Origin of the sequence: Streptomyces sp. NPDC001904, assembly GCF_040297005.1 — a bacterium.
Taxonomy (GTDB): Bacteria; Actinomycetota; Actinomycetes; order Streptomycetales; family Streptomycetaceae; genus Streptomyces.
Genome location: NZ_JBEOYI010000023.1, coordinates 1 through 53,792, shown reverse-complemented (window position 1 = coordinate 53,792; position 53,792 = coordinate 1). Strand labels below are relative to the sequence as shown.

Annotated in this window: 62 protein-coding genes and 3 pseudogenes (1 of these 65 running past the window's edge); 32 read left to right on the top strand and 33 right to left on the bottom strand. The window is 68.7% G+C overall.

The annotated features are described in order from the left end of the window. Positions 1–462, bottom strand: partial view of a DUF4232 domain-containing protein gene (locus tag ABT127_RS29720; RefSeq protein WP_351456507.1) — the 5' portion only. 72 nt of this gene lie to the left of the window's left edge; 462 of the gene's 534 nt are visible here — the first part of the coding sequence; its start codon is at positions 460–462; its stop codon lies off the left edge, out of view. A gap of 202 nt (positions 463–664) precedes the next feature. Continuing rightward, positions 665–2,188 (bottom strand): chitinase, encoded by a 1,524-nt coding sequence (locus ABT127_RS29715; RefSeq protein WP_351456505.1) that lies wholly within the window; start codon positions 2,186–2,188, stop codon positions 665–667. 668 nt (positions 2,189–2,856) lie between these two features. Between ABT127_RS29715 and ABT127_RS29710 the strand changes: the two are divergent. Then, positions 2,857–3,117 (top strand): annotated as a pseudogene (locus ABT127_RS29710) (transposase family protein); the annotation flags it as partial. A 267-nt stretch (positions 3,118–3,384) separates the two neighbouring features. Here ABT127_RS29710 and ABT127_RS29705 read toward each other — a convergent pair. From ABT127_RS29705 to ABT127_RS29650, 12 genes are all read right to left on the bottom strand, one after another. Further along, positions 3,385–4,119, bottom strand: coding sequence for a phosphotransferase (locus ABT127_RS29705; protein ID WP_351456502.1), 735 nt, complete (start codon positions 4,117–4,119; stop codon positions 3,385–3,387). Then, positions 4,112–5,470 carry a UDP-glucose dehydrogenase family protein gene (locus ABT127_RS29700; protein WP_351456500.1) on the bottom strand — a complete coding sequence of 453 codons (1,359 nt, stop codon included), beginning with the start codon at positions 5,468–5,470 and terminating at the stop codon, positions 4,112–4,114. The genes ABT127_RS29705 and ABT127_RS29700 overlap by 8 nt, the downstream gene beginning before the upstream one ends. Next, entirely contained in the window at positions 5,467–7,272 is a 1,806-nt protein-coding gene (locus ABT127_RS29695) for an ABC transporter ATP-binding protein (protein WP_351456498.1), read from the bottom strand. Before ABT127_RS29695 ends, ABT127_RS29700 begins: the two co-directional genes overlap by 4 nt. Then, the gene (locus ABT127_RS29690; RefSeq protein WP_351456496.1) at positions 7,269–8,957 is read right to left on the bottom strand and encodes an ABC transporter transmembrane domain-containing protein; all 1,689 of its coding nucleotides are present in this window, start codon (positions 8,955–8,957) and stop codon (positions 7,269–7,271) included. The genes ABT127_RS29695 and ABT127_RS29690 overlap by 4 nt, the downstream gene beginning before the upstream one ends. A 43-nt stretch (positions 8,958–9,000) precedes the next feature. Continuing rightward, on the bottom strand, positions 9,001–10,257 hold the full coding sequence (locus ABT127_RS29685) for a radical SAM protein (protein ID WP_351456493.1): 1,257 nt from the start codon (positions 10,255–10,257) through the stop codon (positions 9,001–9,003). Between the two features lie 65 nt (positions 10,258–10,322). Then, a complete protein-coding gene (locus ABT127_RS29680; protein WP_351456491.1) occupies positions 10,323–11,291 on the bottom strand; it encodes a Gfo/Idh/MocA family oxidoreductase in 969 nt (322 codons plus the stop codon). 31 nt (positions 11,292–11,322) lie between these two features. Beyond that, entirely contained in the window at positions 11,323–12,318 is a 996-nt protein-coding gene (locus ABT127_RS29675; RefSeq protein WP_351456488.1) for a glycosyltransferase family A protein, read from the bottom strand. Positions 12,319–12,452: 134 nt separating this feature from the next. Continuing rightward, positions 12,453–13,487 carry a Gfo/Idh/MocA family protein gene (locus ABT127_RS29670; protein WP_351456485.1) on the bottom strand — a complete coding sequence of 345 codons (1,035 nt, stop codon included), beginning with the start codon at positions 13,485–13,487 and terminating at the stop codon, positions 12,453–12,455. Beyond that, on the bottom strand, positions 13,484–14,269 hold the full coding sequence (locus tag ABT127_RS29665; protein ID WP_351456482.1) for a sugar phosphate isomerase/epimerase family protein: 786 nt from the start codon (positions 14,267–14,269) through the stop codon (positions 13,484–13,486). The genes ABT127_RS29670 and ABT127_RS29665 overlap by 4 nt, the downstream gene beginning before the upstream one ends. Next, the gene (locus ABT127_RS29660) at positions 14,266–15,444 is read right to left on the bottom strand and encodes a glycosyltransferase family 2 protein (RefSeq protein WP_351456479.1); all 1,179 of its coding nucleotides are present in this window, start codon (positions 15,442–15,444) and stop codon (positions 14,266–14,268) included. Before ABT127_RS29660 ends, ABT127_RS29665 begins: the two co-directional genes overlap by 4 nt. Next, positions 15,444–16,409: a UDP-glucuronic acid decarboxylase family protein gene (locus ABT127_RS29655; RefSeq protein ID WP_351456477.1), complete on the bottom strand. Its 966-nt coding sequence runs from the start codon at positions 16,407–16,409 to the stop codon at positions 15,444–15,446. Before ABT127_RS29655 ends, ABT127_RS29660 begins: the two co-directional genes overlap by 1 nt. Positions 16,410–16,550: 141 nt before the next feature. After that, a complete protein-coding gene (locus ABT127_RS29650; RefSeq protein WP_351456474.1) occupies positions 16,551–16,751 on the bottom strand; it encodes a hypothetical protein in 201 nt (66 codons plus the stop codon). Positions 16,752–17,920: 1,169 nt separating this feature from the next. On the opposite strand from ABT127_RS29650, the gene ABT127_RS29645 reads away from it, so the two are divergent. Together ABT127_RS29645 and ABT127_RS29640 are read left to right on the top strand one after the other, a co-directional pair. Continuing rightward, on the top strand, positions 17,921–18,220 hold the full coding sequence (locus ABT127_RS29645; RefSeq protein ID WP_351456472.1) for a hypothetical protein: 300 nt from the start codon (positions 17,921–17,923) through the stop codon (positions 18,218–18,220). Positions 18,221–18,567: 347 nt separating this feature from the next. Next, positions 18,568–19,404, top strand: coding sequence for a S1 RNA-binding domain-containing protein (locus ABT127_RS29640; RefSeq protein WP_351456470.1), 837 nt, complete (start codon positions 18,568–18,570; stop codon positions 19,402–19,404). 594 nt (positions 19,405–19,998) lie between these two features. On the opposite strand, the gene ABT127_RS29635 is transcribed toward ABT127_RS29640, so the two are convergent. The 3 genes from ABT127_RS29635 to ABT127_RS29625 form a co-directional block, all read right to left on the bottom strand. Continuing rightward, positions 19,999–20,142, bottom strand: coding sequence for a hypothetical protein (locus ABT127_RS29635; RefSeq protein WP_351456468.1), 144 nt, complete (start codon positions 20,140–20,142; stop codon positions 19,999–20,001). Between the two features lie 242 nt (positions 20,143–20,384). Further along, entirely contained in the window at positions 20,385–20,528 is a 144-nt protein-coding gene (locus ABT127_RS29630) for a hypothetical protein (RefSeq protein ID WP_351456465.1), read from the bottom strand. Continuing rightward, the gene (locus ABT127_RS29625; protein WP_351456463.1) at positions 20,525–20,911 is read right to left on the bottom strand and encodes a hypothetical protein; all 387 of its coding nucleotides are present in this window, start codon (positions 20,909–20,911) and stop codon (positions 20,525–20,527) included. Before ABT127_RS29625 ends, ABT127_RS29630 begins: the two co-directional genes overlap by 4 nt. 369 nt (positions 20,912–21,280) lie before the next feature. On the opposite strand from ABT127_RS29625, the gene ABT127_RS29620 reads away from it, so the two are divergent. After that, entirely contained in the window at positions 21,281–21,511 is a 231-nt protein-coding gene (locus ABT127_RS29620) for a DUF6221 family protein (RefSeq protein ID WP_351456460.1), read from the top strand. A gap of 70 nt (positions 21,512–21,581) precedes the next feature. On the opposite strand, the gene ABT127_RS29615 is transcribed toward ABT127_RS29620, so the two are convergent. Beyond that, complete coding sequence (locus ABT127_RS29615) at positions 21,582–22,016, bottom strand: DUF6228 family protein (RefSeq protein WP_351456457.1); 435 nt, start codon at positions 22,014–22,016, stop codon at positions 21,582–21,584. 99 nt (positions 22,017–22,115) lie between these two features. Here ABT127_RS29615 and ABT127_RS39380 point away from each other — a divergent pair, with 99 nt between their 5' ends. Continuing rightward, positions 22,116–22,475 carry a transposase gene (locus ABT127_RS39380; RefSeq protein WP_502971802.1) on the top strand — a complete coding sequence of 120 codons (360 nt, stop codon included), beginning with the start codon at positions 22,116–22,118 and terminating at the stop codon, positions 22,473–22,475. Further along, a complete protein-coding gene (locus ABT127_RS39375) occupies positions 22,361–22,726 on the top strand; it encodes a transposase (protein ID WP_502971801.1) in 366 nt (121 codons plus the stop codon). Before ABT127_RS39380 ends, ABT127_RS39375 begins: the two co-directional genes overlap by 115 nt. On the opposite strand, the gene ABT127_RS29605 is transcribed toward ABT127_RS39375, so the two are convergent. After that, positions 22,703–23,944, bottom strand: coding sequence for an IS110 family RNA-guided transposase (locus tag ABT127_RS29605; protein WP_351456454.1), 1,242 nt, complete (start codon positions 23,942–23,944; stop codon positions 22,703–22,705). The two genes, ABT127_RS39375 and ABT127_RS29605, sit on opposite strands and share 24 nt — an antisense overlap. A gap of 395 nt (positions 23,945–24,339) precedes the next feature. Between ABT127_RS29605 and ABT127_RS29600 the strand changes: the two are divergent. After that, positions 24,340–24,540, top strand: a pseudogene (locus tag ABT127_RS29600) (IS5/IS1182 family transposase); the annotation flags it as partial. A 31-nt stretch (positions 24,541–24,571) separates the two neighbouring features. Beyond that, a protein-coding gene (locus ABT127_RS29595; RefSeq protein ID WP_351456729.1) for an IS5 family transposase occupies positions 24,572–25,422 on the top strand; the annotation gives its coding sequence in 2 pieces (ribosomal slippage) (positions 24,572–24,914 and positions 24,914–25,422; 852 coding nt in all). Here the strand turns inward: ABT127_RS29595 and ABT127_RS29590 are convergent. Beyond that, positions 25,377–26,072: a VWA domain-containing protein gene (locus tag ABT127_RS29590; RefSeq protein ID WP_351456726.1), complete on the bottom strand. Its 696-nt coding sequence runs from the start codon at positions 26,070–26,072 to the stop codon at positions 25,377–25,379. The genes ABT127_RS29595 and ABT127_RS29590 overlap by 46 nt on opposite strands. Positions 26,073–26,286: 214 nt before the next feature. After that, complete coding sequence (locus ABT127_RS29585; protein WP_351456451.1) at positions 26,287–26,934, bottom strand: SMI1/KNR4 family protein; 648 nt, start codon at positions 26,932–26,934, stop codon at positions 26,287–26,289. A gap of 462 nt (positions 26,935–27,396) precedes the next feature. Between ABT127_RS29585 and ABT127_RS29580 the strand changes: the two genes are divergently transcribed. Next, positions 27,397–27,588 (top strand): zinc ribbon domain-containing protein, encoded by a 192-nt coding sequence (locus ABT127_RS29580; RefSeq protein WP_351456448.1) that lies wholly within the window; start codon positions 27,397–27,399, stop codon positions 27,586–27,588. A 91-nt stretch (positions 27,589–27,679) separates the two neighbouring features. Here ABT127_RS29580 and ABT127_RS29575 read toward each other — a convergent pair whose 3' ends face one another. From ABT127_RS29575 to ABT127_RS29565, 3 genes are all read right to left on the bottom strand, one after another. Then, positions 27,680–27,940, bottom strand: a complete 261-nt coding sequence (locus ABT127_RS29575; protein ID WP_351456446.1) for a hypothetical protein — start codon at positions 27,938–27,940, stop codon at positions 27,680–27,682. Beyond that, on the bottom strand, positions 27,937–28,242 hold the full coding sequence (locus ABT127_RS29570; RefSeq protein ID WP_351456723.1) for a DUF6247 family protein: 306 nt from the start codon (positions 28,240–28,242) through the stop codon (positions 27,937–27,939). The genes ABT127_RS29575 and ABT127_RS29570 overlap by 4 nt, the downstream gene beginning before the upstream one ends. A 281-nt stretch (positions 28,243–28,523) precedes the next feature. Next, complete coding sequence (locus ABT127_RS29565) at positions 28,524–28,892, bottom strand: hypothetical protein (protein ID WP_351456444.1); 369 nt, start codon at positions 28,890–28,892, stop codon at positions 28,524–28,526. Between the two features lie 21 nt (positions 28,893–28,913). On the opposite strand from ABT127_RS29565, the gene ABT127_RS29560 reads away from it, so the two are divergent. Next, positions 28,914–29,612: an IS5 family transposase gene (locus ABT127_RS29560; protein WP_351456441.1), complete on the top strand. Its 699-nt coding sequence runs from the start codon at positions 28,914–28,916 to the stop codon at positions 29,610–29,612. Positions 29,613–29,688: 76 nt separating this feature from the next. Here the strand turns inward: ABT127_RS29560 and ABT127_RS29555 are convergent, their stop codons facing one another. The 4 genes from ABT127_RS29555 to ABT127_RS29540 form a co-directional block, all read right to left on the bottom strand. Continuing rightward, entirely contained in the window at positions 29,689–30,240 is a 552-nt protein-coding gene (locus tag ABT127_RS29555; protein WP_351456438.1) for a hypothetical protein, read from the bottom strand. 104 nt (positions 30,241–30,344) lie between these two features. After that, positions 30,345–31,838, bottom strand: coding sequence for a transcriptional regulator (locus ABT127_RS29550; RefSeq protein WP_351456436.1), 1,494 nt, complete (start codon positions 31,836–31,838; stop codon positions 30,345–30,347). Positions 31,839–32,578: 740 nt separating this feature from the next. Next, on the bottom strand, positions 32,579–33,832 hold the full coding sequence (locus ABT127_RS29545; RefSeq protein WP_351456434.1) for a helix-turn-helix domain-containing protein: 1,254 nt from the start codon (positions 33,830–33,832) through the stop codon (positions 32,579–32,581). Beyond that, positions 33,829–34,155: a putative quinol monooxygenase gene (locus ABT127_RS29540; RefSeq protein WP_351456431.1), complete on the bottom strand. Its 327-nt coding sequence runs from the start codon at positions 34,153–34,155 to the stop codon at positions 33,829–33,831. The genes ABT127_RS29545 and ABT127_RS29540 overlap by 4 nt, the downstream gene beginning before the upstream one ends. 320 nt (positions 34,156–34,475) lie before the next feature. On the opposite strand from ABT127_RS29540, the gene ABT127_RS29535 reads away from it, so the two are divergent. The 15 genes from ABT127_RS29535 to ABT127_RS29465 all read left to right on the top strand — a co-directional run bounded on the left by ABT127_RS29535 (position 34,476) and on the right by ABT127_RS29465 (position 46,891). Next, entirely contained in the window at positions 34,476–35,324 is an 849-nt protein-coding gene (locus ABT127_RS29535; protein WP_351456428.1) for a hypothetical protein, read from the top strand. A 167-nt stretch (positions 35,325–35,491) separates the two neighbouring features. After that, positions 35,492–35,812: a hypothetical protein gene (locus ABT127_RS29530; protein ID WP_351456425.1), complete on the top strand. Its 321-nt coding sequence runs from the start codon at positions 35,492–35,494 to the stop codon at positions 35,810–35,812. Between the two features lie 91 nt (positions 35,813–35,903). After that, entirely contained in the window at positions 35,904–36,089 is a 186-nt protein-coding gene (locus ABT127_RS29525) for a hypothetical protein (RefSeq protein WP_351456422.1), read from the top strand. Positions 36,090–36,254: 165 nt separating this feature from the next. Further along, positions 36,255–36,566, top strand: coding sequence for a WhiB family transcriptional regulator (locus tag ABT127_RS29520; RefSeq protein WP_351456420.1), 312 nt, complete (start codon positions 36,255–36,257; stop codon positions 36,564–36,566). Between the two features lie 56 nt (positions 36,567–36,622). Continuing rightward, a complete protein-coding gene (locus ABT127_RS29515; protein ID WP_351456417.1) occupies positions 36,623–36,850 on the top strand; it encodes a DUF5999 family protein in 228 nt (75 codons plus the stop codon). Positions 36,851–36,984: 134 nt separating this feature from the next. Then, complete coding sequence (locus ABT127_RS29510) at positions 36,985–37,356, top strand: RNA-binding protein (RefSeq protein WP_351456414.1); 372 nt, start codon at positions 36,985–36,987, stop codon at positions 37,354–37,356. Between the two features lie 57 nt (positions 37,357–37,413). After that, complete coding sequence (locus ABT127_RS29505; RefSeq protein WP_351456411.1) at positions 37,414–39,567, top strand: hypothetical protein; 2,154 nt, start codon at positions 37,414–37,416, stop codon at positions 39,565–39,567. Positions 39,568–39,679: 112 nt separating this feature from the next. Continuing rightward, positions 39,680–40,198 (top strand): hypothetical protein, encoded by a 519-nt coding sequence (locus ABT127_RS29500; protein ID WP_351456409.1) that lies wholly within the window; start codon positions 39,680–39,682, stop codon positions 40,196–40,198. Further along, the gene (locus tag ABT127_RS29495; RefSeq protein WP_351456406.1) at positions 40,195–40,500 is read left to right on the top strand and encodes a hypothetical protein; all 306 of its coding nucleotides are present in this window, start codon (positions 40,195–40,197) and stop codon (positions 40,498–40,500) included. The genes ABT127_RS29500 and ABT127_RS29495 overlap by 4 nt, the downstream gene beginning before the upstream one ends. A 131-nt stretch (positions 40,501–40,631) precedes the next feature. Further along, entirely contained in the window at positions 40,632–42,854 is a 2,223-nt protein-coding gene (locus ABT127_RS29490) for an ATP/GTP-binding protein (protein WP_351456403.1), read from the top strand. Positions 42,855–42,887: 33 nt separating this feature from the next. Next, complete coding sequence (locus ABT127_RS29485; RefSeq protein ID WP_351456401.1) at positions 42,888–43,325, top strand: conjugal transfer protein TraB; 438 nt, start codon at positions 42,888–42,890, stop codon at positions 43,323–43,325. A gap of 352 nt (positions 43,326–43,677) precedes the next feature. Continuing rightward, positions 43,678–45,801 (top strand): chromosome segregation protein ParM, encoded by a 2,124-nt coding sequence (locus tag ABT127_RS29480; protein ID WP_351456399.1) that lies wholly within the window; start codon positions 43,678–43,680, stop codon positions 45,799–45,801. A gap of 68 nt (positions 45,802–45,869) precedes the next feature. After that, on the top strand, positions 45,870–46,061 hold the full coding sequence (locus tag ABT127_RS29475; RefSeq protein ID WP_351456396.1) for a hypothetical protein: 192 nt from the start codon (positions 45,870–45,872) through the stop codon (positions 46,059–46,061). A 50-nt stretch (positions 46,062–46,111) separates the two neighbouring features. Further along, the gene (locus ABT127_RS29470) at positions 46,112–46,273 is read left to right on the top strand and encodes a hypothetical protein (protein WP_351456394.1); all 162 of its coding nucleotides are present in this window, start codon (positions 46,112–46,114) and stop codon (positions 46,271–46,273) included. Between the two features lie 87 nt (positions 46,274–46,360). Then, on the top strand, positions 46,361–46,891 hold the full coding sequence (locus ABT127_RS29465) for a DUF6197 family protein (protein WP_351456392.1): 531 nt from the start codon (positions 46,361–46,363) through the stop codon (positions 46,889–46,891). A gap of 88 nt (positions 46,892–46,979) precedes the next feature. Here the strand turns inward: ABT127_RS29465 and ABT127_RS29460 are convergent, their stop codons facing one another. From ABT127_RS29460 to ABT127_RS29450, 3 genes and pseudogenes are all read right to left on the bottom strand, one after another. After that, positions 46,980–47,405 carry a hypothetical protein gene (locus ABT127_RS29460; protein WP_351456390.1) on the bottom strand — a complete coding sequence of 142 codons (426 nt, stop codon included), beginning with the start codon at positions 47,403–47,405 and terminating at the stop codon, positions 46,980–46,982. A 32-nt stretch (positions 47,406–47,437) separates the two neighbouring features. Then, a pseudogene (locus ABT127_RS29455) lies at positions 47,438–47,617 on the bottom strand (IS110 family transposase); the annotation flags it as partial. A gap of 602 nt (positions 47,618–48,219) precedes the next feature. Then, positions 48,220–48,690, bottom strand: a complete 471-nt coding sequence (locus ABT127_RS29450) for a hypothetical protein (protein WP_351456387.1) — start codon at positions 48,688–48,690, stop codon at positions 48,220–48,222. Between the two features lie 197 nt (positions 48,691–48,887). On the opposite strand from ABT127_RS29450, the gene ABT127_RS39370 reads away from it, so the two are divergent. Further along, complete coding sequence (locus ABT127_RS39370; protein ID WP_502971806.1) at positions 48,888–49,010, top strand: DUF3885 domain-containing protein; 123 nt, start codon at positions 48,888–48,890, stop codon at positions 49,008–49,010. Here the strand turns inward: ABT127_RS39370 and ABT127_RS29440 are convergent. After that, positions 48,992–49,576, bottom strand: a complete 585-nt coding sequence (locus tag ABT127_RS29440; protein ID WP_351456382.1) for a YrhB domain-containing protein — start codon at positions 49,574–49,576, stop codon at positions 48,992–48,994. The genes ABT127_RS39370 and ABT127_RS29440 overlap by 19 nt on opposite strands. 370 nt (positions 49,577–49,946) lie before the next feature. Between ABT127_RS29440 and ABT127_RS29435 the strand changes: the two genes are divergently transcribed. The 6 genes from ABT127_RS29435 to ABT127_RS29410 all read left to right on the top strand — a co-directional run bounded on the left by ABT127_RS29435 (position 49,947) and on the right by ABT127_RS29410 (position 53,036). Then, positions 49,947–50,453, top strand: coding sequence for a hypothetical protein (locus ABT127_RS29435; RefSeq protein ID WP_351456379.1), 507 nt, complete (start codon positions 49,947–49,949; stop codon positions 50,451–50,453). Further along, positions 50,450–50,665, top strand: a complete 216-nt coding sequence (locus ABT127_RS29430; protein WP_351456741.1) for a hypothetical protein — start codon at positions 50,450–50,452, stop codon at positions 50,663–50,665. The genes ABT127_RS29435 and ABT127_RS29430 overlap by 4 nt, the downstream gene beginning before the upstream one ends. Continuing rightward, a complete protein-coding gene (locus ABT127_RS29425; protein ID WP_351456376.1) occupies positions 50,659–51,207 on the top strand; it encodes a GGDEF domain-containing protein in 549 nt (182 codons plus the stop codon). The genes ABT127_RS29430 and ABT127_RS29425 overlap by 7 nt, the downstream gene beginning before the upstream one ends. Positions 51,208–51,501: 294 nt before the next feature. Next, the gene (locus ABT127_RS29420; protein ID WP_351456373.1) at positions 51,502–51,912 is read left to right on the top strand and encodes an Imm10 family immunity protein; all 411 of its coding nucleotides are present in this window, start codon (positions 51,502–51,504) and stop codon (positions 51,910–51,912) included. Between the two features lie 73 nt (positions 51,913–51,985). Next, entirely contained in the window at positions 51,986–52,258 is a 273-nt protein-coding gene (locus ABT127_RS29415) for an ASCH domain-containing protein (protein WP_351456370.1), read from the top strand. Positions 52,259–52,595: 337 nt separating this feature from the next. Beyond that, positions 52,596–53,036: a hypothetical protein gene (locus ABT127_RS29410; RefSeq protein WP_351456367.1), complete on the top strand. Its 441-nt coding sequence runs from the start codon at positions 52,596–52,598 to the stop codon at positions 53,034–53,036. 96 nt (positions 53,037–53,132) lie between these two features. On the opposite strand, the gene ABT127_RS29405 is transcribed toward ABT127_RS29410, so the two are convergent. Next, positions 53,133–53,447: a hypothetical protein gene (locus ABT127_RS29405; RefSeq protein ID WP_351456364.1), complete on the bottom strand. Its 315-nt coding sequence runs from the start codon at positions 53,445–53,447 to the stop codon at positions 53,133–53,135. Positions 53,448–53,792 lie beyond the last annotated feature (345 nt).

The window sequence follows — 53,792 nt, the reverse complement described above, 5'->3', positions numbered from 1 at the left end:
GACGACGCTGTGCGCGTTTCCGCCCGTAGGCGATATCTGCAGGTAGCGCGCTGCGGCAGTGTCGGCTCCGGTGTGCGTCCACACCAGGTCGGCGTAGGCCGAGTCGTCGGCCTGCAGGGCCACGGCGAGGCTTCCCGGGTCCTGGGCGAAATAGGTGTTGCCGTGGTCCGGGTGCGTCGACAGGGCGGTGTGACCGCTGCCTTCGAGGACGATTCCCGCGTAGCCGGACAGCGTGCAGGTGGTGTCGCCGGTATTGGTCACCTTCAGGAACGTCCCGGCGTGGTTCATGCCCGCCTGCTCGGAACCGAGGTGCGTTGTCGTCGCCTTCAAAGTGCCCGGCTGGCACGCCTGCGCGGCCCCGGCCGTGTCCGATGGGGCACCGGACGCGAGGGCTGTTCCCGTTCCCGCGGCGGCGAAAGCGAGTGGGGCGGTGACCGCGACGGTGGCGCGGGAGAGAGCCATGTTCGTTCCTCCTTGCGGTTGGTGCTCACGTGCGGAGGTGGCCGCGGCTGCCTCCGCTTGAACGCCTCTCCCTTGAGCGCGGTACCAATGTCACCAAACAGTCCCAAGCGATCGGATGAGGTTCGTTAAGGCCCGTGTGACGCTGTTGTCGGCCACACCGCCCCCCGGGGTCTTGGCGGGCGTCCCCAGTGCGGCGCGGGGCTCAGCAGGCGCCGAGGTCCTGCCAGACACCCCACTCCCCGGTGGTGCCGGGCTCCTCGCCCGTCGTCCACCACTTGGCCTTCCAGGTGTGCCCCTTGTACGAGACCTGCTGGCCACCCGTGTAGACCGTGCCGGAGGCCCACGGCGCCGCCGTGCACTGGTTGCCGCTGCCCCCGGTGACGGTCAGCGTGTACGTCGTCGAGTGCGCCGCCGCCGTACCCGCGCCGCCGACCACGAGTTGGTACGTGCCGTTGACGGCCGCCGCGGTCGTCGTGACGGTGAGCGTCGAGGTGCCGCCGGCCGTCACCGACGCGGGGCTCAGGGTGGCGGTGACACCGGCGGGTGCGCCGCTGACTGTGAGCTTCACCGTCTGGGCGCTGCCCGCGGTGACCGAGGTCCGCACCGTCGAGGTCGTGGAGGCGCCGGCCTTGACCGTGCCCGACGCCGGGGCCGCGGTCAGTGAGAAGTCGTCGCTCGGCGCGGTCGTGCCACTGGTGAAGGGCGCGAACACGTGGGAGAAGTCCCAGGTGTTCTGCTCGATGCCGGAGCAAGTGTCGCCGGCGGCGCCACCGGGGCAGCTGCCGTTGTCGCGCTGGAGCGCCCAGAAGGAGATCAGGTTGATCCCCTTGCTGTTCGCCCAGTCGTACACGTCCTTGGCGTTGGCGAGCGTGAACGTCTCGGCCGGGCCGAAGTCGTCGACGCCGGGCATCTCGGTGACGCCGATCATGCCCCAGAGCTGAGCCGCGGTCTTGGTGGGATAGAGCTTTGCGAGCTGGTTGTACAGACCCTGGGCGGCGGTCTTGGTGTCCTGCGCCATGTTGTGGGTGGCGTTGTCGTAGTAGTCGAACGTCATGAGGTTGACGACATCGATCCGCGCGCCGTTGGCCACCGCGTTCTTGAGCACGGCGAGTCCGCTCGACGCCGGGCCGCCGGTCGTCGTCGGCAGCGTGTATGAGATCTCCAGCTTGCGGCCGCTCGCGGCGGCCCAGTCCTGGACCTTCTTGATCGCCTTGTTCCGTCGGTCGATGCCGGCGGTGTTGTCCAGGGAGTCCACCTCGATGTCCATGTCGAGGCGGGGGATGTCGTAGGTCGAGACGACCTTCTCGTAGACGGCGGCGATCTGGTCGACGTCCGTGCAGCTGTCGGCGATCTCGGTTCCGGTGGTGTCCGCCGTGAACCCGCCGAAGGACGGGATGACGTCCCCGCCCCGCCCCTGGATCGTCTTGATGTCGGCGCCGAAGGACGACGCGGCGACGGGCAGCGAGGTGTCGCCGTTCCAGTAGGCGGTGCAGGATCCCTTGGTGGCGGTCTGGAGGAACGCCATCGTGAGGTGCTTGGCCCCGGACTGGGCGCTGAGGTCGGCGGGGCTCTGGCCTGTCCACGACTCGAAGTACGGGGCGAAGACGTGGGCGGGGAGCGGGGTCGCGGCCTGGGCCGGGGCGCCGGCCACGGCGGTGAGGCCCAGAGCGGCCACTGCGGTTGCCGCCGCTGCGACACTGGCACGGAGGGAGCGCATACGTCTCATGGCCATCCAAGAGGTGAGGCGGCGTCAGCTCAACTGTGACGCGCGGGAGATGCCTACGGAATAGCCCTGCGAGCAGAGGCATGTCAATGGTCTGCACCAAGTAAGGACTAGACCAATCCGAGAGGCTCTTTCGGCGCCCGCCCCTGACGCTTCGCTCTGTACGCCGTGAGGATGCTGGTCGGACGCGCGAACAGGTCCGCGCGCATGCTCCGCCCGGATGGGACCGGCCTTCGAACCATGAACTAGGTATCCGCGTTGTCGATCCTGCCGAGGTCGCCAGTGTGCACCCAACCGTTGCACAGGACCTCGGCGGTCAGCCCGGAGCCCTACAGGGAGGTTTTGGTGGGCCGCCTGAGGCGCAGAGGCTAGATCGATCAGGGCTGCGTAGATTAATTCAGGTCACTCCACGCCCACGGCGGAGCGAAATGCCATCAGGATCAAGTCCGAGTCGGAACTGCTTCTCGTTCCGACACCGCTTTCAGCAAGTCGACGAGGGCGTACGGGGTGTCGAGCGAACGGTGAACTGCCGATCTTCGGCCGGAGACCGCGTGGACGCCACCATGGTTGGGCCCGGCGTCCACGCGGCGTCCCATGATCACCTTCGGTGACTGCCCGCAGGATGCCTGCTCATGCGGCTCGCTGCGCGCGTACAAGCTGGTGCAGAGCGCCGAATCGGCACTCCGGTCCTGGCCGACTGCGCCTACATCGGAGCGAGTTCGTGGGTGACCACCCCGCGACGTCGGCCACCCGGAGGCGAGCTGACACCGACCCAGAAAACCGTCAATCGAGCGCTGTCGCGGGCTCGGGCAGCCGTCGAGCGCGGCCTGGCCCGCCTGAAGACCCGGAAGATCTTCCGCAAGGCACGATGCAGCCCGAATCGAATGACATCAATCGCCACAGCCGTCCTCCACCTGGAACGGCAACGCTGAAAGAGCTCACTGCTCCACCCAGCAACTACCGAAGGCGCTCTGATCTCGAACCTACCCATGCTGCTTGGCCCTGGATGTTGTCGGTGCTCACGGTTTCGCACCTCTCAGTTCTTCATCACCATTCCCTCGCAAGCCTGACCGCGCTGACCCGCGCGGCCGTCGCCACTACCTTCCGGTACTGGATGGAGTTGAGCTCGGCTTCTTCTAGGGGTGCAAAATGGAGGCGCCTGACCTGGGCTTCTACCCGTCAGGCTCCTCTACGGGTCCTCACAGGTCGGCTTCAAGTGCCTGGCGCCGCTCGGCCACCCACGTCTGAGCGGCGTGGATCTGGTCCGGAACGCCCGCGCGGACGAGGTCTCGCAGGGCGGGGTCGCCGCCACGGGCGCCCGCCCGAATGCCGTTGGTAGTGCGTTCCTGCCACCACAGGACCGTAGGGACAAGACGTCCCCGGTCGTCGACAGTGAGCCCGTAGGCGTCGGACACCAGGCGCAGTCGGCCAGCGGCCCACGCGGCGTCCGTTGCGGGGCCGAGATCGAGAAACTGCCAGCACAGGTGGGCCACGTCGTGAATACGCAGGCCGGGAGAGGCCAGGTCCCAGTCGATGAGAGCCACCGGCTCCAGCAGCGTCCCGTCCCGCCGGTACACAGTGTTGCGGGGCGAGAGATCGTTGTGGCAGACCACCTCGCCGCCCTCGGCCAGCGGATGCCCCTCGGTGAAGTCGTGTGCGCGGCGCACCAGCGCGCACACCTCGCGCAGGGCATCGTCGGTGCGGACCGCCGGATCGCCTCCTTCCAAGGGGACGTACCCGGCCACGTATTCCAGCACTTCGCGCCCCTGCGTGTCGCTACCCAGGTGCCGGGGCGCGCCCGGCCAGTTGTGCTCCTCGAAGAGGCCCAGGAGCCGACGCACGTACGGAGACCGGGCGGTGGAGCTTTTCCGGACGGTCCCCTCGACGAGCACTGCGCCGTTGACGTAGCCGCCGGGGAGGGGTTCCTCAAGCATGGGCGAACGGTTCTCCTTCTGAGGCATCGTGGCGCGTGGCGGCCTGTCCCGGGACAGGCGGTCGCTGCGTGAGCAGGCCGCGTCCCACTCCCATATACCGGTAGCCGGCGTCCTCCATGCCGGACGGGTCGAGCAGGTTCCGTCCGTCCAGGATGACGGGAGTGCGCATGGTCGGGCGCACGGCAGGCCAGTCGACCTCCAGCAATTCGGGCCATTCGGTGACGACGAGGGCGGCGTCGGCCTGCGCCAACGCCTGGGCGGGGCTCGGAAACCGGCTCACGTGGCGCCAAGGGGTGGTGTCGGGCAGATTCGCCAGCGGGTCCCAGCAGCGCACCTCGGCCCCTTCCGCAAGCAGGCGGGCGGCCAGCACCGTGCTGGGAGCCTGGCGCATGTCGTCGGTACCGGGTTTGAAGGTCGTGCCCAGCAAGGCAATTCGGGCCCCGTCGAGTCCGCCCAGGGCGGCACGGAGGCGGATGATCGGCCGGCGGTGTTGGAGCTCGTTGACCTCGATCACGGCATCCAGGAGGTGCGGGGAGTGTCCGGCGTTCCGTGCCATCTGCTTCAGTGCCAGGGTGTCCTTAGGGAAGCACGAGCCGCCCCAACCGATGCCGGCTCGCAAAAAATGGCGACCGATGCGTGGGTCGAGGCCGACGGCGCGGGTGACGTCGACGACGTCTGCACCGACCAGGTCGCAGATGGCGGCGATCTCGTTCGCGAAGGAGATCTTCGTGGCGAGGAAGGCGTTCGCGGTGAGTTTGACCATCTCAGCGGACTCCACGTCGAGGGTGACCACCGTGCTGGGGATGTCCTTGTGCAGGTCGGTGACGCAGGAGGCGGACTGTTCGTCCCAGGCGCCGATGACGATGCGGTCGGGACGGAGGAAGTCGGAGACGGCGGTGCCCTCTGCGGTGAACTCGGGGTTGGAGGCGTATCCGACGTGTCGTAGCCCGGCTCGATCGAGGGCGGCGCGCACCCGGGCCCCGGTGCCGACCGGAACGGTGCTTTTGACGACGACCGCGGTCAGGTGGGTGGCGTCCCGCAGGGAATGGACCACGGCGAAGACCCGGCTGAGGTCCGCGTCCCCAGCCGCCGTGGGCGGGGTGTCTACGCAGATGTAGGCCACCTCGGCCCCTCGGACCGCCTCTCCCGCGTCGACGGTGAAGGTCAGCCGGTCGGCGTTGTGGGTGAGGAGCGTGTCAAGACCGGGTTCGTACAGCGGCGTGCGACCGGCGCGCAGGGCCGCGACGGCCTCGGCACGGATGTCGCACACGGCAACGCTGTGTCCCAGTTCCGCGAAGCAGGCTGCGGTTACCAGGCCGATGTAACCAGCCCCGAATACGGCGATCCTCATGGCTTTCGGTCACCCTTCTTGTCGATGCTGGGCGCGGTGGTGCGCGGGGTCGGGCGGTGCGCGGCGGACCCGTGGTGGGAGTGCCAGAGGCGGGCGTACTCGCCACCCTGCGCGAGGAGGGTGTGGTGGTCGCCCAACTCCGTGATGCGGCCTTCCTGGAGAACGGCGATCCGATCGGCGGCCCGAGCGGTGTGCAGGCGGTGCGCGACGGTGATGAGCGTGGAGTCGCCCAGCCTGTCCGCGAGGAGGCGCTCCAGTGTGGCGGCCATGGTCCGATCCAGGTCGGAGGTTGCCTCGTCGAGGACGACGATGGGCGGCGCGGCGATCAGGACGCGGGCCAGTGCGATCTGCTGGGCCTGCCGGGCGTCGAGAGTGGCTCCGCCCGCGCCGACCCGAGTTGCGAGACCATGGGGCAGAGCGGCGAGCCAGGAGCTGGCGCCGACCGCGTGCAGGGCGTCTCGAAGTTCGTCGTCCCGGGTCTCCGGCCGGGCCAGTGCCACGTTGTCGCGCAGAGTTCCGGCGAAGACGTGCTGGTGCTGTTCGACGACGGTGACGAGGTTACGCACCGTCGCGCTCGGCAGGGAGTCCAGGCGTACGTCGTCGAGTCGGACGGAGCCGCTCTGCGGTTCGCGCAATCCGGCGAGCAGTGTGGCGAGGGTCGTCTTGCCCGCGCCGCTCGGCCCCACGAGGGCCAGGTTCTCCGCGGGCGGCACGTGCAGGTGTACGTCGTGCACGACGGTGTGCCGACCGTCGTGGGAGAAGGTCAGCCCGCGGGCGGTGAGCGCGGGGCGCCGGGGAACATGCGGGGGCTGCGGGGGCTGCTCCGGGGGAACCGGGATGCCGAGCAGTCGGACGAGTGCCGTGTGAGCGAGGTGCAGGTCGTCGACGTAGTAGGAAACACGGTTGACGGGTTCCGCGAACTGCTGGGCGTAGACGGCCGCCGCGGTGACGGCGCCGACCGTGGCAGCCCCGTGCTGGTGCAGGACGAAGCCGGTGACCAGCACGGCGGGCAGGGGGAGCAGGCACACCATCCCCAGCGTGGGCAGCCATACTGTGCGCAGATTGAGAGTGCGCACACCGGCCCGGAACCAGCGGTCGATGTCCTCGGCCGTGCGTCGCTCGCGCACCGCGGCCAGATCGAGGGACTCCACGGTGCGGGGGTGCGAACTCGTTTCGATCAGGCCCTCGCTGAGCCGGGCGTAGGCACGTGCCTCGGCCAGGTACCACTCCGGGGCGCGTCGAAGGTACCAGCGGCAGAGTGTCCCTGCGAGCGCCAAAGAAAGCAGGCACGGCACCAGGTACAAGGGCTGGAGCACGGCCAGGGCGACGACGGTGATCACCACGGTGAGCAGGGAACTGACGAGCTCGAAAAGGGTGAACCGAAGATTCTTGGACAGGGTGGTGATGTCTCGGGTGGTGCGCGTCAGCAGATCTCCGACGCCCGCGCCCTCGATGGCCGCGGTGGGTAGAGCGACGGCCCGGGACATGGCTTCCTCGCGCAGTTCGGCTAGGAGGTCCTCGCCCAGTGCGCGGGCTCGTAACCGCGCCTGCCGGGTGAGCAGGGTCTGGAGGAGAAGGAGGAGCGTGCCGAGGGCGACGACGGGCGCGACGGCGGTGTCGGTGTCGTGCGCGACGGCCGCGGCCACCAGATGTCCCATGATGGGTCCGACCCCGAGCCCGGCGACGACCGACAGTGCGTGGATCATGAGGACGGCGCTCAGCGGGCGCCGTCTGTCGCGGCCTACCGCGCGCAGGTATTGAGCGATGCCGCGCTGGTCGGCGACGGGAAGAGTGACGTTCACGCCGGTGTCTCGCCCGCCCTTCCGCTCCCGCCCGCCGCGCCGCTCGCGCCAGTGGTGGCGGGGATGCCGGTGACCGTTCGGGTGATGTCGGCGAACGTGGCGAAAGCCGGGCTGTCGGTGACGACGACGGTGGTGCGCCCGCGCCGGTGGGCGGCCAGCCCCTGGGCCATCCGCATCTCCGTGTGCGCGTCGACGGCCTGGGTGGGGTCCAGGAGGATCAGCACCTCGGGATCGGCGATGAGGGATCTCGCGACCAGGAGCCGCTGGCGCTGTCCGCCGGACAGGGTGTGCCCGCGCCCGCCGACCCACGAGGCGAGACCGTCGGGGAGCGTGCGCAGCAGGTCGGTGGCGCTGACGGCCGCGAGGGCCTCGGTGATGTCCTGATCGTCGTGGTGCGCGTGCGGGTCCAGCATGTCGCGCAGCGTGCCGGCGAAGAGGCCGGAGAGCGGGGTGGTGAGCACGACGGTGCGGTGCAGGTACGCGGGGTCGAGCCGGTCCAGGGGGATGCCGCGCAGTTGCGTACCGCTGGGGTGGTATCCAGCCAGCTCATCGGCCAGCCGGGGGGCGAGGGCCGCGTCGTGGACGGAGAGGACCACGAGCGAGCCGCGTGGGACCGTGATCCCGTGGGCGGGGTGGTGGAGTTCGGGTTCCGACACCGTCGCCAGGGGGAGGTCTCGGGTGCCCCCTCCGCCCGTGGCCAGGGCCAGGATCGCGATCAGTCGGTCGGCGGCGACGAGAGCCTTGGCCGCCTTGTCGTAGAACTCCGCCGCGGTCTGTAGGGGTACGACGAGGAACGCCGTCAGGCCCGCGAGCGTCAGCAGGGTGCCGGGGCTCATCGCACCGTCCAGGGCAAGGCGTGCGGCGATTCCCAGGGTGAGCAGCCCGAACAGGCCGGGGAGCAGCACATTGGCGGAGTCGACGATGGTCTCTGTGCGGCTCAGCCGTACGGCGATGGTGCGGGCTCGCTGCGAATGGCGCCGGTAGCGGCTCAGGAAGTGGTCCTCGCCGCCGGTGCCCCGGAGCACGCGGAGCCCGTGGACGGCGTCGACGGCGGAGATGCTCAGGTCGTCGACGGTTGTGCGCAGTGCCTGCTGCCCTCGCGACAGCGGGCGCATGACGGGGCGGATGCCCAGGACGAGCGCGGGCGTCACGAGGAGGATAAGAGCGCCGAGCAGCGGTGTCGTGGCCAGGAGCAGGAACGAGACCGCGGCGAAGGCGACGAGGGCTCCGGCGGCGCGCGCCGCGATGCGCAGGAAATCACCGATGGGCGCGATGTCTCCTACGGCGACGCCGGCCATGCCGGTGCCGTTGTCCTGTGCCGCGTGCCTGCGGCCTTGGGCGCTGTGTCTTGCTACCAGGAGCATGACCCGGCTGTTCGCCGTGCGGGCACTGCTCTCCGAGAAGCGGTTGCGCAGCGCGCCGCAGGCGTGGAGGGCCAGGGCGAGCCCGGTCAGGGGCCCGCAGCCGATGAGGGCGGTGCGCGTGGTGGCGCCGGATGTGGCGAAGAGATCGTCGACCTGCCGGCCGACCAGGACGGGTAGGCCGGCCTGCGCGAGCATCCATGCGATGCCGAACAGGCAGGCTGCGGTGATGGTGCGTGCCTGCTGCCCTGCCAGCCACAGCAGGAGCCGGGCCGGGGAGCGCAGATCAGGCCCGCCGGCCGTGCTCAGGCGGGGTCGGCGCATGCGAGGTCCGTCCCGTCGGCTGGCCGGGTGGTGCGGCTGACCGTCATGACTTGTCGAGGGCGCGCAGGCTGTCCGAGAGCATCCTGGTGGGGACCAGTACCTGGCCTGCGGGGTCGGTGTCGCCGCCGGCGAACGGGACGGCCGGGACCAGCTGGGGGTCGCGGCTGCGGACGATGTCATCGTGCGTGGCACTGGACACGATCCCCGCAGCCCGATCCGGGTGGACGAGGTATTCGAAGTCGGTGTAGCGCTGGGCGTAGGTGTAGCGGCACGGGGCGAACGCATCGGGGATGTGTCCGCTGAGATGCGCGCGACGCAGAGCCTGCCACTTCTCCCCGTTCCAGATCTCCTCGAACGTGTTGTCCTTCAGGGAGCCGAGGGTGTACTCGTCGCTGCCGATGAGGTGGTCGCAGAATCCGACAGCTCCGTCGTAGCGGACATAGGCGTAGCTCCAGGGATGCATGCACGCCGGTGTCCGGACCATCTCCGGGAGCGCGAGGGACGGGTCGGGAGCCGCACCGAGCTGCACGACAACTCCGTGGGCGCGTCCGGCCTCGGCGGCCCGCACATATGCCTCCTGGGTGCGGCCCAGGTCTTGGCGCAGGTGGGAGGGGTCGTCGAGGTGGGCGACGAGAGGGTGAATGACGACCGGGGAGATGTCGAGGCGGGCCGCCAAGCGCACGATGTCGGGGAGCTCGTCGAGGTTGTCCATGCTGGACACGACGTTGAAGTTGACGTGGTCACGAGGGACGCCGTACCGGTCACGGGCCGCCACCAGCGACGTACAGGTGCGTTCGAGGCGGTCCAGGGTGCCGCCGGCCCGGAGCTTGTCGAAGAGCTCGGGGGACGCGGCGTCGCAGGAGACGGTGACGATGCCGTGCCCGCGCATGAGGGTGTCCCACACGGCGGGTCGGTTGATCTGACCGTTGGTCACGACCCTTACGCGTACGCGGTGTTCGAGTGCGCGCAGCACCAGGTCGCCGAACCCCGCCAGCATGGTGCTCTCGCCCCAGCCGCGCACGTCCACGAGGTGAGCGTCGGGGAAGAGTTCCTCGGCGAGCCGGTCGAAGACTTCCTCGTCCATGTTGAGGGCGGGGTCGTACTTCTCACCGAAGCGGCACATGGGGCAGCGCAGATTGCAGTTCTGGGTCAGTTCGACGAATAGCGCGAGGGGCCTGCTGCGCAGGACCGTGGCACCCTCGCGGTACTCACGGATGTTCAGTTCCTGGTTGTCGCGGCGGCGCTGGGTCATGTCGAAGGGGTGCACGGGAATGTCGAGCAGCCGGTCGTCGGCTCGCATGGTCCTTCTCCTGGCGTCGTGGGGCATGGGTGGGGAGGGGTGGGGGCCGGTGGCGGTCCGCAGGTTCAGGCGGGTCCGCCGAGCAGCGTCAGGGCTTCCTGTACCTGGGCCGAGTTCTCCAGCGAGGGCAGGACGTGCGGGCGGCCGGCGACGGCACGGGCGAAGTGGTCGAGCATCGCCGCGTACATGTCGAGGCCCGGGTGGACGGATTCGTACCGCTCTCCCGTCGCGCTCGTCCGCACCAGCCGGCCGTCGCCGGTGCCGGGGTTGAAGCAGTGGTCCAGGACGAGACTTCCCTTGTCGCCGCGCACGGTCAGCCGGGACTCGTACCAGGGCAGCAGGAAGCTGGTGCTGAAGGACGCCGTCGCGCCGCGGCCGTAGTCCAGGGCCCCTGCCGTGTGCACGATCACGCCGTTGTCGTCCCGGTGGACCGTTCCCCCGCCGTCGTGCGGTCCGTGTCCGTAGACCTGGTTGGCGGCGTCGACCAAGTAGCAGCCGAGGTCCAGGAGGGAACCGCCTCCCAGGCCGGCGGTCCTGCGGATATCGTCCGGATCGTCCAGGGTGAAGGACAGCGCGGCCTCGACACTGTGGACCTCGCCGACAGCGCCGTCACGCAGGCCCTGGAGCAATGCTGCGAACTGGGGGTGCGTGCGATACATGAAGGCTTCCGCGACGGTCCGGTCCGCCTCGCGCGCCGCGGCCGCGATCCGTTGGACCTCCTCGACAGTCGTGGCCATGGGTTTCTCGCACAGCACGTGCTTGCCCGCGTCCAGCGCGGCGAGGGTCCAGGGCTCGTGCAGGGCGTTGGGCAGCGCGATGTAGACCGCGTCGACCGCGGGGTCGTCGAGCAGCGCCTGGTAGGAGGTGTAGGCGCGTGCCGGGCTGGCGAGGCGCTGCGCGGCCTCCGGGCGGCGGGAGGCGATGGCCCGGACGGTGGCTCGCGGGGAGGCGGCCATGGCGGGCAGCGTGAAGTGTTCGGCGATGCGGGCCGCGCCGAGGACGCCCCAGCGCAGTGCCGGGATGTGGTCGGTCATCGCGTATGTCCTCCATTCCTCGGGACGGCTGTCAGCTCAGATCGGACTTGCGCAGGGGTGCGCGGGGGGAACCACCGGTGAAGGATCCGTACGCCCACTCCAGGACCTCACCGAACTCGGTCAGCCCGAAGCCGTTGTCGGCGCGGAAGTGACCGAGGTAGGCGGCCAGCAGCCCCGCGGCGTGCTGGTCGCCGCGGACGGCGTGATGGCCGAGAGCCTCGACGTTGCCCCGGATGTAGCCGCGGTGCGCCGGTTCGGTCGAGGCCGGGCTCATCCACGAGTCGTGCTGCACCTGGGCCCACGGGGCGTAGGCGACGCCCCGGCCCTCACGCATCAGCAGGTAGCCCAGTTCGGTGTCCTCGCCAGATCCGGCGCCGGTGCCCGGGCCGAGGTGCGGGAGGAAGGCGGGGCGGCCTTCGGGCAACCGGCTACGACGCAGTGCCAGGTTGTTGGACGAGCCGACGACGCACCAGGGGACGGTCGGCTCGCCCCGCACGGGGCCCGGGGTCCAGCTCGGGGCAGAGACGGCAGGGCACCATCGCTCACCGTCCTCGCCCTGCACGACGCCCCAGGCGTTCTCACCCAGGCGGGGAAGGTAGGCGGTGCGCAGCTCCCATCCGGGGACGGGCACCGGGACGACCTTTCCGAAGGCGGCGGCGAGGCCGGGGTTGCTCGCCATGTAGTGGGCCATCTCTTTGGCCCACGCGGGATCCGGCAGACAGTCGTCGTCGAGGAACAGGACGACGTCGGTCTGTGCGTGGGACAACGCGAGGTTGCGTCCAACGGAGGCGGGTCCGCTGCCGTTCAGGATCCGAGCGTGCACGGGGGCACAGGCGTCGTGGACGTGGGCCCGGTCCAGCGTCCCCGCCGTGTTGTCGACGACGATGATCTCGTGGATGGTGCTGGTGTCCCCGGCGACGATCATGGAAAGGGCGCGGGTGAGTGCCGGGCGTCCGACCGTGCAGACGGCCACGGTCAGTGCGTCGTCCGCGGGCGGAGTCTGCGGAGGGGGCGGAGTGTCTGGCATGGCGGCGGAGGTCTCCTTGTCGGTCGGCGAGTGGGGCGGGTCGGCCGCACGTCATACGGGGGCAGGGGCTGCGGAGCCCTCGGGGCGGCCGGGCGGGAATCGGCCGCCTGCGGGCGAGTTGCCGGGCGCGCGGCTCAGGGGGCCTGTCGAGAGGCAACCGGATCGTCCACCGGCACGCTGGCGCCGGTGGCGGCGGCCGTGTCGGCGGCGGCCAGCACCCGCAGGACGGTCGCGCAGTCGTCGGCGGACGCAGCGAAGGCACGGCCCGCACGCAGCGCGGCGAGCACCTCTCGATAGAAAGCCGTGTACGACGGCTCCGCGACCGTCTGGCCGGCCGTGGTGGAGACGAATGCCGTGGGCGGAAGCGCCGTGCAGGGCCCACAGTCACCGTCCAGACGCAGCGTTCCACGCGTGGTGTGCACCTCCAGCACGGGCGCCGCCGATGGCGCGCACCACGACGTCTGCACACTGCTGACCACACCATTGGTGTGTTCCAGCAGGACCAGTGCCAGGTCCACCGCTGCGCCTGGTTCGAGACGTGCGGTGCGGGCCGTCACCCGGGCGACAGGAGCGGCCGCCAGTTCGGTCGCGACGTACACCCAGTGGTAGGCGTTGTCGATGAGGCAGCCCGCCGCGACGTCGCTGCGTCGCCAGTCGGGGCTGTCCCCGGCGCCGGGGAAGTGGCCGCTGTCGGGCTGTTCCAGGCGCAGAAAGCGAACCCGCCCGGCGTGTCCCTCCCGCAGCCGGGCCAGGGCGTCGCGGACATCGCTGCGGTGGAGGTAGTTATGGACCACACCGAGCTGGTCGCGAGGTGTGCGGCCGGCGATCAGAGCGGCCTCGACGGCGTCGGTCGTCATCGGTTTCTCAGCCAGGACCCGGGTGCCCGAGTCGAGCAGCGTGGACAGGGCGTACGGGGTGGCACGGGGCGGGAGGACGAGGACCGCCAGGTCGACGGGGTCGTCCGCGGCCACCAGGGCGTCGACGTCGCGGTGGCGCCGGGCGGCCGGTACGCCGAAGCGATCTCCCAGAAGGTTCCGGCGGTGGGCGGCCGTGTCGACGACGCTCGTGACCCGGGCTTCGCTCGTGAGTGCCGACAGCGCGGGGGCGTGGCCGAGTTCCGCGATGGCTCCGCAGCCGACGAGGGCGATATTGACCGGCTCGTGTCTCATTCGGCGGCCTCGTCTCGCGATGCGAAGAGAGAGCGGACGAAGTCGGCGTCGTGGTGCAGGGCTGCCCGCATGTCTGGTGCGGGCATGGCCCGTTCGACGACGGCGATGTCCACATGGCCCGCGCCGAGGGCCTGCTGCCATCCCCCCAGCAGGTCGACCTCACCGGTTCCCAGGTCGAAGGAGCGCGGGTTCTGCGGATCGGCGGTCAGGCCGTCCTTGATGTGGAGATAGTCGCAACGTCCTGCCGTGGCCTTCAGCATGCGCGCGGTGTCCCCGGCGACGGCGGCCCAGTGAAGGTCGACGACGAAACCCACTTCTTTCTCGTCTGTCTCGGCGGCCAGGATTTCGAAGGGGGTGCTCCCCCCGGGCAGCGGGATGCCTTCCTCGGCATGGTTGTGGAGCAGGATCTGGGCTCCCTCGCGGCGGGCACGGGCGCTGTGTCGGCGCAGCGCCGTCAGGCAGCCGAGGGTCTGTTCCTCGCTCGCCACCGGCAGTCCGGAGAGGATCAGCCGGCTCACGCCGAGTTCGGTCAGCACGCTCCAGTCGAAGTCGTCCAGTTCCTGCCAGAACAGGTGGAGAGCGGTCAGCTCCAGGCCGCGCTCCGCGCAGGCGTCCCGGAGGCGGGGCCGGTCCCCCAGCAGGGACGACATGATCTCCAGGCCGCCGTAACCCGCCTCTAGGACGGCGTCGAGGGTGCCTTCCAGATCGTTCTCCGCATGGCGACCCAGGATCCCGTAGCCCTGGGTGCCGGTTTGCAGGACGAGTCGGGCGTGCGGCGTCATGAAGCGTTCCTCTCTTGGCGACTGGGGTCACTGGGCGCGCCTGCCGCGGCGGCCGGCCGGAACAGGTGCGGCGGGAAGTAGTCGAAGCGCTTCATTGACAGCAGTGGCCGCCCGCGGACTACGGCCTCCCGGGCGATGCCGAGGTGGTAGCTCCAGTCGACGCTGGTGGCCGCCACGGCGGACCTCAGCGCCCGGCCTCCGGCCATGCCGTTCGCGGGCCGGGAACGCCGGAGCAGCTTCACGGTGTCCCGTACGAAGCATCCCGCCAGAACGGCCGCCGCGGCGCCTGCGGCTGTGCGGCGTGCCCCGGGCAGCAGCACGGCAGTGACTGCCAGCGCTCCGGAGGCGCTCGCCGGGTTGAACGACCACCCGGCATGCTCCGGTTGGCGCACGCAGTTGTAGACGCAGGCACGGCCGTAGAGGAAGAGCTTGCGGTGGAACTGGGACAGCTTCGTGATGCCGTCCGTGGCGTGCATCACTACGGCACGCGGGTCGCCGAGGGTTCGGTGCCCCGCGGCGTGCAGCCGCACCCCGAAGTCCACGTCCTCGCCGCCCACGACCGTGTAAGGGTGTTCGTCGAAACCCCCGATGCGCTCGAACACATCCTTGCGGACCGACAGGTTGGAGGTGGCTCCCCACCACAGGCGGTCGTAGTGAAGGGGCCAGTTCCAGGGGGCGTTGACCACGACAGAGTGCTGGACCGTGCGCCAGGCGGGCGCCTGCGCGGCACCGTCGACCACCGTCGGTCCCGCGACCGCCGCGATGCTCTCGCCGTCCGTCGCCCGGTGCTCGTTGTGCGCGTCGATGTGGTCGTTGAGCAGGGAAGGTGTGGCCACGCAGTCGGAGTCGACGAACAACACCAGGGGGAACCGGGAGCGGGCCACGCCGGTGTTGCGTTTCGCGCCGACGTTGCGCGGTCCCCTGAGGTAGACGGCTCCCGTGGCGTGGCACGCCTTCTGGATGTCCGCGAGATCGGCGCCCTGGGAGTCGTCCACAATCAGCAGCTCGGCCTCCCTGCCGCGAGGCAGTGCGGCGACGGCGGCGCGCAGCGAGTCGAGGAGCCGACGTACCGCGTCGGGATGCCCCAGAGTCGGGACCACGACCGAGACGGAGGACAACCAGCTCCTCATCTCGACCTCACCGACTGCTGCCGCCGCGGGACCGTGGACGGTCATCAGCCGCTCACCGCCTCGGCGAGTGGCGCCGCGACGAACCAGTCGAGGGTCCGGCGCAGTCCCTCCTCAAGCCCGATCCGGGGCTGCCAGCCCAACTGCGTGGCGGCGCGGGTGGTGTCGGGGCGGCGTAGGGCCGGGTCGTCCTGCGGCAGCGGGACATGGGTGAGGACGGAGTCGGAGCCGGTCGTGCGGATGATCAACCGGGCTGTCTCGGCCACGCTGAGCTCCTCAGACCCGCCGAGATTGACGGGCCCCGGCTCGCCCGCCGCCGTCAGGAGAGCCCACAGTCCGTCGATCATGTCGTCGACGTAGCACAACGAGCGGGTGTGGGAGCCGTCGCCGGCCACGGTCAAGGAAAGACCGGCCAGTGCCTGGGAGATGAAGGTGGGGATCATCCGGCCGTCGTCGACCCTCATGCGGGGCCCGTACGTGTTGAAGATCCGGGCGATGCGTGTGTCCGTCTCGTAGCGCTGGCGGAACGTGACGGTGAGCGCTTCGCTGAAGCGCTTCGCCTCGTCGTAGACGGCACGCGGGCCGATCGGATTGACGTTGCCCCAATAACTCTCCGGCTGCGGGTGGACCTTCGGGTCGCCGTAGACCTCGCTGGTCGACGTCAGCAGGAAGCGGGCCCCGTGGCGCTTCGCCAGTCGCAGGGCGTTGTGGGTGCCGGCCGAGCAGACCAGCATCGTTTCCAGCGGCAGCCTCAGGTAGTCGGCGGGCGAGGCCGGGCACGCCATGTGCAGCACGTCGGTGACCGGCCCGTCGACGACCAGTTCTCGGGAGACGTCGGCTTGGTGGAAGGTGAAGTCGGAATGGCCTTCGAGGTGACCAATGTTGGAGAACCTGCCCGTGCTCAGATCATCCACGCAGACGACCGCGTAGCCCTCGGCAAGGAGCCGGTCGCACATGTGGGAGCCGAGAAAGCCGGCTCCCCCCGTCACCACAGCGCGTCGCTCGCCACTCATGCGGTTGTTCCTGTCGCTGCGACACGGCCCGGGTCCCTGGGTACGAGCGCCGGCCGTGCCGAACTGCCCCTGCGTATTTGCATGTCCCGTATGCACATGACACAGGAGCATCATCCTCAGCCATCATCGGCGCAACATAGTTCAGAAATTATGCAAGAACTCATGCATGTGCAGCAAAGTTTCAACCACTTGCACAAGGGTACGGATAGGAATGCCAAGTGCACCCCGCGCCATGAGGCGATGGAACGCAGCATTATGCTCGCCGAACTCGACGGAGCGGATCACACTCGACTCGGTGCTAATCAAGCCAAGCCTCGGACTGACCACCTCGACGGTCGACATGCACGTTCGTAAGATCCCAACAGTTTCGCGCAAATTGAGAACAGGTAATCAGGGTGCCGTGCTGGACCGTACGGCTGGAACCCGTCGGCCGGAACAGCGCGCAGGAGCGGATCTCGTGCTGCCGACCTGCCTGCCGCGAGCAGCGTCACCCCACCGCGGCCACCCGGCCGCGCCGCCGCCGTCGCCCACATCAAGGCCCACCTGCGCGCTGGTTCCTCGCCGTGGGTGCAGGCGTCGTGTGCGTGCCGGGCGCAGGACTGTCGCACCCATCTACCCGACACACCGGCCCAGCGCGGGCGAGGTGAGGCCTGGCGGTGCGGCGGGCCGGTCTTCCTGGCCGTCCTCACCGACCGGCAAGGGCGCTGGTGGCAGGTGCTCGAGTGCTGCACCTGCTGCGCGGCCGCCACCCCCGGAGCTCGGACCATCGCCACCGCAACATCACTCCCGACGCCTCGAGACCCAGACATCAGCCCGCACTCTGATGAGAGCGCCATCGCCCCGCACTTCTCCCACCAACCCTCCGATGTCACCAGTGCCGACCCGGTCCCCGCATCACGACCGGCAACTGTGCACTCGACGGGTCCGGCGGTAGACAGAGCGCCGCCGCACGAAGCAGAAGACGTCGCCAAGCGCGTCATCCCCAACGACCTGCAGCCCGCAGCTCTCAGAGACGAGCTCGTCGAACTCGGTGACCTCTTCCACGCCTACCAGAAGCTCCCAGCCCCCGGCCTCGCCCACCTAGCCAGCCTCCAGCAGCGCAAAGCACGCGCCTTCACCACCTGGGCCGACGTCACCGGCATCGAAACCTGCGCCTCGACGCCCGCCGCGCCGAACAAGCCGCCGAAGCCGCCCTGTTCAAGCACCAACAGCGCACCGGCGGCATCACCGTCACTCCCACAGACGACGGACCAAGCCCCGACCGGCTGCTCCCCCTGCCCGCGCACTGGGAACACGTACGCGCCGTTCTCGCCCGCGTCGCCGACCACACCCCCATCCCGGGTGCGCAGGCACGACTGCTGGTACTCCCGCTGACCCTGCGCTGCGCCCACACCGGCACCGGCAACGTCGCCGGCCAGGACATCACCACCCTGGGCCTAGACGAGCCCGAGGAACTGATCGACCAACTGACCGACCTCGGCTGGCTCGCCCTGCCCGGTACCGTCGCGGACTTGCTCGCCTCCCGGCCCGAGACCGCCACCCTGGTCACGGTCCCCTCGCTGAGCCCCCAAGAAGGCCAGGAGCTGACCCTCACATTCAGCAAAAAGCTGCGGCCCAAGCCCTCCGGCTGGGTGCAGAAGGTTCTCGCCAACAAGAAACTCCGCAAGAAGAAGGCCACCGCCGCCACCCGGCTCCCCGCCCTGACCCTCGCCACCCACAGCGACATGAGCGGCCCCCTGGGCCCGGGAGCTCAGGGCATCGACCTGAGCCGCCTCGCCGTTCACGTCCCCGTCGACGCCGGCGAACTGTAGGGCCCGGTCGACCAACTGACCGCCGCCGCCTGGCTCACCGAAGCCGCCCTCACCGGCACCCACCTCACCGGGCAAATTTCTGAGCGGATCCTTCCCCTCACCTGTCCCCTACCGTCAGCTCCGCTCCCACAGAATGCCGTAGACGGCGCTCCCCCCACAGGACGTCGACGTGGCTCGACAGAGGACCGTCAGGCGTGCGCGGACGATACAACCCCGGACATCTTGGGAAAGAGGACCCGCTTGGCGATCGAGTTCTGCTCGCCCGCTGCTGGCGCTGCGCTGGACTCGCTCCGCGATCTCTCTGCGGTCTCGGAGTCTGATCGGCCGGGGCAGCACGTCTTCCGGCCGTGACCGAACCCCTGCCGAGCGAGCCCCTGAAGGACTTCCTGAACACCATACGAGCCGGCGAAGTCCGTACCGGCCGCGCCATCAGCATCGAGGACCGGGAGGTGCTCGTCGAACTGGATGGGTTCTCCGGCGCCAGGAAAGCAGTGGGGCGTATCCCTTGTGGTGATCTGACCCGCAAAGCCATCGGGCATCTATCCGAAGCTGTGAGCATCGGGCAGCAGCTCACCTTCGAAGTGATAGCAGTGGACTGGCAGCAGGAGCGCGTCTGGGCCTCCGCTTCAGCGTGCGAGGACCCGGCTCTGCGAGCGTTCCTTCTCGGGCTTCGACGCGGCGCAACACACCAGGGCCAGGTGCAGAGCGTCCACACCTTCGGTGTGTTCGTGAACCTCGACGGCGAACCGGTCGATCAGTGCACCGGTTTCATCAGGGTCCCCGAACTGAGCTGGCGGTGGATCGACCATCCCGCAGACGCCGTCACGGCCGGCCAGCGGGTCGTAGGCGAGATCATCGACGTAGACACCCGGCGTGGACAGGTTCAACTATCGCTGAAGGCTCTCCAAGAGGACCCGCTCGTTCCCTTCGCGGACCAGGCGGGCAGTGTCACGACCGGGCAGGTCACCAAGCTGATTCCGTTTGGGGCCTTCGTCCGCATCGCCGACGGCGTCGAGGGCCTGGTGCACAACACCGAGTTCCGTGACGAGCCCGTCGAGGACCCCGGCCAGATCGTGAGCGAGGGCGAAGAGATCACCGTGCGGATCGTCAAGGTCGACCTCGTGCGCCGCCGCCTCACCTTGTCCACCAGAAGTCTGCCGCAGAACGGGAAACGACCTACCTGAAAACGGGAAGCGATCTCCTGGTGCCCTGCACCTCACCAGGTCACCGCCACTCGTGAACACCCCCTCCGGTATACAGGCGATCAGACCTTCCTCCCGCGGCCTGACTGCCACTCAGGCCGCTCCGGCCACCAACTCGTGAGAGCGGTGGCGCAGGCAGATGCCGCGGCCTGGGAGCGGCGGGCGCGTGCACGGGTCCTGGACATCACCCCCGGTACACGCCCTCGGATCGCTTGCGGCCGCGGAGGCGGGCGCTGGGACCACGACGTGGCGCCCTGCTCGTTCCGGCGTGCACCAGCCGTCGACGAGCGCCGGCCCCGTCAGCAGGATCCGGACTCGGCACTCACCGCAGGATTCGCGCTGCACCGACTCGAGGACGGGCTCGCCGTTCCCCCGCGGTGCCGGGATCGGTGGATGGGCGATGAGCTGGTCAAGCTCACAGCGGCTGCAACGGCCCGCAGAATGAGGTGCGATGCCGTGATCAGGGCAAAGTCCGGCCTCCACGCGCTGCTGGCGCAGACAGGCCGTCAGCTTGTCCTGCAGGCTCTCCTCGCAGATGACCCAGTCCTCGCCGGTGCGCCAGATGATTCCCGCCTCTCAGTCCTGCAGCCCGCAACCCCACCAGGGCAGGGCCAAGCCGAGCAGCCAACGGCCCGGATCCTTGATGTCGCACACCATGACCTTGGCGGCCCGGGCGGCCAGCCGGTGATGCAGGCGCTTCGGCTCGGCGTCCCGCGCCAACTGGCGTCCCACCTCACGGGCAATCGGAGCATCCCCGCGTCGGCGGGGAGGACACCAAGGCGTCGAGCTGTGCGGGGGTGCTCCGCGAGGAGGCCGGGCCCGCCCGGGGGACGTAACGGCGCCCGGCCGGTCAGTGGGCGATCAGGTCCAGTCGCGACGGCCGCGGAACGGCTGCCCGGCACGGTCCCCGTCGCGGGCGACACGGGCGCGGTGGCCTTCTCGGCGGCGGCAGAACCTGGGCATTAGCGCCTCGCCTTTGCGTCGCGCTTCTCGCTGGCGTGCCGGTCGGCGGCGCCCGCCTGGTAGTCGCGGGCGCAGGCGGCCGGGGTCGCGGGCTCGCTGACGATCGGGTTGGGCCGAGGCTTGGGCGACTGCTGCTCGCTCATGCGATCAGCTCGGCGGCGGGGATGTGCCGCATGATCGGCAGGTCGGTGCCGCCGCTGTCGGCGTCCCAGTCGGTGACGATCTGGACGTCGCCGACGTTGGGCACGTGGACGGTGAGGGTGATCTCGGTGGCGGGCCACGTGGTGGCGCCGTCGTCGGAGGTGCGGGTGACGAGCTGATGGGTGACGGTGCCGCCGACGCGGATGTAGAGCCTGTTCAGCTCGTGCTGCGTCCAGACGGTGAGGAAGTGCAATGTCTCGCCGAGGTGCTCGTCGGGCTTCCAGTTGGTGGGGAGGCCGAGGGCGCGGGCGACGAGCGCGGCGCGGTTGTGGGCCTTGCTGGCCGGAGGGGCTTCGGTGATGGGCTTCTGCTGGGTACGCTCCATGGCGGACCTGCCTGAGTCATCAGCGGGTGTCGCAGCTTGCGCGCGAGGACCCGGACTTCCCGCCCGTTGTCCCGGTGGGCCGCTCTAAGGCGGTGGACTGGCGGCTCGCCGGACCGTACTTCCGTGGGCGACAGAAGCGGCAGGGGCAGCGGACCGACCTGGCGAACCCGGAGGCGTAGCGGTGGATGGTCTCGTGCAGTGGCTCGGCGAGCAGCTCGACATGGACGAGCGCACCGCAAGGTGGGCAGTACCGGGGCCCTGGCGGCACGAGCCAGACCGGCCCCACCCGCCCCTCGGTGAGCCGTACTCCGAGGAGGCTGTCTACGCGGGGCCCCCGGTCCGGGCGAAGCATGCGTTGTGACAACGGGCATGCCTGGTGACCGCCAGAGCTACCTCAACGCCTCGTTCGTCGCCGCGCATGATCCGGCGCGGGTGCTGCGCGAGATCGACGCCAAGCGGGAGGCGCTGCGCTTCCTGGCCGCCGAACTGGACTCCACCGACACCCCGTGGTGGTACGCCGACAAAGTGGAGAAGCTGCTGAAGCTGGCAGCCCTGCCCTTTGCGGACCGGCCCGGCTACCGCGAAGAGTGGCGACCGTAGACGCACGCGAATAAGAGGACATCTCAACTGGCCCAAAACTAAGAGGTTGTCTCACGTGGTGTTGCACCAGCTACTCGACCGTGCTCGTGAGGAACGTGTGGAGCTCGGCGGCGAGGTTTTGCATCTCCTCGCCGGCCGCGTGCACGGTGGTGGTCTCGAAGTGCCACTCCTCGGACGGAGGCCGATCGTGGATGCCCCACGTCAAGTGTACGTAGCCGCCCGAGTGGTGTTCCGCTGAGATCGTCAGGTCGCGTTCCAGAGAGCGCCAGGCGCGCGCGCCTTCCCAGCCGCGGAAATCCTCGGCCAGTGAGGAGAGGAAGGTGTCGAGGCCGTCGCCGTCCCAGGTCCGAACCAGGGTCTCGACACTGACCCATTGCCCGCGAGCTTTCACGACGAAGTCGAGTGTGGGGTCGTCCCCGAACGGTCTTGCCAGCTCGGAGAAGAGCAGGTGGACCGGTCGCAGTCCAGTGTCCCCCACGCGTACCGCGGCGCCATCTTCGGTCATTTGTGCAGGTTAGAAGTCGTGGGGCTCGATGGCCAACTGCTATTCCCACACTGCCCCGAGGACGGGCCACAGGCCCCACGTGGGGCATGATCGTTCGCTATGGCTGTGGATCTTGCGCGGGACCTGGTCCCCGATGGGCTGTGGGAGATTGCCGCGCCACTGATACCACCGTTCCGGCCCAGACCGCAGGGTGGCGGGACGGTACCGGTGGCGGATCGGAAGGTGTTCACGGCGGTGGTGTACGTGCTGACCAGTGGTTGCGCCTGGCGGTATCTGCCGCCGACGTTCGGCACTTCGCCTGCCACCGCGCATCGCCGGTTCGCGGCGTGGACCAGGGCCGGTCTGTGGCGTCGGCTGCACCGGGCGGTCCTGGACGAACTCGGTGCCAGAGGTGCGCTGGACTGGACTTCAGCGATCATCGACGCCGCGTCCGTCCGTGCGAAAAGGGGGGCTCGCTGACCGGGCCGAACCCGGTCGATCGCGGCAAGAAGGGCAGCAAGCTGCATGTGCTGTCCGAAGCGCAGGGCATCCCGCTGGCTGTCGCAGTGTCTGGTGCGAACGTGCATGACAGCCAGGCGTTCAAGCCGCTGCTCCTGGGCCTCCCCGCCATACGCTCCCGGCGCGGGCCACGACGACGGCGACCGGCCAAGGTCCGCGCCGACAAGACACCCCATGCAGCTATCGGGTCAAGCAGCTGCGGTGAGTGGTGATGGTTTGGGTGGGGCGAATGCGATCGCTTCGTTGAACCTCTGGCGGGTGGTCAGGCAGTGGTGGAGCTGGCCGAGCATGCGGTTGAAGAGGTTCCGGAGAGCTGCGTAGTAGCGATCGCCGGTCTTTCGCCGATGGTTGTAGTGGTCGTGGGCGCCGGTTGAGGCAGTGAGTGCGGCGAAAGCCCAGTGCCGGCCGGTTGCGGCCAGGCGGCTGTTCTTGATCCGGCGGTGGCTGACGCGGCGGCTTTTTCCGGACTCGCGGGTCACGGGGGCGCTTCCGGCGTATGCCTTCAGATCGCGGGCTGTGTCGAACCGGGTGCGGTCGTCGCCGATTTCGGCGAGGAGACGGGCGCCGGTCAGCGCGGCGAGCCCCGGGAAACTCGTGATGATTTCCGCGTCGGGGTGCTGGAAGAAGAGTTCCTCGGTGGCGCTTGCCAGCTCGTCACAGGACCTGCAGGCGGCTTCGAGCTGGGCGAGCAAGGCAAGTGTTTGGTGTCCCATCGCCGTTTCCACCAGAGCTGGCTGGCGAAGCCAGGTCCGGCGGAAGACTTCGAGCAGGCGGTCGGTCTCGGCCTCGATCCGGCGCTGGCGGCCGGCCTGCGTGACCACGGCTTTGAGCTTGGTGCGGGCGAGCTTGGCGGCTTGGGCCTGCGTGGGCGCGATCGCCAGGATCGCTCGAGCTTCTCGAGCCAGCAGCTTCTCGCGCTTTTCGGCAAATGCTTCAAGGACTGCCGGGTAGTACTCGCGCAGGTGCGAGCGCAGACGATTGTGTGTCCGAGTGCGGTCCCAGACCGCGTCCTGCTGGGCTCTGGCGAGGACGGCGATCGCCCTGACCAGCTCGGTGTCGTCCGGTAGAGGCCGGTGGAGCTCTGCGTCGGTCCGCAGGATGTTCGCCAGCACGACGGCGTCCTGGTGGTCGGACTTTTTGCGGGAGACGGAATGCCGGTCTCGGTAGCGTGCCACGGCCATGGGGTTGATCGAGAACACTTGACGCCCGGAAGCCCGCAGACAGGCCACCATGAGTCCGCGCGAAGTCTCGATCGCGATCGGGATCGGATCGTCGGGGGTGTCTCCGTGTTCGGCCAGCAGACGGAGCAGGTCCTGGAAGCCCATCGCGTCGTCGCTGACCCTGAGTTTGCCGAGCAGACGAGCGTCGCAGTCAAGCACCGCCACGTCGTGATGGTCTTCGGCCCAGTCGATTCCGCAGGTCACCTGCATGCGCGCCTCTTTTCGATACCTCGCTGACCGCTGGCCTCGAGCCGCGGCAGGACCACTCGGCGACCTAATAGAAGCGCTCGTCGGCGCACCACCCCATCAGCCGTCCGTGGCCCCAGCTGTTCTCAGGCTCCTCGCTCTCGTGAAGAGCTCCACGACTCCGGCTGATCAAGAGGTAGCCCTGGGAACGGCTCGAACCACGGCACGCTACGGCGGTCGACTTGCGAGCGGCAGGGGTCGCGCACGTGTCGCTCTTGTCGAAGCACTCAAGGCGCGGCATACAGCAAGACATCTCGCTCGACCCCTGCCCAGAGCTGATCCAACTCCCAGCCCTCGACGCCTATTAGGCGTACTACTCCGCCGAACACCTCGCCTGGCTCCGCTCACGAGGACTCATCCCGCGCATCGCGCGCCCGGGCATCGAGTCCGGCGAGCGGCTCGGTCGACACCGCCGGAAGATCGAGAGGTCGATCGCCTGGCTGTTCGGCTACCGCCGTCTCACCGTTCGCTATGAACGCAAGGGCAGCCACTTCCTCGCCTTCCTGGGCCTCGCCGCAGCTCTCACCTGCTACAAGAAACTCGCCAAACTCACCACGTGAGACAACCTCTAAGCTGGATATCGTGATGGCGATGGTGGAGAGGCTTGTGCCGGACAGGTTGTGGGAGCTCTTCAAGCAGGTGGTTCCGGCGGCGCCGGTACGACCCCAAGGTGGAGGACGACGCCGGTATGGGGATCGGCAGGTGTTGACCGCCATCGTGTTCGTGGCCACGACAGGTTGCACGTGGCGGCAACTGCCACCAGGCTTCGGGCCGTCCGGGACAACTGCGCATCGCCGTTTCACCGAGTGGAGCAGAGCTCGCGTGTGGGGCAAGCTGCAACGCCTGGTACTGGACGAGCTCGGCGGACGCGGCGGACTGGACTGGTCGCGGTGCGCAATCGACTCCGTCAGTGTTCGTGCGGTCAAAGGGGGCCGTTGACCGGACCGAATCCGACCGATCGCGGCAAGCTCGAATCGAAGGCCCACGTCATCTGTGACCGTAACGGTCTGCCGGTCTCCGTGGGCATCTCAGGCGCCAACCTCCGCGACAGCCAGGCCCTGATCCCGCTGATGCGCGGCATTCCACCAATCCGCTCTCGATTCGGGCCCCGACGACGCCACCCGGCCAAACTCCACGCGGACAAGGGTTATGACTTCGACCACCTGCGCCGATGGCTCCGCCGCCGGCAGATCACGCCGCGCATCGCCCGCCGCGGCATCGAACCCTCCGATCGTCTGGGACGTCACCGCTGGGGCGTCGAGCGGACAATGTCCTGGCAAAATGGTTGTCGTCGTCTGCACCGTCGCTACGAGCGCAAGGCCGAGCACTTCCTCGCCTTTGTCGGCATCGCCGCAATCCTGATCTGCTACCGCAGGGTCACGGCGGAGAGCACGGATCACCCCAGCGTCCGCCGGCGCGACTCCCTCACCCAGCGCGCATAGGGCTTGATCATCCCGTACTGCTGGAACGTGTCCATGCCGACTGATCTGTCCATGTCCCACGAGTTGTTGTAGTGCGCGTTCGTGATGCTCGGGCGTTCCCGGCGCACGTCGTCCAAGCGGTCCAGCACCGACCAGGACATCTCGTCCAGCTGGGCGAGGAACTGCCAGAACAGCGGCTTGCCCGACGCCTCCTCCAACTGCCTGGCGACACGACTGTCCTCGCCCACCATCGACTCCACGTGGAAGAGCACAAGGACCGGTACGCGGGAGCCTCCATACTCCTCCCGCAGCACCTCCATCGCACTGGCGACACTGCCGCCTTTGAACAGCCCGTACTCCCCTATCGAACGGGCCAGCGGATTGCCGTCCTCGCTGGACTTGCCGAATACAGGGCTCCTCGCCAGGACGGCCCAGTCCGCGATCCACGCCTCGAGAGAGCCGCTCTTGATCGCCGGGAGGCGCTGACAGTCGGCCCCGTAGATCCAGACGTCCGGCGGGCTCGAGCCCAAGGCATCTGCGATGCGTACGCCTCGACGCACCGTTCGCCAGATCCGCTCCCCCTCAAACGGACGCCGGTACTCCCCGGACAACACCAAGACGACCTTGGACTGCCCCTTCCTCAGACGGCTAACCCGAGCCGCAAAGCGCATCAATATCCCCACTACCGGAGGCTAGCTCGTCAGCCACCTCACCAACAGCAAACCCGTCTACTTGCCTGCCCCGGTGACTCGCCTCAACCAGCAGCACGACCAGACGCACGTCGATGCGCCTAATGAGACGTCCACTTACCCTGACACGGCGGCTGCGCAGCACCTACCGGCGTGCGGCCCGATGGACCCTGGAGTCTCCCGGGGCCCCACCTCGTTATCGACTGAGAGCCACCCAAGCCGCGCGCTCGCCCGGATCTTGCGGCACACCCCAAACCAAAAAACCATTCATCAACCCGACCTTGACCTCGCTCGCGAGTGACGGAATATCAAGGACATCAGCCATTTCCTCGACCAAGTCCATGAGCGACTCGAACTGAACCTCGCGCTCCCGGGTCTCGTTGTAGGACCAGATTTTCCCACTCTCCGCATCCAAGCAAAATCCAGACACCGCATCCGAATCCAAGCCGGCAAACGGAATCCATGAGGCCCGCCACAGCGGAATTTCGTCTTCGACGGCACCCTTCCGCTTCTGTGCCTCCTCATGACGCCGCAGCAGAATCATGCGCTCCTCATATACGCGGCGGATCATCTCGAATGAAAGCAGGACAGAACCGCCCGGCATGAAACCAGGCGGCCAGTCCGGACCGAACCCCGCACTCCGGCCCCACACTGCCTTCAGCCCGACAGGCAGACGGACCCCCAGCGACTCCTGGAGTTCCGCGAGATCCGCTTCGGAAGCTCCCGGCAGCAAGTTCCCAAACGTCGCAGGAGCTCTTAGCTGAAGCCATGCCTCAATTCGCCGCCAGGCATCGTCTATCTGACGCCGCTCGATCTCCCGCACACGTGCCTCTTGGTCGTCCATGCTCAACACGCTAACCGCACCGGCCGTTGCCCCGTATGAGACACAAACCCGGCCAGTGCTGCACTGTCCCCGCAGTGACCAGATACGGACTCGCCATCAAGGCACTCCCCAAGAGCGGCAAGCCGTTCGGAAACGACGAAGACGACGAGCAGAACCCGGACGCCCTCACACAGGAGGTCCCCGGAGGACGCCCCGGCGCCGGACGCCCCCGAGGGCTACCCCAACCACAGACCTGTCCACCGATCCGGCATCCGACCCCGCCGCCGAGCCGCCGGAGGAGCAGCCGTAGCAGCAGCCGCCAACGAGGCCCCGGACGCGGGCAAAACCGACGAACACGGCCGCAGAAGACCCCCAGGACGATGCACGGCGGCATACAGGGCCCTACCTGACGCCCTTCGGGCTGGCCCGGTAGTAGCGGATATGAGCCAGCCGCTGTGATTCCTCCAGCCAGCCGGCTTCAACGTGCGGCGCAACATCCATGCGCCCGGCCACGTCGAGGCCGAGAGCCGCCGCACCCGCGACCTGTTCACGTGCACCAGCTGTGGCCACACCACGCATGCCGACATCGGCGCCGCAGTCAACATCAAGCACCGTGCCCTCGCCCTCCAGGAGGCCGCGCAGGCCGCCGCACCTGCTGGCGACGAGGCACCATAGATCGGATTCCTCCGAACCGGAGAAGGTTCAAAGTACGTCAGGAACCAAGTCAGATGATTCGCCCTGCTGGCGCCCGACTGCCCGATGCTCTCTATCCAAGCCAGGTGATGGTGAGGACGGACAGGCTACGCATAGGCCGGTTCACCCAGTAGGTAAGCGAGAGCTGGCCTACGAAGGCGTGGCGCACGTCCTCGCCTTCGGGGTCGTCGGCGTTGAACTGCCGGAAACCCCAAGGGTCGCCCGCAGCGGCGTCCAAGACGTCCCACACCGTGTCCTCAACCTGCTCGGGCAGACCGTCGAGAACCTTCGCGGCCGAGGCGGAGAAGCGGACCGCGTACGGCTGTCCGGTCACCGACGCCTGCCGCGGAGCTCCGCCATGTCGATGAAGTCGCTGTCGTCATAGCCGGAGGCGACGAACGCATCGACCGCCGGAGCGGAGGCGATGAGGCCCTGCCACTCCTGGACGACCTCGTAGAGCCCGGTCAGGGAGAAGGTGCGCAGGGATTCCTCGAGGGCGGCAGCGTAGGCGCGCTCGAAAGCGGGCACCCAAGTGTCCGCGCGCTTGTCGGCGCGGAGCTGGGCGAGGAGTTCGGCCGGCGCCCCGGGCGCTGGGGCGTAGGTGGTGACGGGGGCGTGGTCGGGCTGCGCGCTCATCTGGTCCTCCCGGCAGGTCGTCATCTCACCGTACGCGCGCCGGGAGGCCTTGGGGACGGACATGGACCAGATCCCCTGCCGGGCGCGCAGCGCGCCGGTAGCGGTTGACGGAGCCGACGGTGGGGTCAACGTACGTCAGGAACCAACTCAGATGATTCCCCCCCCCAGGCCCTCGACGGGCATCGACCTGAGCCGCCCCGCCATCGACGTCCCGGTCGACGCCGGCGAACCGCAGGGCGTGGTCGACCCAAGTCCGCGCAGCCGAGGCATCAGCAGCCCTGCTACGCCGCAGCGGGCATGAGGTCGAGGAGTGCCCACACCTGCCGGCCTTCGCCCGTCGTCTCGGTGCCGCAGCTTGCCGCACCCAGACTGCCGAGCGCGGCCAAGACCTCATCGGCGAGTGGCGCCGCGGGCTTCTGGTGGCTGAGGGCAAGAATCAGGGCCCGGCCGTCCTGCTCAGACAGATGCACGCTGATCCGGCGGCCGCCGTCTCCTTGGACAGTGGTCACCAGCAACTGCACGACCTCGTCCACGGCGGTGGGTACTCGAAGGCCCCAGGCGGTGAGCCGGTCGCTGACGTGCCCGGCGGCTTTCTTCGGAATCCACGCTCCGGTCTCCAGCGTCCACGAAGCGCCCTGCCGGTTTCTCATCACAGGCAGTCCGGGCCGCTGATGCGCGCGTTGAGGCACAGGGAGGCCGGCCAGGAGAGTCTCGGCTTCACTACGCGGTGGGTCCGGTGGAGGCGGAGACGGGGGCCGTTTAGGTGGGGGCGGGGTCTTGGGCGGATAGTCGGGCCGCGGCTTGATGTCCTCGGGCTCGATGCTCGAATCCATAACGCCTCCCCGGATCAGAGCCACAGAGGGGGCGCCGTCCCAGCCACCCCAGCCGAGGCGATCGGCCGGTCCCGCGGCGGACTGAGCACCAAAATCCACCTCGCGGTGGACCGCCGGGGCCGGCCGCTGTCGATCGTTCTCACACCCGGACAGGTCGGGGACAACCCACAACTGCTGCCGGTGCTGGACGCGATCCGCATCAACGCCCCGGGTCCAGGTCGCCCTCGCAAGCGCCCCGACGTGCTGATCGCGGACAAGGGCTATGCCCATAACTCCACCCGCGCCATTCTGCGCCGGCGCGGCATCAGTCATGTCATCCCCGAGCGGACCGACCAGCGGGCGCGCCGGGCATCTAAAGGCAGCGGCGGCGGACGGCCTCCGGGATTCGACCGAGCTCTCTACCGGGAACGCAACGTCGTGGAACGCTGCCTCGCCCGCTTCAAGCAGTACCGCGACCTCGCCACCCGCTATGCCAAACGCGCCGTGATCTTCCGCGGCAGCCTCACACTCATCGCCGCAGTCATCTGGCTCCGATGATCGACAGGACAGGCCTTAGGACGCCTGCTCAGAGCCCGCACCTGCTTGAGCCCACCCCACAGACCGTCAATCAGTGCTACGCCGCAGCGGGCGGGAGGTCGAGGAGCGCCCAGATCTGCCGGCCCTCCGCTGTTGTCTCCGTGCCACAGCTGGCAGCGCCAAGACCGCGGAGCGAGACGAGGGCCTCGTCTGCGAGCGGCGTCGTCGGCGCCTGGTGGCTGAGGGCGAGGATCAGGGCACGGCCGTCCTGCTCAGAAAGGTGCACGCTGATCCGGCGGCCGCCGTCTCCTTGGACTGTGCTCACCAACATCTGCACGACGTCCCCGAGCGTGTCGGGTGCGCGCAGACCCCATGTAGCGAGCCGATCGGTGACGTGCCCGGCGGCCTTCTTCGGGATCCACGCGCCCGTTTCCAAGGTCCATGAGGCGCCTTGCCGGTTCTTCATCACGGGCAGTCCGTGCCGCCGGTGCGCGCGCTGAGGAACGGGGAGCCCGGCAAGGAGTGCCTCGGCTTCGCTGCGCGGCGGGTCCGGTGGGGGCGGGGACGGCGGCCGCTTGGGCGGCGGCGGAGTCTTGGGCGGGTAGTCCGGCCGCGGCTTGATGTTCTCGGGCTCGGTACTCGAAGCCATGACGCCCTCCCGGGTGCAGAACCTCAGTGTAGGACTCGAGGTTGGTGCGCACCGCCCCCTTGGGCGACCTTCTGCTCCGACCACGCCGCTCGCTCACGACGTCCCTACCTGCGTCCGTAGGTCATCAGCGAGCTGCGCGAGCCAGCATCGAGCTGTGCGGCGCGGGCCACCAGGCGCTCGCCGAACACGGCCAGCGCCATATGCGGGTCCATGCACCGAATGTGCGTGGTCTCGCCCCGCATCAGCTCGCTCGCTGCGGCGGCGCGCAATTCGGCAAGCTCCTGCTCGCTCGGCTCCAGCGGGAGGACTGCGTCGGCGGCGTCGACCTCGGCCTGGCGGCGGCCGCCGGTCGCCGCATCCCTGACCTGCGCGAACGCGGCATCGACCTCGCGGAGGACCGCGCGGCTGGTAGGCGCGTTCCAGTCGCCTTCGTATCGCTCGGTGCGGGCGCGGACCTGCTGAATGCGGTGACGGCGGGCCGCTTCCTGGGCGCCACGCCACTGCTCGACCGCGGCGGTCCGCTTCTGGGGGGTGTCCAGCACTCTCTCCGCGCCGGTGAGCAGCACGGCGAGCAGCCCCGAGCCCCGGCGGACCTCGGCTGCCTGTCCGCGTACGTGCAGCCAGGCCCTGACGTCGGTCACGGTCCATCCGGCATCAGCGACGTTGCGGGCAACCCAGGCGATCCGCGGCACCGAGCAGCCTCGCAGCCAGTCAATTTCCAAGGTGAGCTCCCGCGCCAGTTGGTAGCGGCGTCCCACCGTGTTCAGGCTTCGGCGACCGCTTCTGCTGGCCTTGGACTTCGTCGGGGTGTGGGACTTGGCTTCCCCGCTTGCGAGCTTGCTCTCAGGGGGGAAGGAAGTAGTACCTGCAGAAGAAGACGCTGAGGTACCCACCTGCATTGGGGTGCAACGGACCTCATGAGAAACAGCGGTCACAGACCGCTGCTCAACTCCCCTGCCCGAGGCCTTCGTCGGGCGCTTCGAGGACGACTTCGGCCGCGGGCGGCGTACCTTCCGGGCCGCCTTCTTCGCCAGCTTCGCCATCAGCTCCCGACCGGCTTCGCCGAACCCGGAGACCGCCCGCGTGTAGGCCGGAGCGGTCTCGTCCCGCTGCACCGTACGGATGCCCAGAGCCACATCGAACTGCGCAGGAATCATCCGCGCGAACTCGCTGACCTGTGCCGGCCCGCCGGACACCCGGGTGCCCTTGACGATCCACGCGAGCAGCCCCGCCTCTCGCATCATCCCGAGGTGGTACTCAACGGACCGCTCCGACAGGCCAGTTCGGCGCATCAGGTAGCTGATCCCAGGACGGCAAGGTGAGAGCTGCGCGAGCTCCTGGGCGACGCGCACGGTCGTCGGCCCGAAGGAGCGCGGCCCGTGCGAGCGGTACCGCCGCGGCTCGTAGAGCCCTGATCCGGCGACCCAGTGGACCGCCTGCATCCAGGAGTAGCCGTCCAGCGCGATCCGTCCCGTCGATGCCGACAGCCACTGCGACGCCTCCCCCACATACAGTCCGGTCGGCACGGGCGCGGCAGCGTCGACCGACGCTCGCGGGATGGGCATCGCCACGGTGGCCGACGGCACCGTGCCCCTCATCGGCCCACCGTCCTGAGGAGGCCGATGTGGAGCACTTCACGTGCGGGAATCGGGCAAAACGGGGCTGTACGGGCGCAGTACGGCTGGAAAAACGCATGACGGCCGTGCACAATGACTCCTGTCGTTGTGGCACCGTCACACGGCATAAAGAAGCCCGGGTTCCGGTGCTTCGAGGTTCGGTGCGAACCAAGGAAGACGGTCGATCCGGCTGCTAACCGGAAAAACCACCCCTTCGGACAGGACTGCTAATCCGTCCGGTGATGGGAGGGGGCGCTCGGCCCAGGCGTTGGTAGCGCCTGACGGACCGGAGCGTCCCAGCGGCCTAGAGCCGCCAATCCGCAGCTACGTCATCGCCCTCCGGGAAGCCGTGCGGAGACGCATGTCCCAGAGAAGGACGCGGGAAGTCATGAGCGCTACTGCGCAGTTGTCGAGAATCTGGTGGCATGCACGGCGAACTCCCGCCGGAGCGACGGTCTTGCGTCGCTGCAACGGCGGGGTGGTGTGTGCATGAGCCGGGGTACGGGTACCCTGCATCACGCGACCGCCTCTCATCCAGGTGGTTCGCACGGCCGGAGTTCTCCAGCCGCCCCCCTCGGGCTTGTCGAGAGCCCGGGGGGGTTTCTCTGTGATCTCACAGATGTCCTGCGACACCATACCCGTGCCCCCACGGCCGCGCTGACAGCGCGTCACCATCGTGTCGTGCTGAGCAACCAGCAAGGGAGCGCCGACCTCGGTCTTCTTCACTCCGTGAGTGCATCGGCGCGCTGGGCCAGGGCTGTGAGCTCAGGCGGTGCGCCGGGCCCTGCGACCAGGACGAGTTCACGAATCGTCTGACGCGCGGCGTGATGGGTCCGGATCGTCTCTGGTGACAGTTCCTCCGCGCGCAGAAGGCAGCGGAGAGCTTCTCCAGCGTGTCGCCTCTGCGCGTGGGCTCGCCCCAGGTCCATGAGTAGCCTCCCTTGCCGTTCGTTCGACAGGCTCTCAGCATCGATGTTCGCTCCGATATCGAGGGCTTCGCCCGCGTCACTCAATTCGACGGCCGTAGCGACGGCTTGGATCTCGACGTTGACAGAACCAAACTCAAGGTTGAAGTCGTTACGGTTTTCGTCACCCATCCTTTTGGCGACGGCTCGCGCCTTGCTGATTTCTGCTCTCGCCGCGCCACGGCTTTGGGCTCGTGCATGTACCAGTGCTCGGGCGAGATAGAGGGATCCCAGCACGGACATACCGGAGGGGCTGAGCTGCTTCGCGGCGTCGAGTGCTTCGAGTGCTTCTACGGCTGTGGTGGCTGCATGCTCGGCCTGGTCGAGCCGTTTGAGGCGTACGAAGGAATGGACCATGCGATAAACGCCTGCACAGACGTGGAGAGGATCTCCAGATCTTTCCGCCGCCCAGATGGCGCGGTCTGCGGCCACCCATGCGGCATCCGACTCATCTTGACGTGCGAACGCTGCGGCGAGTGCCTGATACGTGCGCGCGAGGAGGAGGTAGGCCTCGGACCGCTGTTTGGACTCGACTACGCGCACTGTCTGCTCAAGGGCGGGCAATAGCGCGGTCAGCCGGGTGCTGACCTGAGCGAACTCGCCCTGATGAGTGAGGCTCCACATCTCCTCAACATCGGAGGCCAGTTGTCGCAAATCCTTGGCCGGCTCGATGCGGGACACGCCGAGGATCGTTCCGACTGCTGGATGCCCTGAGATGAGCTGGCGGGCCTCGTCGAGATCGTTTGACTGGTACTCAATCGCTGCGTCGACAGCCGCGGCCGGCATAGGTGCCCCCGGGCGGAGTTGTTGAGTGGAAACACCGAGAGCGTCGGCCAACTCCTGCAGGACGTCTATGCGTTCGACAGGTTGGACACCCCGCTCAACCTGGGACATCCAGCTCGCAGTTTTTCCCATGGACGCCGCCAGCTGTTGCTGCGTCAGCTTGCGTTCCTTACGCAGGGCTGCGATGTGCTTGCCGAACTCCCGGTGCTTAGGGTCGACGGCTGTCATGACACTGCCGGCGGAGAAGGCCGCTTACCGGTGAGCTCGCTCAGGAATGTGACCTCGGTGCTCGCGAGGTACTGCGCTCGCTCCCGCAGCATGTCTTTGGTGTGCTGCTGCGCTTCGTGAGCGTCGAAGGCGGCGCGGTCGGCATAGAGCTCGTAGAAGCAACGGACCAGCGGCTCGGCTTCCGGCGTGTGCACTGCGTAGATCAGGGTCCCGGTCTCGTGGCGGATGCCTTCGAGGGTGCGGGCCACTAGGGCGTCGAACTGCTGAGCCGCGGTGGCGTCAAGCGTCGTGAAGCGCACCCAGAGTGCGAATCCGCCTGTCACATCTCCTCCTTGAATAGCCGTCACCCCGCACCTTCTCACACGCGCCCCCTGACTGCTAGTACGCAGAAAAGCTTACATTGAGTGATTGACTCGCAGAGATTCTGTGAGTTAGCGTCTTCGCGGCATCAAGTTCCACCGCAGCCGATCGTCACTTCGGTGGCCGGAGTCGAGGCACTTCTAACTCCTCCAGGTCGGCTGTGTTGTACCGCCCGACAGCGCAGCTGTGCTGTCCAACCTGCAGGACGCCCGATCGCTGGCGGCCCGGAGGTCGGAGAGAGCACCTGCGACGCACCCCTGTCCCTCCGTACAAAGGAGCGTTCATGCCCACGCGAACCCGTGAAGTGGTCTCCCGGGAGCGCTCGCGCCGGGTCCGGTCCCGCGCCGTCAGCACTCTCCCGATCCTGGTCGTCTCGACCCTCAAGCCGCACGAGGTCGACCTCCCGTACTCCTCGCTGGTCTGCCCGACCTGCCGCACCTGGGTGCCGATCAACGCCCCGCACAGCTCGCGGCCGAAGCTGGTCCCCCATCACACCGAGACGGAGGGCTCGGAGGACCCTGTCCGCTGCTCCGGCAGCAACCGCCTCGTCAGCATCAACATCAGCGCCGATCAGTGGTTCGCGCGCCTGGAAGAGGGACTGACTCAGACCGACGGGCGACGCTCAACTCGCGTGCTGCGCAAGCCAGGGACGAGGCCGGCGCCCGCCGTCATGCAGATCGTCGGCGGCGCGATGGACGACAGGACGGCCCGCAAGCTGGACCAGGCGCACGTCCGCGGCTGCTCTACCTGCTCCGTGCGCGATGCCAAGGGCGAGTTTCTGCGTGCCGCCGACATCAGCGCCCGGTGCGCGGACGGCCGTCGCCTCGCTCAGCTCGCCGCGCACACCAAGCGGCTCGCCCCTGCCCGCCGCAAGGCAGAGATGGATGGCGAGGACTGGAGCGACCGCTGCGAGCAGGGCCAGCGCCTGCTGCACGAGCAGCAGTGGGCGCAGCACGCGGAGAAGGTCAACAAGGCTGATGTCCGGCGGGTCGACGACGCCCTGACCGCGCTGGTCCAGATGCTCAACACGCACAAGGCTGACGCTCCGCAGCTCACCGCGTGGGAGCGCGCCGACCTACTCAGCGCGATCTCGCTCCTGGCGACGCAGAAGGAGCAGCTCAAGCGCCGGTAGCACGCACCAGCACGTCGAACCGCCACGGTCCCGGCCATCTCGCCCAGTTCGGGGAGGTCGGGGCCGTGGCTGCTCGTACGACAGCCGAAACGACGTCAGCCCCGGGGATTGCGCCCCCGGGGCTGACTCATACCCAGACCTATCTGGAGGTCTCGATGACTGTCAGCATGGCACACCCTCTCCCCCGCCAGAACGTCGACGTCAGCGTCGACGACGTGACCATCCGCCGGGGCCTGCAGCGCGTCATCGACGCGCAGATCGGCCCGCGCGGAGTCGGCGCCATCTACCACAATGTCGACGGAGCGTTCGAGGTCGTCGCTGTGGTCCGTGACCACGCCAGGGCCAAGGCGCTGCTCAACCGGCGGTGCGCGCAGTGGGCGCTGATCGTGAAGGACGTCCTGCGTTCCGGTGCCGAGCCGTTCGCGATCGGGTCGGCCTGGACCACCAGCGACATCCTCGTGCGCGAGACCCCGACGGGAGTGCGCTGATGAACGCGATTCTGGCTCTCACCGACGCCGAGCGCGCCGAGTTGTCCCGCAAGAACGCCGAGAAGAACAAGCAGTCGGAGAAGAACCGCCGATGAGCGCTCGTCCGACCGACGACCTGTACGTCCGCTACATGGACGCGTTCAAGACGTCCTCCGAACACATCGCGGCCTGTCCTGCCTGCCAGGCAGACCAGCCCTGCACAGCCGGTCGGCCGATTCACGAGCGGTTCCACCGGCTGCAGGACGCCTACAACAACCGCCAGAAACAGCAGCGCTGACCCGGCCCTGCCCGTCGCCCCCGCGCCGCACCACGGCCGGGGACGGCGGAGAGCGCCGGCCACCACCGCCCGCTCCGGCCGCACCCGCGGCCACCCGCACATGCAACAGCCCCGGGGATGCCGCCCCGGGGCTGCTTCGTGCTTCGGACCTGTCTGGAGGCCCTGATGAATCGCGGATCCATCCTCCGCACGTCGGCCAGCAACTCCCTTTCGACGGCCTCGCCCTTGCAGCCCGTTCCGGCCTGCAAGGGCGAGGACCCCGACCTGTTCTTCCCGGTCGGCGACGGAACGCGCGCCCTGTTCCAGGCCGCCGAGGCCAAGGTCATCTGCCGTACCTGCCCGCTTCAGGCCACCTGCCTTGAGGGCGCCCTTCAGCGAGGCGAGGAGCACGGGGTGTGGGGCGGCACCGACGAACGCGACCGCCGCGCCATGCGCCGCGTCGCCGCTCGGCAGAACACGGCTCGCAACGCCGCCTGACCTGCCTCCTCCCCCACTCCCCCATGTCATCGCCCCTCGAACCCTCGGAGGCAACCATGCGCCACACCGCTGCCGGCAGTGACCAACTCCCCGCCTCGCTCTGCACGCACCCGACGCCCTGCCCGCGCGCGGACAGCACCGACCGGGAAGCCGCCGCGGTCGTCGCCGCCCACCCGGAGCAGGGCTGGAGCCTGCTGTGCAACGGCGTCCTCGTCTTCGACGACACCGGGGACCTGTTGCCCGACGGCCGCATCGTCGCCCCTCACCGCCCGCAGCTCGTCTAGGTCTGACGGCTGCCCGATCCGCCCGCACCGAGCCGCCGAACCCCCGGCAGCCGGGTCGGGCGGTGACAGGGAGCCGGACAGCCCGGACCAACTGGCCGCGCGCCGGTGCACCACCCTCGATGTGAGGAGAGCACATGACTCAGCACCAGACACAGGTCGTACAGCCCCAGGTCACCTACGCCAAGGGCGACCTCGTCTTGTTCCGCGACGCCGAGAGGTTCTGGCTCGGTCTGCCCGGCCACACCTTCGTCGGCCGGGTCGAGCGCGCCTGGACGCAGTCCGACACCCGCAAGGTCGTCTACGACCTGACCGAGCTGCGCGACAACCGCGCCCGCACCGGTATCGACCCCGCCTACATGCGACGGCTCCCGGCCACGGACGCGATGCACGACATCGACACCGCGCCCCTGCGCGAGCCCGACACCGGCGCGATGACCCCGGCCGCCGTCGCCTGGCTGCGCCGCCACCTCGTCCAGGACACGGCGCTGCCCGCACCGCGCATCTGACAGCCCGTTCCGCCGCCCCTTTCGCCTGGGGCGGCAACCCACCTGGAAGGAGGCGGCGTGGCCGCCGCACGAGCACGTAACAAGACCCACGGTAAAAAGACGGCCGCTCCTCGTCGGCCGTCCCGCCCCGCCGCCCCGAAAGCGGCCGACGCCGCCAGCACGGCCGGTATGGCGGCAACGGATGCGGACACGCTGGTGTTTGCGCGCGTGGCCGACGCCCGTGACCGGGCCGCCGACATCATCGACGCCGCCCGCGACCGTGCCGCCGACGTCCAGGCCGAGGCCGAAACCGCGGCCGCGCACACGGTAAAGGCCACCCACGAGCGCATCGCCCAGCTGCTCGGCGACGCAGAAACGCAGGCCACCGGGACCATCGCGGACGCCACGCGGGCCGCCCGCGACGAGCGCGAGCGTGCAGCCGCCAATGTCGGGACCGCGCGCGGCGAGGCCGAGCAGCTTCTCACCGAGGCCCGCCAGCGGGCCGAGACCATTATCACCGAGGCCCGCGCGCAGGTTGCGGAGCTCACCGAGCACACGGCCGCCGACCGCGAGGCCACCGCCACCGCGGTTGCCGAGCTGCGGCGCCTGGCCGGGGACGACCTCGCGGAGCTGTCGGCGTTGGTCGAGCAGCGGCGCGGTGAGGCCGGGCAGATCCTGGCCCGCGCCCAGGAGCAGGCCGAGCAGCTGGTGGCCGCCGCGCGGCACCAGGTCGAGCAGGCTCACAAGCGCTGTGAGGCGCTGACGGCGACGGCGGCCGTGCAGTACGACGGGCGCCGCGCGGAGGCTGAGGCGCTGTATGCGGACGCGGTGAAGGCCGCTGACGCCCGACGCCGGGAAGCCGACGAGCAGGTCACCGCCGCGCACCGGGATGCGGAGCAGGCCCGCACTGAACTGCGGGACACGCTGCGCACGCTCACCGAGCAGTTCGACACCGAGGCCGCCGCTCGCCGAAGGAAGCTCACCGACGAACTCGCCGGCCTCCAGAGCGCGTGTGAGCAGCAGCGCGAGCGGCTGCGCACCGAGGCCGGGTCGGTAGCGGCTCGGCTGCGGGAGGCCGCGCAGAAGGAAGCCGACCGCATCATCGCCGACGCCGAGAAGAAAGCGAAGGGCGTCACGGACAGGGCCGAGGCCGATGAATTCCGCGCCAAGCGCATGCTCAAAGACGCCCAGGATGCCAAGCGGGCCAACTCCCGCTGGAGCGGACTGAGCCAGAAGCTCGGCCACAAGGCGTGGAAGACGGCGCCCTGGATCGCGCTGACCGCAGGCGTCGGGCTTGCCGCCTCCGGCGAGTACGAGCTGGCCCGCATGGTCGGCATCAACCAGTACGTCGCCCCGCTTCTCCCCGTCTCCATCGACGTCTACTGCGTCACCGCGTTCCGCGCCAAGAAGGACATCCCCTACGCGTTGCTGCTGATGGCGTCGGCGAACGTGACCTACCACCTGTCCGAACAGGCCGAGATCGTCAAGCCGGGACACTCGGCGCCGTGGCAGCTGACGACCTTCGTGGTCTTGATCTTCGTCGCGGTCATCTGGCGCGTACACACGCTCATGCACACGAGCGGTACGCACGACGCGGACAGTACGGAGCGAAACGGAACGGCGGACCGTACAGGTACGCCTGACCGGACCGGCACTGTACAGGGGCAGTCGGGCGAGCGTACACAGCCCGTCCATACAGACCTGTACGGCGCCGACTCGGCTGTACACACGGGCCGTTCAGCCGCTGTGGCGGACAGTACGAACCCTGTACGCACCCCCGGGCAGCGACAGGGTGCCGACACCACGAATGGGGGTCTGAGCAGCGCGAACAGTCACCGTACAGACGGCGTACACACCACCGCCGACACCCGGGCCCGTACAGGTTCGACGGCGCGGGAGCGTACAGGTTCGGCCAGTGCCGCCGTACAGGCACGCACCGCGACCGTCAGCGTCCGTACACCCCCCGGCCAGGGCGGCGTACACAGCGCCCGTACAGGTACGGATGCTGCGCCCTCCGGTGCAAGCGGAACGGGCGCGGACCGTACAGGTACGCCGTACAGGACGGACGACGAACTTGCCCCGCTCGTACAGAACCTCCCGCGCGACGCCAACGGCTTCGTGTCCCTGTACAGGGCGCGTACAGACCTCGGCGTCAACCAGGACCGAGCGGTCCGCCTGCTCTCGGCGGCCGGCCTGCTGCGCCCGCAGGACGCCGACAAGCACCTGACCTGACCTGTCCGGCACACACCAGTGAGGGCCAGCCCATTCGACCTGGGCTGGCCCTCGCTGCGACTGCCGGAAACCAGCAGTCCCAGATCCCCCAGTACAGCAGGAGGAACCCGTCATGACCAGCGACAACGAACAGGCCGCACGCTTTGAGGGGTTCGAACAGAACGCCTCCCAGGCGGAGGGCCCGCTGAAGGAGGTTGCGGCGAACCCGGCGGCCTACGCCCGATACCTCGCCGACCTGCAGCGCATGGTGCTGGAGGTGACGCGCAACGTCGAGACTCTGCAGACCCATGTGCGGGTCCACGCCCGTGACCAGCGCGTGGAGGGCGACCGGTGGGGCCAGGCGACGCTGCGGGCCATGCCGCTCGAGCGTTCGGTGAAGTCCATCCTGTCCGACCTCTCCCGCCTTGCCCGAGATCTGGAAAAGAGCGCGCACCGGCATTTCGAGCATTCCGAAAAGATTCAGAACGTGGCCAAGGCGCGGCATGAAAAGGCGCTGGAAAAGGTGCGGAAGAGGAATCCGCAGCTGCAGGGTGTTCCGAACAGCTCTGCTGGTCAGGCTGGACAGCATCGGGATTCGGGGTATGGTGTTCCTAAGTCGGTGTACGACCTGCAGGGCCGTGAGTCCGCGTGACCCGCCCGCTGAATAAGGTCGAACGATCCGCCGTCAATCGAAACTCATGGCTGGCGAGTGAATCCCGGAAGGCCCGCGAATCGCGCGGCGACCTCGGCGTCATGGAATTCTGGCTCCGCCTCACCCGGTCCGATATTTCCAAAGCCCTGAAATCCGGTCATGCGGATGTGCTGCACGCCTTCACCCAGGTGTGCCGGCTCTTCCGGGTCGCGCTCGCCGAGCGGGCGCAGGGCAGGCCCCGGCTGTTGAAGGACCTGCTGGCCTACGCCGAGCAGGTTCTGGCCAAGCACCCCGATCACTGAACGTCGCCACACGAAGGCCCCGTCGGTCCGCCGGCGGGGCCTCGCGCGCGCGAAAAGCGTGCACACGTGCACCCGTGCACGCGTGCACACAAGACGTCACGTTCTGTCAACCCTCAGAAGGGAGGGATTCGATGTCCGACGACGGTGAGCAGGAGGACGGCCGGGTGGTCACCGGCCCCTGGGGCGACAGCGACCACGTCCCGCCGCCCGCACTGCCTGACTTCCCGGACCCGGCACCCATGCCGCCGGAATCCCCGGAGGAGACCACGCTGGAAATGCCCCGTATTCCAGACGTTCCCCGCCCGCCTGATCCGGCTACGGCACTCGCGTCCGAAGGCCTGCTGGATATTCCGTCCGTCGACGACGAGACCGAGGAATACGAGGAAAGCGAATACGAGGGGCGTCGGTCCGTCGCGGATATCGTCAGTGATTTCCTGGAATTCCGGATGGAGCGGGCCAGGGAAAGGCAGGCGAGTGAAGCGCCCTATAAGGAGGCGGAAGTCGCGCGCCGGGTCGCTTTGATGGAGGCGCGCACCGCGCAGGAAGTCGCACTGATGGAGCAGAACGGAAAGCTCCATCAGGCAATGATGAAATCGCGCGGCGACAAGGCGGGCGCCCGATCGAAATCTGATTCCGGGTTCGGTGCCGACAAGGGCCGCTCGAAGTCCGGCGGCGGGCTGGGCGGCGGCGCAGGCCGCGGCTCCGGCTCGGGTTCTGGTTCCGGCCGGGGCGGCGGCACCGGGCGTAGCAACGGATCGGCGGCCGGGAACCGTAGCGGTGGCTCGCACGGTCCCGGGAAGGGCTCTGGCGGCTCCTCTGGCGGCCGTTCAGGCGGTGGCAGCCGCAACTCCCCGTCCGGGGGCGGAAACCGCTCGCACAACGGCTCTGGCGGCTCCGGGGGCGGGGGCGGGCGCAAGAAGTCGAGCGGCAGCGGCTCAGGAACGGCCGGCACGCACCGAAGTGGTGGCGGCAACGGCAAGAAGGGTTCCGGGCACGACAGTTCATCCGACAGCGGGCGAGGTGGCGGCGGAGGGTCACGCCACCAGCGCAAAGCCCAGCGGCAGGCAGCACATCAGCAGCGTGCGGCCACCCGGCAGCAGGCCGGCCTCGCGGACCGCACCAAGGACCGCGACCAGGCGCGCGCCAACCGGCAGACGCAGTGGGAGCAACGCCAGGCCCGCCAGGAAGAGCGCCGCGGCCGCCGTCAGGAACGCAGGGACGCCCGCCGGGATAAGCGCAAGGAGGCCAAGGACGGGCGTACCACGCTGGGTCAGGCCGCCGCGGAGGCCATGGAAGAACGCTGGCGCAAGCGCCGCGAGCAGCCGAACCCCGCAGCCACTACGCCTCCGACGGTCGACCTGACGAAGAAGCCGAAGCCCGCCGCGGCCAGTGACGGGACACCCAAGGTCGACCTGACGAAGAAGCCGAAGCCCGCCGCGGCCGGTGACGGGACACCGACCGCACCACCGGCCGGTACGGGCGCGGCGCCGAAGGTCGACCTGACGAAGAAGCCGAAGGCGGGCAAGAAGGACAAGCCCCGAGATGGCAAACCGGCCGACGGTGCCGGTGAGAAGAAGACCGGCGCCGGAAACGGCCCAGCGCCGACATCGGCCGATGACGCGAAGCCCGGCGGCGCGAGTGATTCGCGCGCCAAGACCGGAGGGTTTCGTGAACGGGCACGCCGGATCTGGGAGCAGCGCAGCCAGAAGCAGGAGCAAGCCCGCCGCGCTCAGGACACCGCGGGAAAGCCGGTGCCCGCTGAGTCGCTCGGAATCACCGTCGAACGTGAGCGGCCGCGCGGATCGGGACACCCTCCGCCCCCGCGCCGGAAGCAGCGCGTGGTCAGGGGCCTGCCCCCGGCGCCTTCCCCGAGGGACCCCGCCCAGGGTGCGCCACCCCCTCGGGTCCCAGCTGATGAGGAGACACCGTTGAGTCAGATGGCACGCAAGAGCGGGGCCGCGCAAGGGCTCGCCGCGCAGCACCGTACGAACATCACTTTCAAGGAGTACCTCGTCGAAGTCGTCAACCTGGCGGTCTCGGCAGCGCTGAACAAGGCCGAAGCCGAGGACCTGGCCGAAGCGCTTGTCGCTGTGGCCAAGGCGCTGCGGGAGATGGCGATCGACCTGGTCGGGGACCACAACATCGACACCCGCGTCACCGACCTGATCTGCGATCTGGCGGACTCCGCCGACCGGATGCGGGCCCTGGCCGAGCGCTGGGCCGGTGCGTGCGGGGACGCGAGCAACGCGGCAGCGACCGCCGCAATGGCAGTCGGCCGCACCTACAGCGCCGACCTCGAGGCGATGGAAGCCGGCGGCCTGCAGCATGCGTCGGCCGCCGCACACCACGACTGATCCCCAACCTCCGCTGATGAGGAGCAACCTGGCATGAGTGATCTGACACCGGCGGCGTCGCCGGCCGCAGCTGGGACCAACCTGGCGCCGACGGATTCCGACAACCGATACAAGGCGGTTCAGCACAAGCTGACGGCGCTGGCGACATCCCTGGACGGAGCGGCCGAGCGTCTGCACCGGCTGCAGCGCAAGATGCACACCGACGCACAGACGTCGGAGGGACTGGCCCGCGACATCGACCACGCCGAGGTCGACAAGAAGTTCGTAGAGATCCAGAACGCGGTGTCCACCGCGCTGGGCGGCGCCGCGATCGACGCCCGCCACCTCGCCACCACGGTGGCCGACACCAGTGCCGATGCCTGGGAGGCGAAGACCACCCACGCGCGTCTGTACGAGGCCCTGGACCACGTGCGTTCCGGCCGAGCCGAGCGCACGCCCAGGCCCGGCTTCTTCGAAAACCGCGGCGGCTGACCCCCGCTACTCCATCACGACGTCAACTCCCGGCCGCCGGGCCCCCAACGGGACCCGGCTGGTCGCAGGTGGCATCCACACCGAATGCGGATGCCACCTGCAACCACACCGCCGCCCCCTCCCCCAGCTCCGCCCCTCGGAGGCCTTCGTGCTGCTCCACGCTCTCGGTCTGCTGCTGACCGCCCTCGCCTACTTCGCAGTTCGGCGCGCCCGCAACACGGCTCGCACCAACGCCGCACGCGCTACCCGTGAACGGGAGCGGAACCGCTGCCCGGGCCATCACTGCGGCTGCTGCAGCCCCCGCCCCTGACCACCGCCCCTCCCCCTCCCTTCTGATGAAATGGAGTTCCCGGTGTCCATTCCGCGCAGCGTCGTGCTGGAACGCCTTACCTACACAGCGGCCGTGCCGGTGATCGCCGCGGCCCCCAACCTCTCCCCCGACGGCGCGACGACCGCCGGGGTCCTGATCGCCGGTGCGGCCGGCGTCGCGGCGATCATCGGCGAGTGGATCGCCGGAGTGAAGGGCACCACCGAGGGCGCGGGCCGCAAGATCCTGCGGCTCAGCCCGCTCGCCACCGCGGGCCTCATCAGCGCGGGCGCCCTGTGGACGCCGGGCTGGTACTGGGGCGCCGACATCGCCGCGGCCGCCGCCTGGGGCCTGAGCTACAGCTGCCTGCTGCCCATGTCGCGGCACACCCGCCGCGGCCACCGCCCCGCGCTCGCCGCCCAGCTGGAGCCCGCCGCCGAAGCGACCGAGCCGGAGCAGACGGTTGCCGACGGGGCGAACCTGTTCACGCAGCAGAACCGGATGCTGTGGGAGCGCTCCGGGATGCCCGGCCGGACCCTCATCGCCAAGGCCAGCCCGCACCCGGGCACCCGAAACGACCTCACCCTCACCCTGAGGGCCTCCGAAGAAGGCCGCCCGATCACCGGCCTCACCGAAGCCGCGATCGCCGCCGCCTACGACGTCGACGAACGCGCCGTGAGCATCGAACGGCTCACCAACGGCGACGGCACCCTGGTCGGACCGAGCTGGCTGCAGGCCCACATCACCCCCGACGAGCAACGCCGACGCCGCTCCACACCGACCCGCACCGAATGGTGGGACGACACCATCGGCGGCGAGCGCGGCCCGATCCCCCGCTCCCAGTTCGTCGACAAGATCCGCGACGAGAAGCGGGGCGTGACCCACTACATCGGCCGGATGCCCGACGGTGCCGGCGCCCCGCGCATCGACGAAGCAGCCCTGTGCCGGGTCCTGGGCACCACGGAGGACGACGGGACCGTGTTCGTCACCCCCGACGGCCGCTCCAAGTTCCTCATCTCGTACTGGGACAAGACCCCCCTGGCCCTGCTGCACCCGGCCACCCGCGATCTGCTCACCCCCGACCCGGCCGGCCGGTACGTCGTCGGCTACCTCGGCAACGGCCAGCCCGCCCGCAACCGCTGCCACACCGACCGCGGCGCAGCCCACGGCCTGTACGTCGCCCCCTCCGGCGGCGGCAAGACCCAACTGCTCGCCCTGTCCGTCGTCGCCGACGCCAACTGGGGCGCCGTGATCTGGCTGGCCGCCGAATCACCCGACGAGAAGATCGGCACGCTCGGCAGGCACGTCGACCGCCAGGGCTTCGGCGCGCTCTACATGCTGCGGGCCCTGCGCGCGACGAAGGCCCTGATGGAGATCCGCGCCGAGATGGTGTGGGCCGACGGCCAGCTGCACGACTGGGACCCCTACCTGCCCGGCAGCCCGTACGCGCCGCTCAAGCTGAAGCTCGACGAGTTCCTCTCCGGTACCCGCCACGAGCTGTACGGCGCGGAAATCATGGACCTGGCCGAGCACGTCTCGGTCAAGGGCCGTAAGTACGGCGTCGGTGAGGACGTCGCAGGCCAGTCCATCTACGTGCAGGACGGCTTCACCCAGCTCCTCAACGAGAACCTGCGCGAAAACTCGATCCCGATCGTGCTGAAGGTCGCGGCGAAGAAGGTCACCGAAATGTTCAAGGCCCTCGGCATCAAGGGTGAGGACATCCCCGCCCCCCTCCCCCGCTCCTTCACCCAGGAGCCGGAGGGACGCATCGAGCGGATCATGAACGGTGAACCGGAGCCCGCCTCCAACGCCAACACCGGCGGCGTCGGCTGGATCATCGAAAACCGCAAGCCGGAAGTCCTGCGCACCCTGTTCCTCGACTTCAAGCACGACATCAGCCACCTGTTCCCCGACACCATCACCCGGCTGACCGAGCACGAGATCGCCGAACTCGAGGCGCGCGACCTGTGGTTCGACTGGACCGAGCCGCCCCGCCCCGGCGAGTTCGGCGAAGAGCCCGACGACCTCGACGACGACAGCGACGGACCCGACTACCCACGCAGCGGCCGCAGCAGGCCCAGCCGGGCCAAGAACCAGCACCAGGCCGAGCGACCCGTCACCACCCCCGCTCAGGCCCTGGCCCGCATCAAGCACCTCACCAACACCTGACCCGCGAGCCGGGGCAGCCCCGCGCACCGGGCCGCCCCGGCATCCCGATGCCTCGAAGGGAACATCCCGTGACCATCACCCTGTCCCTGCTCATCGTCAGCCTCCTCCTGGTCGCGTTCGCCCTCAGGAACGGCCACGTACGGATCGGGTCCGCCGTCAGCTGCGCCCTGTTCGGCTTCGCCGTCGCCGGCACCACGGCCGGACCGATCGTCACCTCGACCATCGGCGCTCTGTTCGGAGTCCTGTCCCACATCGGCTGACGCGCGCATCACGGACCCCACGGGCTCAACACCACTGTGGGGAAGGCCAGATGACGTACATCGCGCACCTGCACTACGTCTGCTGGCGCTGCGACGAGGACAACCTCATCGAAGGCGACGGCTGCGACTGCTGCGACCGCATCGACAACATCCCCTACGAGTGGGACTGCTGGAACTGCGGCGCGATCAACGCCACCCCGGACCTCGACTGACCACCAGCACCCCTCCCCCGCGCTCAAGGGCGCCGCCGAACCCCCCTCCCGGCGGCGCCCTTTGCCGTGCCCGTCAGGAGCCCGCCCGTGCACACCACCCACCGGCCCACCGCGCCCAGAACCACCCCCCAGCCTCCGGCCGCGCCCCTGAGCCTCGACGAACGCCTCGCCCTCATCAACACGGCGATGGCCGCGCGCCTGGACGAAGCGGCCGTCGCCTACGAGGTCAACACCGCGCACATACCCACCGCGCCGCTAGCCCTCACCGACGTTGTCACCGTCCCCCTCACTCCGCGCCTGGCCCCCGAGCCGTCCCGCACGCCGGTCGCCGGCCTCCTGCACCGCACCCTCCACCTGCTGGAGTCCGACGGCTGGTGCTCGGGTGCCTACTCCACCCCGGAGGGCGCACACTGCCTCCTCGGCGCGCTACGCGCCCAGGCGTCAGGCGACCACCGTCTCGAGCAGCGGGCGATCGACGTGCTGATGGACGCCATCCGCGGCGCGTTCGGCCCGGACGTCGACACCATCCCCGCCTTCAACGACGCCTGGGCAGACGCCCGCACGCCGCTGCGGATCCTCGGCATCGCCGCCCGCCGCGCCGACGCCCGCGGCCTCTAGACCCTGCCCCGTTCCGGACCCCCTGCCTCGTACCCGCCTCCCCACCTGGGGTGCGGGCGCGGGACAGACACCTCAGGCGCCTAACTCGTCAAGCCTGCGTGTCTCTGGCGTCTTCGGCATCGAGCGCCGCGTCCAGGGTGTCTCCGATCTGGATGAGGTCTTCCGCAGAGAGCTTGGGTGGAGTCCAGTGATGTGCGCGTGCGTGATCGACGAAGGTCTCGTCCAGCGGGACGTGGTAGCGCTCGACGTAGTGAGCGAGGTCTGAATACCAGAACCACTCGCCGTCAGTGTGCAGCTCCAACGCGCCGATGAGTTCGTTGCTCAGCACGTCATGGACTGGTGTGCCGCTGACGGCAAGGGCAGATCCTGAACGGAGATAACGCACCAGCTTCTCTGCGCCCGGGGCGGCGTGGTCGCGGACCGAGTCGCGAAGTGCAGGGCCGTCGGGGCGACCATGTGCCAGTTCCTGAAACTCACCTAGGAACCGGTTGTGGGGAAAAGATTCACTGGCCATGCGCGGAAGCCTATTCACGGCCTGCAGCCTGGTCACGCTGCCTCTAGAGCTTCGGCAGTAGTAGATGGAAATGCCGTCTGTTCATCGAACAGCTTGTGCTGTTGGAGACAGTGGTAGAGCTGGCCGAGCATCCGGTTGAAGAGGTTGCGCTGGGCCGCTGCGTGCCAGTCGCCATGGTCGTCGCGGCGCTTGCGGTAGTGCGTCTTGGCGCCGAGACGTGCCCCGTCTTTCCCAAGGCCTCATGGGCCAAGCCGCCCGCTTGCATCCACTCGGGCACCACACGGGCCGCCACCACTCGAACGCTCCGCCGTGAATACCGCCCGAACGGACCGCTCTGAATTCCGGATTAGGCCGCCCGGCCCCTCACCTGCACGTCACCCAGCGCACTCCCCTGCCGAATCGCGGCCGCCAATATTCGCGGCCCGTCCTGTCCGTAAGGAGATCGCTCATGCTCATCCCCCGTCCGCGTCGCCGGATCGGCCGGCCACACCCGCAGCGCCCCGGCCCCCACCACCCGCTCCCCCAGCACCGCCTGCCCAGCGCCTGGACCCGGTGATGCCCGCCGCCACAACGCCGCGCACACGCCAAGCCCACCAAAGTGCCGCGCCACAAGGCATCGCTGCCAACTGGAGTTCACGCGGGTTCCGGGAGCGATAGAGAACACGGAGAACCACAAGTGGGGAGGTCAGTGGTCTCCTCATGCCTCCTGCTCGACCATGCCAACTGTTGCGAACAGTTGGCCGATTCTGCGAGCTTGGCCGACAACTTGCGAGGCCATGCGGGACTCCGGAAGTCGCCGCCTGCCTGTGCGGGCTCAGGCTGTGCTGGAGGTGCCCCAGTCATCGCTGGTGCGGTGACGGTCCAGTCCTACGGCCTCGAACTCGTCCTCGCCCAGGCTCCTTCGTGCGCCAAGCCGCCGCAATGCCTGTGAGATCGGGCTGACTGCACGCGAGAACCGCTTCTTTTCAGGCTCGCCCAGTGGTCCCAAAGCCAGCGAACCGTCCGCCCAGACGGCGGCGCGTTGCTCGCCGACTCCGCCGAAGTAGTCAGCTTCCACGTAGGCGACCGGTCCTGTTGAGGACCACTGGGCGAGTCTCGTCTCAAACCCTCCCGGCAACTTCCAAAACCCCAGATCGCCTTCGGCGCTGTCGTCTGTGACGACGTCGCAGACCTCATCGGTCATCGGCATCAGCGACAGGCCCTGTCGGAGAGGCACCACTCGGGATCCCGGCACCTCTCGCGACGCAACCTGCAGCAATTCGTCCGACGCGATCACTGCCTCCAATTGGTAACCCACCCTGCGGCCTCCCCAACCGATTGGAGCCCCATCTTGCCTGGTTCACCGCGCACGAACCCGCGTGGCTCCCCGGCTCAGAACCCGCACGCCACCAGTGGGTTCCTGCCAGCGCACCTTCAGAAGCCGCGAACCCGCTGGTTCTGGAGTACGACCATGGCGCCGTCCCCGACGGCCTCGACACCCGGATGCAGCCCATCCACCACCCCTACGACGGTGGCGCCGACGTTTTCCTCGCCACGTCCGAGGAACGGGACCGGGTGCGCGATCGGCATGCCGACTGGCTCTCCTGTCACCCTTCGGGTCTCTGACCCGCTCGGATCTCCGCCCCGCTCACAACCGTCTCCACTGCAAGTACCGGGTTGAGAGGCTCCACGAGTTCTTTGGTGGCGACGGCCACGAGACGCGCGGGCGCATCACCATCCAGCAAGGCGCTCACATATTCGATGGCCTCCGCAGGCGAGAACATCGGCAGCCTCTGGCGCAAGGACCGCACAGCGTGCACGCGTCCGCGCGCAACGGCGACTTCGCACAGCGCATCGTGTAGATCATCTACTGCGGTGCGCACCGGCAGCCCACGTATCCGGGCTCGATAGTCGGCCTCCCACTCCCCGGTTACCGCGGAGACGACGCCGACCCGGTGCAGTCCACCGTCGACACGGTCGACCAGATAAGGCCCGTTACCGGCCAGCATGAACTCCGGGTTCCGGGTGCGTACAAACTCCTCGGAGGTCCAGGAGACGATCCACACCAGCTCGTGCTCCTCGACGTCGACCACAGCCATCCGCATCGCGTCCATACCCGCAGCCCGCCACTGCTGATAGTCGCGCTCCAGCTGGTCCTCGACAGCCTGAACGGCGGCCTCTCGCTCGATCACGCATGCAGCTTCCCGCACCGACCCCTCCCTCGACCAGCGAATTCGCACGGCCCAGGGGCACGTACGAGGCGTCTAGCGAACCTTCTTGGCCAGGAATACGACAGCAACGGAACAAACGCACTGCACCAGTACCTCTACGCACCGTCGGAACCTGCTACCCGTGCGCCCAGGGCTACGAACCCACCCCCGGCACCTACACCACCCCCACGGCCCCGACTCCGCCCGCCCCGGCACATCACCTGGCTGCCTGAGCTGCGAAAGGACCCTCAAACCGCCTTCGAAGCAGCGCCACCCCGCACACACCGGCCCCGCCCCGGCTTTCCCGGGCGGGGCCGCCCCGTTCCTCCACCGACATCAGGAGCACCCACCCATGCAGCGTCCCGCCGTCTTCGCCGCCCTGCTCGGCCTGACGCGCGCCGCCAGCGCCATCGGCGACTTCTGGATCCAGACCGACTACTGCGCCCGCGTGAAGGGCGCCTCGGACGACCACCAGATCACCTACGAGGACCCCGCCACCGGCGCCAAGACCGTCCACGGCACCGCCGACGGCCGCAAGGCCTGCCTGCACCACTGCCTCACCTACACCGCCACCCAGGCGATCGTCATCGGGGCCGGGGCCCGCGCGCTCGGCATCAAGGTCCACCCCGTGGCGGCCGCGGCCGCGCTCGCCGTGTCCTTCGGCACGCACTACGCCGCCGACCGCCGAGTCCCGGGCGAGGGTTTGCTGGAGCGGATCGCGACCCGGACAGGCAAGACCAACTTCCACAAGCTGGCCGACTTCGGCATGAACGGCGCCTTCCACCTCGACAGTTCGTGGCACCACGGCTGGGAGACCGCCGCCGCCTTCATCGCCACCACGAAGGCGAGCACCCGGTGACCGGCCAGTCCCGAACCCGGCTGGAACGGGTACGTGCGGCGGCCGGAATCGCCGCGCTGGCCCTCCAGCAGATCGAGGACGACCTCCGCGCCGACGACATCGGCCAAGAGGAACTCGCCGCGATCCTGCGCGAACTCATCAAGGACACCGACCCGCCCGCCGGCTTCACCCGCCAACTCCCTCAACTATCCGGACAAGGCACCACTTGCTGATCTCCGCACAGGACAGGCGGACCAGCACCCAGTATTCGGTGATCGTACAGAGCAGCCTGTCAGGGCGGTCGCCGGGTGAGTTCGTCGCCGTCGTCGAAGTCGAAGTCCCAGGCAGGATGCGTCTTTCAGATCAGCCGTGGTCTTCCCAATTCTCCTGGCAGAACCGGGCTTCGCTCACCATGTCCCGTCAGCTAGGCCGGAACCTGCGCGCTTCCGACCTCGACCACTTCAAGCAGATCAACGACACCCACGGTCTTGAGGCCGGCGACGCAGTGCTCGCCGTGACGGGCGAGCGTCTGGCCCGGTGGGCCGGACCGCACGGCACCGTCGGACGCCTCGGGGGCGACGAGTTCGCCATCACCACCCGCTGCCAGAACAACATCGAGCAGCACCTGAACGATCTGATCGACGCCCTGAACCAGCCCGTGCCCACGAAGGCCGGCCCGCTGCCCGTCGCCGCGTCCGTCGGCGCAGCTCTCCCACGCGCTCAGCACGAGCGACCTCAGTGCCCTGCTGCGCGGCGCAGACGCCGCGATGTATGAGGGCAAGCACTCCGGCCGCGTCGTCCTGGCAACCGCCTTGCACGCGACCGTGCCGAGCGTCAACGGCCGCCGCGCGGGCCGCCCCGGCACTGCCCTGGAGCGTGCCGCATGAGCACCACTGAGCTCGCCGGACGCGACTGGTGTGGACACTCACGCAATTCCCCAGCCAGAAGTTCATGTTCTTCCCCAGGGGAATCCCGAAGTTCGCGTCGTGGGCACCGTCGTCTGGACGTTGAACCGTAGGCGCCCCGCCCCTGCGTCCCCTCTCGGCTGGCGCGCTGATAGAACCCCGTCATGACGTACCGATTCACTGCTCGTGCTGCCACAACAGAGATCGACCCTGACGGCTACTTCACCGAAGCAGCTCTCGCCGAGGGCTCGGACGGAAGCGGATTCATCTTGCTGTTCATGGCTGGCGAAGACGACCCCGATGATCAGGAGATCGCCTTGGGCATGGACACACACTGCCTGGTCACAGCCGGCCAGGGGACCGCGTACGGCTGTGTACGTGAAGCCGTTCTGACGGGCAACGTCCTGCGCGTGTCACTCGCCCCGGAAGCACTGCAGGACCTGCGGCTGACTGACAGCGAGATCGAGGCCGTCATCGAAGCGCCGACCGAAGACGTCGCCGTGTTCCGCGAAGTCCTCACCCAGGTGCTCGCCTACGGACGTGCGGACGCTCTGCCCACCCGTGTAGCCGTCTGAACCGCCCGCCGGACCTGTCCACCGCAGGGTGGGGAATTACGTGAAGCCGAAAGCATCACCCGTGGGGAATTACGTGACCGTCGACAACTGGCTCCGCGGCATCACGATCCGCCAGCCCTGGACGACGTGCATCCTCGCCGGAAAGGACATCGAAAACCGTACGACCGCGACCTGGTCGTGGCGCGGCTGGCTGTTCCTGCATGCCGGGAAGACCACCGAGCGGACCGTGCTGCGTGATCCGCTGGTCGCCACCGCGATCTGCGGCCGCACGCTGCACACCCGCGTCGTCATCGGCGTCGCCCGCCGTACCAACTGCCACCAGGACCCCGCCGACGCTGCCCTGTGATCCCGTTGGGCGCAGGCCGACGCGTTCCCCTTGGCCCTGACCGCCGTCCAGGAACTCGCCTTGCCCGATCCCGTGGCCGCACGGCCAACTCGGTGCCCCCCGAGTGAAGTTCTTCCACCTTCTGCCAGGCCACAGCTTCTCTGGCCTTCAGTTCTTCCGGCAGAGACACCGTGGCGCCCCACCTTCAGGCCACTACGGTAGAAGCCAGCCGCCGTCCTCGGCAGGGCGAACGACCGACTTCGGAGGCCCGCCCGATCGACCCCTTTCACGAGGTAGCCGGGACAATGAGCGAGCTGGAACCGGTGACTCCTCAAAATCAAAGCAGGGCGCTGAACTCATGATCGACCCACGGCCGACGACGCAGATGATCTCTTTCGCCGCCTGGCGGGACAGTGCCCCGCATGTCGGGCACGTGGCCGGCCGACACTACGTCACCCTGGCTGAGCTTCTCGTCCGCCTGGGGAGTTACGGCCTCGGCCTCACATGGCGAACCCAGGTTTTCGATGATCATCTGCACCCCGACTTCGCCAAGCTGGCCAGAGCTTCAGCCCATGGAATCCCCACCTTCGAGCTGCTGGCCATGGACGCGCCGTACCTGCAGGCTGTCGATGCAGATTTCGAAGGGTATGCGGGAAGTGAACTCGTACTGACCCTTCGAGAGTTCGATAGTTCAAAGTGGGACGTCCGTACAGCAGACGAGTGGGTACTCAGCGAGATCCGACGGCACTACCCCGACGCCAGGCCAATGACTGCTGACGAATGGGACGCCACGAACTGAGACCACGCAGGGGAATGTTCACTTCAGAGGATCCGGATCCATCTTGCCTCCGTGCCCCAGCACCCTCTCCCCATGTAAGGGCTCTACACCAACTGATCATGTAGGACAACGTCTAAGAGCCACGGATGAGGTGCTGTCGTGGGCCCGTAGTAGCTCTTCCTTCCGTCTGCGGGCGTAACCCTCCAGGTCCTGCTTGATCTTCATGACGTCCTCCGCTCGGATCCGGATGGGGCCGCAATGCAGGGCATCGCAGGAGCGGGGAAAGCTGCCGTCGATCAGAGAGACACCGCTGAGTACGACGCCGGCGACGTACTCAACCGCAGTGCACAGCACCGGGTGGAACGAGCAGTCCTCATAGACGTCGCCCACCTGTATGCCGTTCGGGTTGCCAGGGTCTGGTGTTTCGCTCATGGAGAGAACCGTCTCAGGTACCGCCATATTCAGCGATGGTCAGGCCCGCTCAGGACGTCGGAAGCCGGAAGCCGCTCATCAACCGACCGTGGGCTTCACCAGATCGGCTTCCTCGCGATCATCGACCTGAGATTGCGAACCGGGGCCAACACCCTTTAGCGGGAGGGCGCCGCAGGGCATTTTGCGTCGGGCGCCGGCATGAGTCGCCGACTCAGCGTCCCGGAAGGTCCGAGCGGGGGGGGGGGGGGGGGGGGGGGGGGGCAAATTATCAAACCCCCCCCACCCGCGCGGGCGGCCGGCCCCCCCCCCCCCCCCCCCCCCCGAACAGGAGGGGCGAGCCCCCCC

Excerpts from the sequence above, each read along its gene's own strand:
- ABT127_RS29715 (WP_351456505.1), bottom strand. The coding sequence starts at position 2,188 with ATGAGACGTATGCGCTCCCTCCGTGCCAGTGTCGCAGCGGCGGCAACC.
- ABT127_RS29705 (WP_351456502.1), bottom strand. The coding sequence starts at position 4,119 with ATGCTTGAGGAACCCCTCCCCGGCGGCTACGTCAACGGCGCAGTGCTC.
- ABT127_RS29700 (WP_351456500.1), bottom strand. The coding sequence starts at position 5,470 with ATGAGGATCGCCGTATTCGGGGCTGGTTACATCGGCCTGGTAACCGCA.
- ABT127_RS29690 (WP_351456496.1), bottom strand. The coding sequence starts at position 8,957 with ATGCGCCGACCCCGCCTGAGCACGGCCGGCGGGCCTGATCTGCGCTCC.
- ABT127_RS29685 (WP_351456493.1), bottom strand. The coding sequence starts at position 10,257 with ATGCGAGCCGACGACCGGCTGCTCGACATTCCCGTGCACCCCTTCGAC.
- ABT127_RS29680 (WP_351456491.1), bottom strand. The coding sequence starts at position 11,291 with ATGACCGACCACATCCCGGCACTGCGCTGGGGCGTCCTCGGCGCGGCC.
- ABT127_RS29675 (WP_351456488.1), bottom strand. The coding sequence starts at position 12,318 with ATGCCAGACACTCCGCCCCCTCCGCAGACTCCGCCCGCGGACGACGCA.
- ABT127_RS29670 (WP_351456485.1), bottom strand. The coding sequence starts at position 13,487 with ATGAGACACGAGCCGGTCAATATCGCCCTCGTCGGCTGCGGAGCCATC.
- ABT127_RS29665 (WP_351456482.1), bottom strand. The coding sequence starts at position 14,269 with ATGACGCCGCACGCCCGACTCGTCCTGCAAACCGGCACCCAGGGCTAC.
- ABT127_RS29660 (WP_351456479.1), bottom strand. The coding sequence starts at position 15,444 with ATGACCGTCCACGGTCCCGCGGCGGCAGCAGTCGGTGAGGTCGAGATG.
- ABT127_RS29655 (WP_351456477.1), bottom strand. The coding sequence starts at position 16,409 with ATGAGTGGCGAGCGACGCGCTGTGGTGACGGGGGGAGCCGGCTTTCTC.
- ABT127_RS29650 (WP_351456474.1), bottom strand. The coding sequence starts at position 16,751 with ATGTCGACCGTCGAGGTGGTCAGTCCGAGGCTTGGCTTGATTAGCACC.
- ABT127_RS29630 (WP_351456465.1), bottom strand. The coding sequence starts at position 20,528 with ATGAGCGAGCAGCAGTCGCCCAAGCCTCGGCCCAACCCGATCGTCAGC.
- ABT127_RS29625 (WP_351456463.1), bottom strand. The coding sequence starts at position 20,911 with ATGGAGCGTACCCAGCAGAAGCCCATCACCGAAGCCCCTCCGGCCAGC.
- ABT127_RS29620 (WP_351456460.1), top strand. The coding sequence starts at position 21,281 with ATGCCTGGTGACCGCCAGAGCTACCTCAACGCCTCGTTCGTCGCCGCG.
- ABT127_RS29615 (WP_351456457.1), bottom strand. The coding sequence starts at position 22,016 with ATGACCGAAGATGGCGCCGCGGTACGCGTGGGGGACACTGGACTGCGA.
- ABT127_RS39380 (WP_502971802.1), top strand. The coding sequence starts at position 22,116 with ATGGCTGTGGATCTTGCGCGGGACCTGGTCCCCGATGGGCTGTGGGAG.
- ABT127_RS29605 (WP_351456454.1), bottom strand. The coding sequence starts at position 23,944 with ATGCAGGTGACCTGCGGAATCGACTGGGCCGAAGACCATCACGACGTG.
- ABT127_RS29590 (WP_351456726.1), bottom strand. The coding sequence starts at position 26,072 with ATGCGCTTTGCGGCTCGGGTTAGCCGTCTGAGGAAGGGGCAGTCCAAG.
- ABT127_RS29585 (WP_351456451.1), bottom strand. The coding sequence starts at position 26,934 with ATGGACGACCAAGAGGCACGTGTGCGGGAGATCGAGCGGCGTCAGATA.
- ABT127_RS29570 (WP_351456723.1), bottom strand. The coding sequence starts at position 28,242 with ATGAGCGCGCAGCCCGACCACGCCCCCGTCACCACCTACGCCCCAGCG.
- ABT127_RS29565 (WP_351456444.1), bottom strand. The coding sequence starts at position 28,892 with ATGAGAAACCGGCAGGGCGCTTCGTGGACGCTGGAGACCGGAGCGTGG.
- ABT127_RS29560 (WP_351456441.1), top strand. The coding sequence starts at position 28,914 with ATGCGCGCGTTGAGGCACAGGGAGGCCGGCCAGGAGAGTCTCGGCTTC.
- ABT127_RS29555 (WP_351456438.1), bottom strand. The coding sequence starts at position 30,240 with ATGGCTTCGAGTACCGAGCCCGAGAACATCAAGCCGCGGCCGGACTAC.
- ABT127_RS29550 (WP_351456436.1), bottom strand. The coding sequence starts at position 31,838 with ATGAGGGGCACGGTGCCGTCGGCCACCGTGGCGATGCCCATCCCGCGA.
- ABT127_RS29545 (WP_351456434.1), bottom strand. The coding sequence starts at position 33,832 with ATGACAGCCGTCGACCCTAAGCACCGGGAGTTCGGCAAGCACATCGCA.
- ABT127_RS29535 (WP_351456428.1), top strand. The coding sequence starts at position 34,476 with ATGCCCACGCGAACCCGTGAAGTGGTCTCCCGGGAGCGCTCGCGCCGG.
- ABT127_RS29530 (WP_351456425.1), top strand. The coding sequence starts at position 35,492 with ATGGCACACCCTCTCCCCCGCCAGAACGTCGACGTCAGCGTCGACGAC.
- ABT127_RS29525 (WP_351456422.1), top strand. The coding sequence starts at position 35,904 with ATGAGCGCTCGTCCGACCGACGACCTGTACGTCCGCTACATGGACGCG.
- ABT127_RS29520 (WP_351456420.1), top strand. The coding sequence starts at position 36,255 with ATGAATCGCGGATCCATCCTCCGCACGTCGGCCAGCAACTCCCTTTCG.
- ABT127_RS29515 (WP_351456417.1), top strand. The coding sequence starts at position 36,623 with ATGCGCCACACCGCTGCCGGCAGTGACCAACTCCCCGCCTCGCTCTGC.
- ABT127_RS29510 (WP_351456414.1), top strand. The coding sequence starts at position 36,985 with ATGACTCAGCACCAGACACAGGTCGTACAGCCCCAGGTCACCTACGCC.
- ABT127_RS29500 (WP_351456409.1), top strand. The coding sequence starts at position 39,680 with ATGACCAGCGACAACGAACAGGCCGCACGCTTTGAGGGGTTCGAACAG.
- ABT127_RS29490 (WP_351456403.1), top strand. The coding sequence starts at position 40,632 with ATGTCCGACGACGGTGAGCAGGAGGACGGCCGGGTGGTCACCGGCCCC.
- ABT127_RS29485 (WP_351456401.1), top strand. The coding sequence starts at position 42,888 with ATGAGTGATCTGACACCGGCGGCGTCGCCGGCCGCAGCTGGGACCAAC.
- ABT127_RS29470 (WP_351456394.1), top strand. The coding sequence starts at position 46,112 with ATGACGTACATCGCGCACCTGCACTACGTCTGCTGGCGCTGCGACGAG.
- ABT127_RS29460 (WP_351456390.1), bottom strand. The coding sequence starts at position 47,405 with ATGGCCAGTGAATCTTTTCCCCACAACCGGTTCCTAGGTGAGTTTCAG.
- ABT127_RS39370 (WP_502971806.1), top strand. The coding sequence starts at position 48,888 with ATGCAGCCCATCCACCACCCCTACGACGGTGGCGCCGACGTTTTCCTC.
- ABT127_RS29435 (WP_351456379.1), top strand. The coding sequence starts at position 49,947 with ATGCAGCGTCCCGCCGTCTTCGCCGCCCTGCTCGGCCTGACGCGCGCC.
- ABT127_RS29420 (WP_351456373.1), top strand. The coding sequence starts at position 51,502 with ATGACGTACCGATTCACTGCTCGTGCTGCCACAACAGAGATCGACCCT.
- ABT127_RS29410 (WP_351456367.1), top strand. The coding sequence starts at position 52,596 with ATGATCGACCCACGGCCGACGACGCAGATGATCTCTTTCGCCGCCTGG.
- ABT127_RS29405 (WP_351456364.1), bottom strand. The coding sequence starts at position 53,447 with ATGAGCGAAACACCAGACCCTGGCAACCCGAACGGCATACAGGTGGGC.